Source organism: Streptomyces sp. NBC_01012 (assembly GCF_045162755.1).
GTDB lineage: Bacteria > Actinomycetota > Actinomycetes > Streptomycetales > Streptomycetaceae > Streptomyces.
On record NZ_CP108688.1, the window covers coordinates 6,341,255 to 6,396,097 of the forward strand.

Genomic DNA, 54,843 nt, shown 5'->3' on the forward strand with positions numbered 1-54,843 from the left:
AGACCTGGCTGCCCACCGGGCGTTCCGCGGTCCTCGATCTCGGATGCGGCACGGGCAGCCTGGCGCTGCTCGTCGCCGGACAGGGGCACCGCGTCACCGCCGTCGACCGGTCGTCGCGCATGGTGGACCGGGCGCGGGCCAAGCTCGCCGGGACGGGCACCGAGGTGCTCGTCGGGGACGCGGCGCACCCGCCGGTCGGCAGGCAGCGGTTCGACGTGATCCTCGCCCGGCACCTCGTGTGGCTGCTGCCCGATCCTGCGGCCGTCCTGCGGCACTGGTTCTCGTTGTTGCGGCCGGGTGGGCGGCTGGTGCTGATCGAAGGCGTGTGGGACGGCACGGGGATCCCGGCGGCCGACCTCATGGCGCTGCTGGGTGAGCACACGGAGCGTGTCCATCACGAGCCGCTCTCCGGGGACCCCGGCCTCTGGGGCAAGGAGGTCGACGACGAGAGATACGCCCTGGTGGCCCGCGCCGAGCCGGCGCACCGGCACACCGAGGTCGTCGACGTCCACCTCATCCTGCGCAGGGGCTCCGACGTGCTGCTCGCCCGGCGGGCCGGCACCGGGTACGCGGACGGGCTGCTCCACGCCCCGTCGGGACACGCGGAGGACGGTGAGGACGTCAGGGCGGCGATGGTCAGGGAGGCGGCCGAGGAGATCGGCGTCACGCTGGACCCGGACGAGCTCCGGGTGGCCCTGGTCATGCAGCACAGGGGGCCGGGTGGCAGCCCCAGGACGGGCTGGTTCTTCGAGGCGGACCACGACCCCGCGCGCCCGCCCAGCAACGCGGAGCCGGACAAGTGCTCCGAGTTGGACTGGTTCCCGCTGGACGCGCTGCCCGACGACATGGTGGCGTACTGCCGTGCCGGCCTCGACGGATACCGCGCCGAGCAGCGCTTCCTCATCCACTGGCACGAGGACGCCGACACCGTCGCGTACGCGCCCGAGGGCATCCGGCGCGCGGTCCCGCTGCCGGTCGCGGCGGGACCCACCGGACGGATCCACCACATCGAGCTGTGGGTGCCCGACCTGGCCGAGGCCGAAGCGGAGTGGGGCTGGCTGCTGGGCGAGCTGGGCCATGTCCCGTACCAGCGCTGGGAGTACGGCCGGAGCTGGCGGCGCGGCGAGAGCTATGTGGTGGCCGAGCAGTCGCCGGCCCTGGCGGCGCGCACGCACGACCGGCTGCGTCCTGGCCTCAACCACCTGGCGTTCCACGTCGGGGACCGCGCCACGCTCGACGCGCTGGTGGCGCGCGCCCCCGGCCGCGGCTGGCGGCTGCTCTTCGCCGACCGCCATCCGTACGCCGGAGGCAGTGGGCACTACGCGGCGTACCTGGAGAACACCGCCGGGTTCGAGGTGGAGTTGGTGGCCCCCTGACCCGGGGGGACCGCCCGGCTCAGCGGAGCAGCCCCGCCAGCCCCTCCGTGCGGGCCAGGTGCTCCAGTTCGTCCAGGGCCCGGATGGCCTCCCGCGCCGCCGGGGGGTCGCTGCCGGCCAGGCCGCTCTCCTCGAACTCGTCCTCGTCGAGCCGCAGCACGGATGCGCCGTCCGCCGACACCCACAGGTCCAGGTCCAGGTCATCGACGAGGAGTTCGGCGCCCCGCAGCACCGCGGGGCGGGTGATGTCGCAGTACCAGCCCTTCAGCCGTCCGGTGGCGGTGCGGACCTCCTTCACCGCGTACCACCTGTCGCGCCAGTAGTGCTCGGTGAAGACATCGCCGGGCTCGAAGCGTACGAAGCCGAAGTCCCGGACGCCCGGGGCCGCCCACGGGGCACGGACGGTGATGCGAGTGCCGTCGTCGCGGACCGGCTCGGCGGGGTAACAGATTTTTGTGCGGCCCGCCTTGACCAGGGTCACCGTGAGGGTGGGGCCCGGTTCAGCCGATCTCGCGGACATGACGTACCTCCGTGGCGCAGATCTCGTAGCCGAACCAGCGGTTGACCGCCAGCATCGGGCCGTTCCCGGCGTCGTTGCCGGTGTAGGCGTCCGTGTACCCGGCGGCCCGTGCCCGGTGCAGGGAGTTGTTCTTGGCGAGCTTGGCCAGCCCTCGGCCGCGGAACGCGCGCAGTGTGCCGGTCATGGCCGACCAGTAGCGGCTCAGGCCGTCGGTCTGCGCCGCGCTGAACGCCGCGATCCGCCCGTCCACCGTCACGACCGTGGTGAGCGCGCGGTCGAAGCCGGGCCGCCGCCAGGTGGAGGCCAGCCAGTTCTCGTAGTCGGAGAGCTTCACCGGGATGTCGCCCGGCTCGTCCGCGGTCACCTCCGCGTCGGCCTCGAACAGCGGGCGCGGATCGTCCTCGAAGCCGGCGGCCGTGAGCAGCCGGACCCCGGGAGGGGGATCCTGGAGCGGCGGCAAGGTGCCCTCGTCGAGGCCCAGGCGGAGGAAGTGCGCCGGCCTGCGCGCCGCATAGCCGCGCTTCTCGGCGAACGTCCGGTTGTGCGGCTCGTCGAGGACCCAGGTGTGGACGACGGCCGCACCGGCGCCGGCGAGATGCTCCTCACCTGCCCGCACGAGCAGCGACCCCGCGCCGCGTCCCCTCCTGTCCGGATGGACATACGGATTGCAGAACCCCTGGCCCGGCTTCGGGCTCTCGTGCGAGATGCCCACCTGCGCCGTCCCGATGACCTCGCCGTCCTCCTCGGCGACCAGCAACCGGTACCGCCGGTCGGGATGGGCGTCGGCCAGGTCGCCCAGGACCTGCTCAGGCGTCGTCACCATGTACGGCAGCGCGGCACGCCGCACCCGCACCCAGGCCTCGGCGTCGGCCGGCAGGAAGTCACGTACCAGTACCGTCATGGGCCGGACGCTAACGCGGGGCACCGCCGGGCCGCCTCCGAATTTCCGGCGGCGGGCATCGGCGGCGCGGGTCCCGGTGGGAGAGAATCGGTGCGTGACTCTGAAGATCGCCGTTGACCCGGACTCCGCCACCGCCCCGTACGAGCAGTTGCGCGCCCAGCTCTCCGCACAGGCGCGCTCCGGCGCCCTGCCCGTCGGTTACCGTCTCCCGACCGTGCGCGGGCTCGCCGGGGAGCTGGGGCTCGCAGCCAACACCGTGGCCAAGGCCTACCGCGCGCTGGAGACCGACGGGGTGATCGAGACGCGGGGGCGCAACGGGACGTTCGTCGCCGCCGCGGGTGACGCCGCCGCCCGGCACGCGGCGACGGCCGCGCAGGAGTACGCCGAGCAGGCCCAGCGCCTCGGACTGTCCAGGGCCGAGGCGCTGGCCGTGGCCGAGGACGCCGTACGGGCGGCCTACGCGCGATAGCGCACGGCGGCACGGTGGCGTGACGGCACGGTGGCGTGGCGGCGCGGTGGATCAGAGGTACAGACCGGCGTCCGCTCCCGCGTCCTGCTTCGGTACCGACGCGGGGCCGCTGCCCCGGCGCAGGGCGTACAGCTCGGCCAGCGTCGCGCCCTCGCGGCCGAGCCCCTCATCGGTGCCCAGCCAGGACACCGACTCCGCGCGGGTCAGCGAACCCACCTCGATACGGGCCAGACAGCGGCCCGGCCTGACCACCGCGGGGTGCAGCCGCTCCAGGTCCTCGTTGGTCGTCACGCCCACCAGCACATTGCGGCCCTGGCCCAGCAGGCCGTCCGTCAGATTGAGCAGCCGGGACAGCGCCTGGCCCGCCGTGTGCTTGGCCTCGCCACGGATCAGCTCGTCGCAGTCCTCCAGGAGAAGCAGCCGCCACCGCCCCTTCGCCGAGCCGTCGTCCTCACCGATCGCGATGTCCATCAGATAGCCGACGTCGTTGAAGAGCCGCTCCGGGTCGAGGACGCAGTCGACCTGGCACCAGTCCCGCCAGGACCGGGCGAGGGTACGCAGGGCCGAGGTCTTGCCGGTGCCCGGAGGGCCGTGCAGCAGGAGCAGCCGGCCGGAGATGTCGTCGGGGGTGACCTTCATCAGGCGGCCCATCGCATCGGCCACCGGAGCGGTGTAGTTGGACCTCACCTCGTCCCAGGTGCCGGCCGCGATCTGCCGGGTGGTGCGGTGCGGGCCGCGGCGCGGGGAGACGTACCAGAAGCCCATGGTCACGTTGTCGGGCTGCGGCTCCGGCTCGTCCTGGGCGCCGTCGGTCACCTCGGAGAGGATCTTCTCGGCCAGCTCGGCGCTGGTGGCGGTGACCGTGACGTCGGCGCCCCGGCTCCAGCGGGAGACCAGCAGCGTCCAGCCGTCGCCCTCGGCGAGGGTCGCGCTGCGGTCGTCGTCCTTGGCCGACCTCAGCACCTCGGCGGCCGGGGGCAGCAGGGTCGCCCCCGGCTTGACCCGGTCCAGCGACGAACTGTGCGAGTGAGGCTGCTCGCCCGTCGCGAAGCGGCCCAGGAACAGTGCGTCCACGACGTCGGACGGCGAATCGCTGTCGTCGACGTTGAGGCGGATCGGCAGGGCGGACTCGGGGTTGGCAGACATGACGCCCATGATCCGGCACAGCGGCACCCCGCGCACCCAGGTTTCGGCAGCCGGGGTCAGCCGGGGCCACCGAACCGGTGGCGGGCCCGGCGCGCGCCGCGCACGAGCGCGAACCCCTTGGTGAGCACCCGGTCCACGGCGAACGTCCGGCCGACCGACCGGCCCTCGATCAGCCGCGCGAACTCCGCGGCGCCGGTGGAGCGCCTGACCGTCACCCGCTCCAGGGCATAGGGGCCCTGGCGACGGCGTGCCAGGGCGTTGCCCACCGCGAGGGACTGCGCGAAGCCCGCCGCCCGCACCGACTGCCGCACCCGGCGGGTGGAATAGCCGTAGGGGTAGGCGAAGGAGGCCGGGGGAGTGCCCAGTTCGGCGGTGACGATCTCCCGGCAGCGCACGGTCTCGGCCCGCAGCGACGCCCCGTCGAGCTGGTCGAGCTGCGGGTGGGTGTGGCTGTGGCCGCCTATCTCCACGCCCGTCGCCGCGAGTTCGCGCACCTGGCCCCAGTCGAGCATGGTGTCCGGGGCACCGCCCTCGTCGTACGCCCCGCGCAGCCAGCCGGTGGTGACGAAGACGGTGGCCACGAAGCCGTGCTCGGCGAGCACCGGCAGGACATGCCGGTGTACCCCTTCGTAGCCGTCGTCGAACGTGATCAGCACCGGCCGGGGCGGCAGGGGCCGCCCCGTGCGCCAGTGCTCGCCCAGCGCGGCCGTGGTGAGCGGGGTGAAGCCGCGCCTGGCCAGGATCTCCATCTGCGTACGGAAGGCGCCGGGCGACACCGAGAGGCCGTACACACCGTCGGCCGGGCGACGGCCGACGGCGTGGTACATCAGGATGGGCACGGCCGAGCTCAACCGACCTCCTCGGGCGCGTCGGCCGGCCGGATCGCCGGCACGGCGAAGGACACACCGTCACGCCGGACCCGTACGCTCCCCACCGCATAGCCGGCGGCGGCCGCCAGGACGCCCGTCACGACGGCGCCGGCCCGGCCCGCCCCGCCGGGGCGGCCGAGCAGGAAGTCGCGTACGCCCCGCCCCACTCCGGCCGGGAGCACCCGGGTGGTGTAGCGGCGCTCGGACTCCAGGCCACGGCCCGCGCCGACGCTCCGGGCGACGAGCGCCTTGGAGAGCCCCTCGGCGTACGTACGGGTGCGGAAGTAGCCGAAGCGTTCGCGCGCCCGGGGGACCTTGTGGTGGATCACGGCGCGGTCGTCGATCAGCAGGACGGCGTGGGGGAGTGCCCGGCTGAGCCGGATGCACAGCTCGGTCTCCTCACCGCCCAGCGGCCGTTTGTCGCCGTCCCGCCCGATGCCGGTGGCGAAGCCGCCCGCCGCGTCGAAGGCGGCCCGCCGGAACGAGGCGTTGCCACCGAGGACGTTACGGACGCGGACCGTGCCGGGCGGCAGCCCCAGGTAGGTGCACCCGACGACCCAGTCGAACTCCTCGGGGAACCACGGCGGCCTGCGGCCCGATGCCCATGAGGGCAGGGTCCGGCCGCCGACGGCCATCACCTCCGGATCGTCGTAGCCCTTGTCGAAATGGCGCAGCCAGTCGGGCTCCGCCACCGCGTCGTCGTCGAGGAAGGCGACGATCGCGCCGCGGGACGCGGTGATGCCCGTGTTCCGGCCTGCCGAAAGACCGCGCGGGCCCGCGTTCGCGAGGACCCGCACCCCCGGGGTGTCCGCGTACTCCCCGGTGAGGCGGCGCAGCAGCGCCGGATTGTGGTCCACCACCAGGAGGATCTCCCGGGCCGGCAGGGACTGCGCGCGGACCGAGGCGACGGCCTGGAGGATGTCCTGCCGGCGCTCCTCGGTGTACGCGCAGATGACGACGGAGAAGTCGCGTGGGCTCACAGGGTCCGTCCCTGGCCGATCACGGCGGGAACCGCCGCCGTCCTGCGCCCGCCGCGGCGCTGCCCCTTCTCCTTGAGGATCACCCGGAGCACCCGGAGGCCGTCCCGTACGGCGCTGAGATTGCTGACGCCGTGGATGCGGTTGTACTCGTGGCTGGGCACCTCCTGGACCCGCAGACCGGCCTTGACCACCCGGATGTTCATCAGGGTCTCGATCTCGAAGCCGGTGCAGTCCAGGGTGATGCGGTCCAGGCAGTGCTTCCAGAAGGCGTTGTAGCCGTAGCAGAGGTCGGTGTAGCGGGCTCCGAACTTGCGGTTGACCACCGTGCACAGCGCCCGGTTGCCGAGCTTGCGGACGGGCGTCATGTCGTCCGTGCCGCCGCCGTTGGCGAAGCGGGAGCCCTTGGCGAAGTCGGCGCCGCCGACCAGGGCGGAGACATAGCTGACGATCTCCTCGCCGTCCGCCGAGCCGTCCGCGTCGACCATCACGATGATGTCGCCCGTGCAGGCGGCGAAGCCACTGATCAAGGCATCGCCCTTGCCCTTGCCGACCTGCTTGACGACCACGACGTCCGGCCGGAGTTCCCTGGCCACCCGCACGGTGTCGTCGGTCGAATTCCCGTCGACGAGCACGACTTCATGAATCCAGTCGGGCAGCGTCCTGAAGACATGAGGAAGATTCTCCGCCTCATTCATGGCGGGGATCACGACACTTACCGGTGGCGCTATCGCGAGGTGCGAAGAGATCGGCCGGTATGCGCTCCCCATGCGAACGGCTTCGGTCTCTTCGACGGCAGGTCTGATCGAGGAAGGCAGAACTGAACTCATGAGTCTTTTCCCTCTCGTCCGGTGGACGGCCCACCCCCGGGCTGTCCGGATAAAGGTCCGGTTCGAAAGGGGGGTTCTCACCCCGGCCATGACGGTATGGCGCTCCGAGCTGGCTGGATGTGGCAAAACTGGCCGCACGGCGCCCGACTCGAACGAGTGCGGACGCTGAGCACGGCACCCCCCTACCGTGCCCCGCTCGGGTATCCATCGCGGCTGCCTGAGCCCTCCCCTGGAGCCGCCTGCGTGATGGGCCTTTGCGGGTTGATCTACGACGGTATTGACGATTGGAACTGTATGGCATGACATCCGTGGATGTCCCGCACTTTCAAGACTTCGGCGGAACTGTCACAGTCAGCTGCGGAATTGACGCTTCCCATTACGGATGGTGTATCTGCCCTGACTGTTACCGTCTCATGGCTGATGATCCGCATGGTCGACTTCGCCCCCCAGCGCGCCGGATGCCGGATTTCAATGTGACGTACCGCCAGGGGGCCGTCAAGAAGGCGTTGTCGAAGCTTCTTGGCATGGACACTTCCGAAAATGCGGCCGGTGCTGCTTACTACGGAGTAGGCGGAGATCCCGCCCAAGGAGGTTCCATGAAAATGTCCAGACTCGTGGCGTTCTCGTCCTCTCTTCTGCTCGGCACCCTTCTCGCTCTGACCGGTGCCGGAGTCGCCCAGGCCCAGGAATCAGCGGCCGTCGACTACGTCGCCCTCGGCGACTCGTACGCGTCAGGCGTCGGCGCCGGCAGTTACGACAGCGGAAGCGGCGACTGCAAGCGCAGCACCCGCGCGTACCCCGCCCTCTGGGAGGCGGCCAACAGCCCCGCGTCGTTCGCCTTCACCGCCTGCTCGGGCGCCAGGACGGGCGATGTCACGGCCGGTCAGCTCGGCCCCCTGAACTCAGGGACCGACCTCGTATCGATCTCCATCGGCGGCAACGACGCGGGCTTCGCCGATGTCATGACCACCTGTGTCCTGCAGTCCGAGGCCACCTGTCTGAACCGGATCGCCACCGCCCGCGCCTACGTCGACTCGACCCTCCCGGGACAGCTCGACTCCGTGTACGCGGCGATCAGTGCCAAGGCGCCGTCGGCCCATGTCGTCGTGCTCGGCTACCCCCGCTTCTACCAGCTCGGCGGCAGCTGCCTCGTCGGCCTGAGCGAGGCGAAGCGGTCCGCCATCAACGGCGCCGCCGACTACCTCAACGCCGCGACCGCCAAGCGTGCGGCGGACCACGGCTTCACCTTCGGCGACGTCACCTCGACCTTCACCGGGCACGAGATCTGCTCCGGCGACGCCTGGCTGCACAGCCTGGACCTGCTCAACATCGGTCAGTCCTACCACCCCACCGCCGCCGGGCAGTCGGGCGGCTACCTGCCCGTTCTCAGCGCGAACGCCTGACCGCTCCGGGGTCACGCGCCGAGGAGGGGGCCCGGTCCGTGAATTCGGGGCCCCTCCTCGTGCACCACGACGGCCACGGGCGATGCCCGGCCGCCGCTCCTGTCGTCCGTGTCCTCGCCGCCGGTGCCGCCCGTCAGGGCCCAGGCGAGGCCTCCCGCGATGAGCAGCACGGCCAGCGCGACCAGGGCGCCCACGGCCAGCAGGATGCCCGTACGCCTCGTGAGGCCGGCGCGGCCGACGGGATCCTGAGCGCCTGATGAGGCGCCCGGCGAGGCGTCCGGGGATGTGCCGGGCGATGTGCCCGGTGGAACGCCCTCGGGATTCCCGGCCGTTGCCGTGACGGCCTCCTCCTTCGGAGGGGACGGCGGCCGGGCTGCCGCACCGCCGCCGGGCGATCCGTTGCCGCCCACGGCCAGGATCCGCAGCCGGCGCTCCGCGTCCGCGGCCGTGAGCCGCTCGGCCGGGTCCTTGCGCAGCAGCCCCTCGATGACGGGAGCGAGCGCGCCCGCCCGCAGGAGGGCGGGCGGTTCCTCGTCGGTCACCGCGCGCAGGGTGTCGCGCGGCGAATTCCGGCCGAACGGGGACCGTCCCTCCGTGGCGGCGTACAGAAGCACTCCGAGCGACCAGAGGTCGGATTCGGGCCCCGGCGTGCGCCCCAGCGCACGCTCGGGCGCGAGGTATTCGGGCGAGCCGATCGGTTCGCCTGTCGGGGTGAGACCCGCGCCGTCGGCCGGGGTGATGCCGAAGTCCTTCACCATCACCCGCCCGTCGTTGGCCAGCATGACGTTGCGCGGCTTCACATCGCGGTGCAGCATCCCGGCCTCATGGGCGCCCCGCAGCGCCGCGAGCACCTCGGCACCGATCCGGGCCGCGCGCCGGGGGGACAGCGGGCCGTCGGCCTCCAGGACATCGGACAGGGCGAGCCCCCGGACCAGCTCCATCACGATCCAGGGGCGGGAGTCCTGGACGACCACGTCATGGACGTCGACGGCGTTGCGGTGCGAGAGACGGGCCGCCGATCTGACCTCATGCTCCATGCGGGAGTGCAGCAGCTCGGTGTCGGCCTCGGACAGTGGCGCCGGCGCCCGCACCTCACGCACGGCCACCTCGCGCCCCAGCACCTCGTCACGGGCGCGCCACACGATGCCCGCCCCGCCCTCGCCCAGCGGGTCGAGAAGGCGGTAACGATCCGCGATCACACGTCCGGTGCCCGGGACTTCGCTCATCGGTGACCCTCCATCAGCAGCGGTGCGCAGTACGGACGAATCCCCTCCAAGCTAACCCAACGCGCCCCGGAACCGACAGGATCCGGTAACGGGCCGTCAACCATCACGTACAGGAGTGCAATCCTCCTGCCGGGATACACGAGTGTCACCGGGGGACGATAGGGTTAACCTGCCCGGGCCGGGTGCCCTCGTACGGGTGGGGAGTGACATGGAACAGATAACGGTGCGCAGCAGGCCGCGTGTGCCTGCCATCACATGTGGGAGCGGTGCGACCAGTTCGCGCCTCGACCGCCATCTCGCGGTGCTGGGCGGACCTGCCGTGCCGCAGCGCGAGTCGGCGGAAGCGACGCTGCTGATGCTCGAACTGACCTCGCGCGACGCCGCGCACACCCGCAGGAGCAGGAGCGCGCGTGTCTCGCTCTTCGCCCCGCTGCGGCGACTGCGGCGCTCGCTCTTCGGCAGCCGCCGCTGACCGACGGCTTCACGACCGGTCCGGCCCCTCCGCTCAGGGCCGAGCCCACGATCACTTCGTCCCGGCGCAGTGCTGCTGTCCGCCCGTCCGTCATCCCCAGGGCCGGCAGTGTTGCGTCGGTGTGCTCCCGCAGCCGCTTTCCCAGCGCCGGTACGGCACCATCGGCGTCGGCTCCTCACCGCTGACTCTCACAGCAGCGCGAACTGCCCTTCGGGCCCCTCCTCCTGGTGGTCGAGCACGGACGCGGGCCGCCGCGCCCACGCCGGTGCGGGAAGCACCCCGGCCGTGTGCAGCGCCTCCCGGGTCAGGAGGTCCGCCTCATCCAGCCGGTCACGCAGGGCCTGTTGCCGGGGCAGCAGCCCGGAGAGCAGGGCCAGAACGGTGATCAGTTCCAGCAGCTCCGAGGTCCGCTCCTGAGGCCAGCCGCGCGGTCCCACCGCCGCCAGCCCCTCCGCCGTCAGTCCCTCCGCTCCCGGCCCGCCCGCCGCAGCCGCGTCCGCCGTGCGGCGCTCGAACCACAGCTCCAGCACCCGTACCCCGCTGACCCGGAAGTCCCAGGCTCCGGCGGGGACCGGCGAGATCCGGCCTTCACCGATGAAGAGCGTCTCCTCGTCGGCCTCGTAGCGCGGACCGGCCGGCCTGGGCGGCAGGGCGGCCCGCACATACGGGCGCCGGCCGCCGGGCAGACGCGGGCGCTCCCCGCCGTGTGCCCCGCGCAGCTGGAGCCGCAGCAGCTCCCGGCCGAGCTCCAGGCCCTCGGCCCACAGCGCGGCGTCGGCGGGCAGCGGCACGAGCGGCCCCGCGGGGGAGGGGCGCGCGGCGGCGAGTGCCCAGGCCAGGACGGACTCGGCGGTGACCGGCGCCCCGTACCTGGCGGTCAGCTCGGCGGCGAGGCCCGGCGTGAGATTGGGATCCCGCGCGCCGGGCCGCCGGTGGAGCGGCCGTATCCGTCCTGGCCGCCCCGCGGGGGAGTACCCGTCCGGCAGCAGCGCGGTCGCGTACAGGGCGGGGCCGCTGTCCCGGGGCACATAGCCGTGCTCGACGGCGAAGATCTGGTGTCCGTCGGCGACCCGCCACAGCTCGGGGCGGGCCGCGTCGAGCAGCCGGTGGTCGGGAATCAGCCACTGTTCGTCGAAGGGCCCGTGCGAGATCCGTACCGGTTCCGGGTACGGGCCAGGGTCCCGGGCGAACGCGCTCGTCCCGGTGGATCTGCCGGGCAGTGCCACGGCCGGGGTCAGCGGCGTACGCGAGCGGCTCGGCCGGAACAGGCGTTCCTGCTCGGCGCCTTCGGCCCCCACCAGCAGGTCCCAGCGGGCCCGGAGCGAGGCGGCGTCGGGGGCGGTCACCCAGGGGCGCCCCGGTCTCAGGGGGCGCACCGACCACGGCATGAGGTCGTCCAGCAGCGGGAGCGCGTCGCCCCCGCCGGCTTCGGCCGCCACCCGCGCTGCCACCGTGCGTCGTCCTCCCCGTCGCCACGTCCGCCGCCGCTGCGGCCCTTCGGCATCGTAACGACCGCAGGGCTGCCGTCACGAGCCGCCGGTCATGTCCGCCGCCGTCGTCGGACGCCGCCGTCGTCGGACGCGGCCGTTCACGTCCCGCCGCTGTCGGACGCGGCCGTTGATGCCCCGCCGTCAGTGCGCGTCGACGGTCACGGAGAAGGAGAAGCGGTCGCCCCGGTAGCGGATGCGCGCCACGTCGACCACCGTGCCGTCCTCGTCGTACGCCACACCCGTGTAGTGCAGGATCGGGCTGAGCAGGGGGATCTGGAGCAGCTCGGCCGTGACCGGGTCGGCGAGGCGCGCCTCGACGGTGTCCGTGATCCGGGAGATCCGTACGCCGACGGCGTTCCGCAGCACCTTGGTCATGGGCCAGCGCTCCAGATCGGCCACGTCGAGCCGGGCCGCGATCTCCGGACGGACCGCGTTCTCCGCCCAGTTGGTGGGCTCGCCGCTCTCCTCGTCGCAGCGGAGTCTGCGGTAGCTGACCACCTCGGGGCAGCCGGGGAAGTACTCGGCGAGATCGCCCGGCACCGGTGTCCGGCCGTGGCCGAGCACGGTCGTCCGCTCCCCCGACTGCTGGGCGACGATCGCGTCGATCGAACCCATCAGCCGGACCGGTGACACCCTCCTGGCGCGTGGCTCGATGAAGGTGCCGCGCCGCCGGTGCCTGCTGATCAGCCCCTCGCTCTCCAGCTCCTTGAGGGCCTGGCGCATGGTGAGGACACTGACGCCGTAGTGCAGGGCGAGCTGCTCCTCGGTGGGCAGCCGGGTGGAGGAGTCCTGGGGGCGGCCCAGTATGGAGGCCCGCAGGGACTGCGAGACCTGGTACCACAGGGGCAGCTTCCGGTTCAGCACCAGGGAGTCGGGTGCGAAGCCGGGCGGGCTCGCCTCGTTCACCTGATTCATCCGGTTCCCCCGATCTCCGCGCGGTGCGGCCGTCGGTGCGTGCTCACGGCCGGAAGTTGCGGGTCAGACCCTGCCACACGTCGTCGTACCGGCGCTGGAGATGGTCCGCGCCCGCGGCCTGGGCGGTCGCCGTGACCGGCCAGCGGGTCTCGAACATGAACGCCAGACCGTCGTCGATCCGCTGCGGCTTCAGCTCCGCCGTGCTCGCCCGGTCGAAGGTCGCGGCGTCAGGTCCGTGCGCCGACATCATGTTGTGCAGCGAGCCGCCGCCGGGCACGAAGCCGTCCGCCTTGGCGTCGTACGCGCCCTCGATCAGGCCCATGTACTCGCTCATCACGTTGCGGTGGAAGTACGGCGGGCGGAAGGTGTCCTCGCCGACCAGCCAGCGCGGGGCGAAGACGACGAAGTCGACGCCCGCGAGCCCCGGGGTGTCGGACGGCGAGGTCAGCACGGTGAAGATCGACGGGTCGGGGTGGTCGTAGCTGATCGTGCCCATCACGTTGAAGCGGCGCAGGTCGTAGACGTACGGGGTGTGGTTGCCGTGCCAGGCGACGACGTCGAGCGGTGAGTGGTCGTACGTCGCCGACCAGAGGTTCCCGCAGAACTTGTTGATCACCTCGACCGGCTCGTCACGGTCCTCGTACGCCGCGACGGGCGCCAGGAAGTCACGCGCGTTCGCCAGGCCGTTGGCGCCGATGGGCCCGAGGTCGGGCAGGACGAAGGGGCGGCCGTAGTTCTCGCAGACGTAGCCGCCGGCGGTGGCGTCGAGCAGCTCGACACGGAAGCGGACGCCGCGCGGGATCAGCGCCACATGGCCCGGCTCGGCCCTCAGCAGGCCCAGCTCGGTCCGCAGCAGCAGGCCGCCGTGGACCGGGACGATCAGGAGCTCCCCGTCGGAGTCGCTGAACACCCGGTCATCCATCGAGGAGTTCGCGCGGTACAGATGCACGGCCATGCCGGTGCGCTGTGTGGCGTCGCCGTTGCCGCCCAGCGTCCACAGGCCGGTCAGGAAGTCCGTGCCGGGCGCGGGCTCGGGGAGCGGGTCCCAGCGGAGCCGGTTGGGATCGGGGACGGTCTCGGTGAAGGGGCCGGTGCGCAGGGTGCCGTTGTCGGTGCGGACGAAGGGGGGATGGGCGGCCGAGGGGCGGATCCGGTAGAGCCAGGACCGGCGGTTGTGGGCGCGGGGTTCGGTGAAGGCCGTGCCGCTGAGCTGTTCCGCGTACAGCCCGAGGGGTGCGCGCTGGGGCGAGTTACGGCCGTGCGGCAGGGCGCCCGGGGCGGCCTCCGAGCTGTGTTCGTTGCCGAAACCCGGGCTGTGGCCGAGATTCGCCGCCGTCTTCCTCGCCTGCTCGATGCCGCTCGTCATGGTGCGCTCCCGGTGGATGAGGAGTCCCGTGGATTCCCTGACGAAGAATCCTATGGATCACCGTAGGAATCGAAACGTGGCCCGTCAACGGCATACGGGCATCATGGAGCCGTGTCCCACGCTCATACGAACCTCCGACGCGTCCCCGTGCAGCAGCGCAGCGCCGACCGTCTCGCCCGAATCCTCGACGCCGGCGCCGAGCTGCTCGACGAGACCGGCTACGAACAGCTCTCCACCCGGGCGGTGGCCGACCGGGCCGGTGTGCCCATCGGTTCCGTCTACCGCTTCTTCCCCAACAAGAGAGCGCTGGTCGACGCCTTGGCCGAGCGCAACCTCGAGGTCTACGCCGGGCGGATCGTCGCCCGCCTCGAGGTGATACCGGAGCGTGAGTGGCGTGAGGCCATCGACGCCGTGCTCGACGAGTACCTGGCGATGAAGCGGTCCGTCGCCGGCTTCTCCCTCGTCGACTTCGGCCCTCCCGTGCCCGCGTCGGGTCCCATCGACGCGGAGGCGAACCAGCGTGTCGCCGAGCGTCTGACCGAGCTGCTCTCCGGGCATCTGGCCCGGGGGAGCGAGGAGGCGGTGTCCGCCGAGCGGCTGCTCCGCACCGTCGTGGTCTGTGTGCAGGCCGCGGACGCGCTGCTCCAACTCGCCTTCCGCGCCGACCCGGTGGGTGACCCGGACCTGATAGCGGAGACCCGGATCCTGCTCCGGGCCTATCTGGCGGGCGTACTCGAATAGCGGGCGCGGCGGCGGGCGGCGTCGCACGCCTCGCCAGCATCCGTACCGGTCGGTATGCTCGGTTCGCCGGAGCCCGCGGCCGCCGAGCGCACCGCGGGGCACCGGTCACGCCCGCGCGCCAACGCCGCCGCCCCGGGGAGGGCCCATGTCCCACGCATCCCGTACCGCCCTGCGCGTCTGCCCGCTCTGCGAAGCCACCTGCGGGCTCACCCTCACGATCGAGGGAACCGCGGTCACCGGTGCCCGCGGTGACCGCGACGACGTCTTCAGCAAGGGCTTCATCTGCCCCAAGGGCGCCTCCTTCGGGGGCCTCGACGCCGACCCGGACCGGCTGCGCACCCCGCTCGTCCGCAGGGACGGCGTCCTGCGCGAAGCGACCTGGGACGAGGCCTTCGACACCATCGCCGAGAAGATCCCGGCCCTCGTACGGGAACACGGCGCGCAGGCCGTCGGGGTCTTCCTCGGCAACCCGAACGTGCACACGATGGCGGGCGGGCTCTATCCGCCGCTGCTGCTGTCCACGCTCGGCACCCGCAATGTCTTCACCGCCAGCACCCTGGACCAGATGCCCAAGCACGTCTCCAGCGGGCTGCTCTTCGGGGACGCCAACGCCATCCCCGTCCCTGACCTGGACCGCACCGCCCATCTGCTGCTGATCGGCGCCAACCCGCTGGAGTCCAACGGCAGTCTGTGCACCGCCCCCGACTTCCCCGGCAGGCTCAAGGCGCTCCGCAGGCGCGGCGGCACCCTCACGGTCATCGACCCGCGCCGTACCCGCACGGCGCGTCTCGCCGACCGGCACGCCGCCATCAGGCCCGGCACCGACGCCCTGCTGCTCGCCGCGCTCGCGCAGGTGCTCGTCGAGGAGAAGCTCGCCGACCCGGGAGCCCTCACCGAACATCTGGACGGCTACGACGAACTGGCGGAAGCCGTCGCGGACTTCACCCCCGAGGCGGTGGCCGGCGCCTGCGACCTGGCCGCAGACACCATCCGGGAGATCGCCCGCGAGCTCGCGGCGGCCCCGAGCGCGGCCGTCTACGGACGCATCGGCAGCTGCACCGTCGAGCACGGCACCCTGGCCAGCTGGCTCGTCGACGTACTCAACATCCTCACCGGCAACCTGGACCGCCCCGGCGGCGCCCTCTTCCCGCTCTCCGCCACCGGCCGCGCCCCCCGCGCCGCGGCCCCGGGGAAGGGCTTCGCCCTGGGCCGCTGGAGCAGCCGGGTCTCCGGACACCCCGAGGCCAAGGGGGAGCTGCCGGTCACCGCGCTGGCCGAGGAGATCGAGACGCCGGGGCAGGACCGGATACGGGCACTGGTCGTCATCGCGGGCAACCCGGTCCTCTCGGCGCCCGACGGGGACCGCCTGGACAGGGCGCTCGCCGACGGCCTCGACTTCATGGTCAGCGTCGATCCGTATCTCAACGAGACCGCGCGCCACGCGGATGTCGTGCTGCCCCCGCCACCACCCTCGCGCAGCGCCCACTTCGACTTCGCGTTCAACTCCCTGGCCGTCCGCAACCAGGTCCGCTACAGCCCTCCCGCGGTCCCGCTGGACGAGGGGGCCATGGACGAGTGCGAGATCCTCGCCCGACTCGTCCTCGCGGTGGGCGGCAGGCACGGCGCGCCGCCCGAGGCCGTCGACGACCTGGTCATCGCCACGACACTCGCCAAGGCGGGGCTCCCCGCTTCGCTCGCCGGGGAACTGACCGGCACCACCGGGGCCGAACGGCGGCTGGACCTGATGCTGCGGCTCGGCCCGTACGACCTCACGCTGGATGACCTCGTCGCCCGGCCGCACGGGATCGACCTCGGCCCGCTGGAGCCGCGCGTTCCCCAGGTGCTCAGGACCCGCAGCGGCCGCATCGAGCTGTTCCCCGCGCCGATCGCCGCCGATCTTCCCCGGCTCCGCGCCTCGCTCGACACCAGGCCCGCGGGTCTTGTCCTGGTCGGGCGGCGGCATCTGCGGTCCAACAACAGCTGGATGCACAACGTCGCCTCGCTGCGCGGCGGCTCCAACGTCTGCACCTTGCAGATCCACCCCGAGGACGCGGCCAGGATCGGAATCGCGGCGGGCGACACCGCCCGGATCACCGCGGCGGGCGGCGAGGTCGAGGCTCCGGCCGAGATCACCGACGCGGTACGGGCCGGGGTCGTCAGCCTCCCGCACGGCTGGGGCCACAGCCGGCCCGGCACCCGGATGTCGGTTGCGGGGGCGGATCCGGGCGTCAACGTGAACCAGCTCCTGGACGGCACCCTCCTGGACCCGCTGTCGGGCACGGCGGTGCTGAACGCGGTCCCGGTCTCCGTGACCTGTGTCTCCGGTGGTTCCCTGGCGTCAAAAAACTAACAGCGCTAATTTAGGTCGGACCGACTTTGGGCCGGGACCGACGGCATTCGTCCGTACGGCGACGCGCGGTTTCGGTTTCGGCGGCAGACGCAGCGAGCACGCGGCAGGACGGCGAGCGCGCGGCGCGGCTGGTACGGCGAGCGCGCGGCGCGGCAGGCACAGCGAGCACGGGAGGAACAGCGATGAAGGCGCACGACGGGATGTACATCGGCGGGGAGTGGCGGCCCGCATCAGGACAGGACATGATCGCGGTCGTCAACCCGGCCGACGAGCAGGTCATCGGCCATGTCCCGGCGGGCACCGCCGACGACGTGGACGCCGCGGTACGTGCCGCGCGCGCCGCGTTCCCCGGCTGGGCCGCCACCCCGCCCGCCGAGCGCGCCGCGAGGATCACCGCGCTGCGCGACGCGCTCGCCTCTCGTACCGACGAGATCGCCGAGACCGTCACCGCCGAGCTCGGCTCGCCGCTGCCGCTGTCGCAGACGGTGCACGCGGGCCTCCCGGTGCTGGTCGCCGGCTCGTACGCCGAGCTGGCTGCCTCGTACGCCTTCGAGGAGAAGCTCGGCAACTCCACGGTCCTGCTGGAGCCCGTCGGTGTCGTCGGCGCCATCACACCCTGGAACTACCCGCTCCACCAGATCGTCGCCAAGGTGGCGCCCGCGCTGGCAGCGGGCTGCACCGTCGTCCTGAAGCCGGCCGAGGACACCCCGCTCACCGCGCAGCTCTTCGCCGAGCTGACCCAGGAGGCGGGCCTGCCGGCAGGCGTCTTCAACCTGGTCACCGGCATCGGGGCGGTCGCGGGACAGGCGCTCGCCGGACACGAGGACGTCGACCTGGTCTCCTTCACCGGGTCCACGGCCGTCGGCAGGCAGATCGGGGCGACCGCCGGAGCGGCGGTCAAGCGCGTCGCGCTGGAGCTCGGCGGCAAGTCCGCCAATGTGATCCTGCCCGGCGCCGACCTCGCCAAGGCGGTCAACGTCGGCGTGGCCAACGTGATGTCCAACTCCGGCCAGACGTGCAGTGCGTGGACCCGGATGCTGGTCGACGCCGAGCGGTACGAGGAGGCCGTGAGCCTCGCCGCCACGGCCGTGGCCAAGTACGTACCGGGCGAGCGGGTCGGCCCCCTCGTCAACGCCAAGCAGCAGGCCCGGGTGCGGGGTTACATCGAGAAGGGCATCGAGGAGGGCGCCCGCCTCGTCGTCGGCGGCCCCGGCGCCCCCAAGGACCTGGGCTACTACGTCAGCCCCACGGTGTTCGCCGACGTCACACCCGGCATGACCATCGCGCAGGAGGAGATCTTCGGCCCGGTGCTCTCGATCCTGCGGTACGAGGACGTGGACGACGCCCTGCGGATCGCCAACGACACCGTGTACGGGCTGGCCGGCGCGGTCTGGGGCGCGGACGACGAGGAGGCCGTGGCCTTCGCCCGCCGCATGGACACCGGGCAGGTCGACATCAACGGCGGACGCTTCAACCCGCTGGCGCCGTTCGGCGGTCACAAGCAGTCGGGGGTGGGCCGCGAGCTCGGCCCGCACGGCCTCTCCGAGTACCTCCAGACCAAGTCCCTCCAGTTCTGATCCGCACGCCGATCCATCGAGGAGTCTGTTCGTGGTCCGCGCCGCCGTACTGCCCGCCGTCGGAGCTCCGCTGGAGATCACCGACATCGAACTCCCGGAACCCGGCCCCGGCCAGGTGAGCATCAGTCTCGCCGCCGCCGGTGTCTGCCACTCCGACCTGTCCCTGTCCGACGGCACCATGCGGGTGCCCGTCCCCGCCGTCCTCGGCCACGAGGGCGCCGGCACGGTGCTCACCGTCGGCGAGGGCGTCAGCCATGTCGCCGCGGGCGACGGGGTCGTCCTCAACTGGGCGCCGTCCTGCGGAGCCTGTTTCCACTGCGGGATCGGCGAGGTCTGGCTCTGCGCCGACGCGCTCAAGGGCGCGGCGAACATCCACGCCCGTACGGCCGACGGCACCGAGCTCCACCCCGGGCTGAACGTCGCGGCCTTCGCCCAGGAGACCGTCGTCGCCGCGAACTGCGTGCTGCCCGCCCCGGCGGGCATCCCGCTCGACGACGCCGCGCTGCTCGGCTGCGCGGTCCTGACCGGCTACGGGGCGGTCCACCACTCCGCCCGGGTGCGCGAGGGGGAGAGCGTCGTCGTCCTCGGAATCGGCGGCGTCGGCCTCGCCGTCCTCCAGGCGGCCCGCATCGCCGGAGCGTCGAAGATCATCGCCGTGGACGTGTCACCGGAGAAGGAGGAGCTCGCCCGCCGGGCCGGCGCCACCGACTACGTCGTCGCGTCCGACACCACGCCGCGCGCCGTCCGCAAGCTCACCGGCGGACAGGGCGCGGACGTCGCGGTGGAGTGCGTGGGCAGGCCCGCCACGATCCGCGGCGCCTGGGAGTCGACGCGCCGCGGCGGCCGCACCACGGTCGTCGGCATCGGCGGCAAGGACCAGCAGGTGACCTTCAACGCCCTGGAGATCTTCCACTGGGGCCGCTCCCTCACCGGCTGCGTCTACGGCAACAGCGACCCGGCCCGCGATCTCCCGGTGCTCGCCGAACACATCCGCGCGGGGCGGTTCGACCTGTCCGCGCTGGTGACGGAACGCATCTCCCTGGACGGCATCCCGGCGGCCTTCGACGCCATGCTCGCGGGCAAAGGCGGACGCGCGTTGGTGGTGTTCTAAGCCGCCGGCCCCCGGCCCAGCTCCCACCCCGGCCCAGCTCCCACCCCGGCCCCGCGCCCGCCCCCGACCCGCGCCCGCCCCGGCTCCCGCTCCCGGCCGCGCCGGTCAGCTCTCCGCCGGACGGCGGGAGCGGGTTCGGGTTCGGGTTCGGGACACCGCGACCCCGGTCAGGCAGAGCAGTCCGCCCAAGACGGTGAGCAGCGCGGGTACCTCGTCCAGGAGCAGCCAGGACATCAGCACCACCAGGGCCGGCACCGCGTACGTCGTCGCGCCCATCCGGCCCGCGGTCGTACGGGCCAGGGCGTAGGCCCAGGTGGTGAAGGCCAGCGCTGTCGGGAACACCCCGAGATAGATCATGTTCAGGGTGGCGGAGACCGGGGCGTCGGCCGCCTCGGACACCAGGATCCCGGCGAACGGCAGGCAGGCGGCCGTACCGACCAGGCAGCCGAACGTGGTGATCTGCAGCGGCGATCCGTGCCGCAGCGCGGGTTTCTGGATGACCACCCCGGCGGCGTACGACAGGGCGGCCAGCAGGCACAGGAGTACGCCGAGCACCGAGGAGCTCTCGTGGCCCGACATGGAGAGCCCCACGACGACGGCGCCGGCGAAGGAGACCGACATGCCCGTCAGGAGGCGGCGCGGCAGCCCCTCGCCGAGCAGCCGGGCGCCCAGCAGCGCCATCAGGATCGGGCCGACGTTCACGACCATCGCCGCCGTGCCCGCGTCGACCTGCTGCTCACCCCAGTTGAGTACGACCATGTACAGCCCGAACCACAGCAGTCCCGATCCGATGATGCCTGGCCACGCGGCCCGGGACGGCAGTCCCTCGCGGCGTACCAGCAGGATCGCCCCGAGCGTCAGCGAGCCCGCGAGCAGCCGGCCGAGCGCCAGCGCGCCCGGTGAGTACGCCTCGCCCGCGCTGCGGATGGAGACGAACGCGGAGGCCCACAGGATGACCGTGGTGCACGCGGCGGCCGGAGCGCGCCAGTCGCGTCCGGGGGCGGCGGGCGCGTCAGGGCGCGCTGTCGGTGTGGTCGTCATGCCACGACGGTAGGCCGGGAACTCTTCGGGTCCCACCGAACTGTCAGGGCACGTCCAGGGCCGCCGGTTCGATGCCCAGATGTTCCGTCAGGGCGCGCATTCCCGCAGGGGTCGCGCGGACCGCCCTTCCCGTCCCGACCCTTTCGCACCACCCGGTGTCCAGCAGGTGACGGCACAGGGCCGCGCCCGAGACGCCCGCCAGGTGCGGCCGTCGCTCGGTCCAGTCCAGGCAGCCGCGCGCCAGGGGCCTGCGGGACCCGGAGGCGAGGGGGATGCCGAGTGCGGCGAACCACTCCAGGCCGTCCCCGGTCAGCGCGAAGCCGGTGTCCTGCCGCAGGAGCCCGCGCGCGGTCATCGCGTCGGTGATGCGGATGCCGAGGAGCCCGGCGAGATGGTCGTAACACGTACGCCCCCTGGCAAGCGCGTGCCGGCGGCTCGCCTCGCGCAGCGTGCGCGGGGGAGTGTGCGGGCCGGGCCGGGCGTGCGCCGCCAGCTCCTCGATCAGCTGCGCGATCCGTGCGTCGGCGAGCCGCAGATAGCGGTGCCGGCCCTGACGCTCCTCGGCCAGCAGACCGCCGGCGACCAGCTTGCCCAGATGCTCGCTGGCCGTGGAGGGCGCGACCCCGGCGCTCCGGGCCAGCTCACCCGCGGTCCAGGCCCGGCCGTCGAGCAGGGCCAGGCAGAAGGAGGCGCGAGTTTCGTCGGCGAGCAGGGCCGCCAGCGCGGCGAGCCGTGGTGCGGCCGGGTCGTGCGGTGTCGTACGGGCCATACGTCCAGGATGCGTCAGGCACCGTTCGGCGCGGGCCGAACCGTCCTGGCCGCGGCCGTCCGCTCGTACTGGAGCGTGAGGCCCTCCAGCAGGGCCCGCAGCCCGGTCTCGAAGGCGCCCTCGTCGACCTGCTGGCGGTGTTCGGCCAGCCGATGGGCCTGGCCGAGGTGGGGGTAGTCGGCGGGGTCGTACGCCGTCTCGTCGTCGACGAATCCGCGGGCGAAGGAGCCGAGCGCCGACCCGGTGATGAAGTAGCGCATCAGCGCGCCGATGTAGGTGGCCTGGGTGGGCGGCCAGCCCGCCCTGACCATGGCGCCGAAGACCGCGTCGGCGACCCGCAGACCCGCCGGACGGCGGCCGGGGCCCTGGGCGAGCACCGGGACGATGTGCGGGTGCGCGGCGAGCGCAGCCCGGTAGGAGACGGCCCAGTCGTGCAGCGCGGCGGTCCAGTCGCGGGCGTCGGACTCCTCGAACATCGACAGATCGACCTGTGCGGACACGGCGTCGGCGACCGCGTCGAGGATCTCGTCCTTGTTCCGGAAGTGGTTGTAGAGCGAGGGCCCGCTCACACCCAGCTCGGCGGCGAGCCGGCGGGTCGAGACGGCGTCCAGCCCTTCGGCGTCCACGAGCGCGCTCGCCGCCTCGACGATGCGGTCTCTGCTGAGGAGGGGCTTGCGCGGTCGGGCCATGCGGCACATAGTAGGCCTGCGGGATTAAACTAGCAGCGCTAATTTAAAGTGGGTGTCACAGGATGAACCTGGAGCTGAGCGAGGAGCAGAGTGCCGCACGGCAGCTCGCCGAGGACTTCGTCGCACGGGAGATCACCCCGTATGTCGTCGAGTGGGACCGCGTCGAGAGTGTCGACAAGTCGATCGTCAAGAAGCTGGGCGCACTCGGCTTCCTCGGGCTGACGATCCCGGAGGAGTACGGCGGCTCCGGCGGCGACCACCTCGCGTACTGCCTGGTGACCGAGGAGCTCGGCCGCGGCGACTCCTCGGTGCGCGGCATCGTGTCCGTCTCGCTCGGCCTGGTCGCCAAGACGATCGCGGCCCACGGCAGCGAGGAGCAGAAGCGGCAGTGGCTGCCGAGGCTCACCGCGGGCGAGGCGATCGGCTGCTTCGGCCTCACGGAGCCGGGCACCGGCTCCGACGCCGGGAACCTGACGACCAGGGCCGTGCGGGAGGGCGCCGAGTACGTGATCAACGGCTCCAAGATGTTCATCACCAACGGCACCTGGGCCGATGTGGTCCTGCTGTTCGCGCGGACCGACGACACCCCCGGCCACCGGGGCATCTCCGCCTTCCTGGTGCCCACCGACACCCCCGGCCTCACCCGGCGCACCGTGCACGGAAAGCTCGGGCTGCGCGGTCAGGCCACGGCCGAACTGACCCTCGACGACGTACGCGTCCCCGCCTCCGCCCTCCTGGGGCGCGAGGGCAAGGGCTTCTCCGTCGCCATGTCCGCCCTGGCCAAGGGCCGGATGTCGGTCGCGGCCGGCTGCGTCGGCATCGCCCAGGCCGCCCTGGACGCCGCCGTGCGCTACGCGGGCGAGCGTGAGCAGTTCGGCAAGTCCATCGCGAGCTACCAACTGGTCCAGGAGCTGATCAGCGACATCTCCGTGGACGTCGACGCCGCCCGCATGCTGACCTGGCGCGTCGCCGATCTCATCGACCGCGGCCAGGACTTCGCCACCGCGGCGTCCACGGCGAAGCTCTTCGCGTCCGAGGCCGCGGTCCGCGCCGCGAACAACGCCCTCCAGGTGTTCGGCGGTTACGGCTACATCGACGAGTACCCCGTCGGCAAGCTGGTCAGGGACGCCCGTGTGATGACCCTGTACGAGGGCACCAGCCAGATCCAGAAGCTGATCATCGGCCGCGCCCTGACGGGGGTGTCCGCCTTCTGACTCCCCGGCGGCCCCACCGGCCGGGGGAACCGACACCGGCCGAGTCACCCTCTGATAACGTCCGCGATTCGGACCGGCGGGGGGAAGGCACAGGGTATGCGCGGCATACGGAGGCGTACATGGCTGCTCTCCGCGGTGACGGCGGGAGCGGTCCTGGCGCTGGTCGTCGGCGGCCTGTTCCGGGGGCTCGGCCCCTGGGCCGATGACGACTCCGGTGAGACACTCGCCGACACCTGCCGGGGAGCCCTGGCGGCCGACGAGGCCGGGAAGTTCTTCGGCGGAGCCGAGCTGGAGTTCAGCGGTCACACCGCGGAGTGGGTCGGTGAGGACACCGAGCACTGCGCGGCGTCGGCCCGTGACGCCGGGCCCAACGGGGCTGACGGGTCCGCCGGGGTGCGGCTCGAACTGAACATCCGTCCGTCGGCGGCGTATCGCGCCAGTGGCGCGGCGGAGAGCACGTCGGCGACACCGATCGGCTTCGGCTGGAACGGCTCCGTCGTCGTCTCGGACCAGGTCCAGGCCGGCGTACTCGTCGACTGCGCACCGCTGCACGGTGACGGCCTCCTCGTCCTGGCGGAGACGCGCCAGGACGCCAGGGAGCTGAGCGACGCCCAGGTGCTCCAGGTGGCCCGGTTCGCCACGGAGTCGGCCCGCCGCGCGGCGAAGCGCTTCACCTGCGAGGGGGCTCTGGGGCAGCGCCCTTCGGCCGTGGACCGTACGCCCGTGCAGACCCGTCCCGTCGCCCGGGCGAAGGGGACCTGCCGCGACGTCGTCGGCACGCGCGACGCGGCCCGGCTCGGCCTCACGAGGGTGTCCGAGAGGCCGGCCGGACGGGCGCTCACCGAGATGTGCTCGGCGGATCTCCCGGCCGATGGCCACCACTTCTGGCTGACCGCCTACTACGGGCCGTCCGCGCAGCAGGAGATGTATCTGGACCAGCGGTATCCCGGCAGCGTGCCGGGTGCCGTGATGCGGTCACACCTCTGCGACGGCGCCCTGTGGACCGCGTACTTCAAGTTCGAGGAGTTCCCGAGGCCTGACAGTGCGAAGGGGGTGCGGAGCACGGTCGCCGACAAGGACGCGGAGCGGTTGCTGGCCGCCTTCGCCACCGCTTCCGGGGCCCGGCACGGATGCCCCGTGCACTGATGTCGGAGCCCTGGCCGGTGGCGTGGGTACCTGAACCGCGGGCCCGTCGGCCCGGGGCGCCTACCTGGATCGGAAGCGGGAATCCGTTTCGATGACGGTATGTCCCTTGATCAGCTGACGTATCGCGCCAAGCGGCGGCTCCTCGGCAGGCCGCTCACCAGCGAGAGCGTCGGTGAGGAGAAGCTGGGCAACCGGACGGCGCTCGGCGTGCTCGCGTCCGACTGCATCAGCTCGTCGGCCTATGGATCCGAGCAGATGCTGCGGGCCCTCGTACCCGTCGTCGGAACAGCGGCCTTCACGATGATCATGCCGGTGACCGGTGCGATCCTTCTGGTGCTGCTGCTCCTGACGCTCTGTTACAGCGACGTGGTCACCCTCTACACCCGGGCCGGCGGCTCCTATGTGGTGGCCCGGGAGAACTTCGGGCCGAACGTCGCACAGGTCGCCGCCGTGGCCTTGCTGGTCGACTACGTGGTCACCGTCGCCGTCCAGGTATCGGCCGGAACGAACGCGCTCATCTCACTCGCCCACCTGGCAGGTGGTGGCTGGACAGGGCTGGATCATCTCCAACTGCCGTTCTCCGTAGTGGCGATCGTGCTGCTCGCGTACGGAAATCTGCGAGGTGTCCGTGAGGCCGGCCGGATGTTCGCACTCCCTGCCTATCTCTTCATCGCCGCGATGGGCCTGGTCTTTATTGTCGCAGCGGTGCGCGCACTGGCGGGCGGGCTGCCCCGTGCCGACCTCACCGCTCCCGGAGTCGTACCTCTGGGCACCCCTGGGAGCGGCTGGCTCTACGGAGCGTCCCTCTTCATCGTGCTGCGCTCCTTCGCCAACGGCGGCTCCTCCCTCACCGGGCTCGAAGCGATCTCGAACGGCATCTCCGCCTTTCGTGAGCCGCAGGGCCGCAACGCCCGGCACACGCTCATCGCCATGAGCTGCGTTCTCGCCGTCCTGGTCCTGGGCGTCTCCACTCTCGCGCATGTCACCCATGCCGTGCCGTACACCGACGGGACCCCGACCGTCATCGCGCAGGAGGCGAGACTCGTCTTCGGGAGCGGACCGGTGGGGACGATCGGGCTGGTCTTCGTCCAGCTGGCCACCGCACTGATCCTGTTCACCGGTGCCAACACTCCCTTCACCGGGTTCCCCTTCCTGGCCAGCTTCGTCGCACAGGACCGGTTCCTGCCTCGGATGCTCACCCGGCGCGGGCACCGGCTGGCCTTCTCCAACGGCATCGTCACGCTCGCCGCCCTCGCCCTGGCCCTGCTGCTCGTCACGGGCGCAACGGTGGAGAGACTGGTCGCCCTGTACGCGATCGGTGTGTTCACCGCCTTCACCATGGCCGGAGCCGGCCTCACCGCCTACCACCTGCGCAGACGCGAGCCGCTGCGCAGGCTGAAGATCACGGCCAATGCCCTCGCGGCGATCGTCTCGGCCGCCGTAGTGCTGATCTTCGCCGTCACGAAATTCTCCGAAGGCGCATGGCTGGTCGTCGTGGTCTTCCCGCTCGGAGTCTGGGTTCTGATCCGGATCAACCGCCAGTACCGTCATGAGGCAGCCGCCCTGGAACGGCTCCCCAGGGGTGCGGACCGTCCGCGTACGCGCCGCCACCAGGTCCTCGTCCTGGTCGAAACACTGGACCTGGCCACGCTGAAAGCCCTGCGGTACGCCCACGAACTGAGGCCTGACAGTGTCCGGGCCGTGCACTTCGACGTCGACGAGACGCGCGCACGCCGACTGTCCGGCCTCTGGGCGTCGACCTCCGCGACCTCGATCGAGCTGGAACTGGTGGCGTGCCCCGACCGCCGGCTGCGTCAGGCGATGCGGACCCTGGCCGAGCGGACCACACAGGACGGGGACACGTCCTTGACGGTGCTCGTGACCCGGCGGCTGTACGCCAACGCCCTCGGCAAGCTCCTCCACCGTGGCACGGGCGAGAAGATGGCAAGGACGCTGGAACACCTGCCCCATGTCGCGGTCACGATTCTGCCGTTCGACGCATCGCACGCCATCAAGGCGCTGAGATCGGGCCACCTGCCCGACATCGACTGAAGGAGGGCCTGCGGCCGGATGAGTACCTGCTGAGTACGCCGACGGATGCCGCCGCGCGTCACCGCGCCGGATGCTGTGTGCCATGAGTGAGACAACTTCGGTCAAGCAGCAGAGCACCGCCGCCTTCTACGGACAGGCCGTCGTCTCCTTCGGGGTGGCGGCCGGTGCGGTGGCCCTCGGTATCTTCTTTCTCGATGCCGACGCTTGGGTGCGGGCCTTCCTCGCGATCGGCGTCCTGTATCTCGTCACCTCCTGCTTCACCCTCGCCAAGGTCATCCGGGACCGGCAGGAGGCGGGGCAGATCGTCAGCCGGGTCGACCAGGCCAGACTGGAGAAGATCCTCGCCGAGCACGATCCGTTCCAGAAGGTCTGACCGTCTCATCCCCTAAGCGCTTGCTCAGGTTCGCGGTATGGTGTTCGTCCTGCCAGCGGAAAGGGATACGTGGCGATGAGCACGGCGGAGGAGACCGGCGGCGACGACACGCCGTGGAGCGAGGTCACGCCCGAGGCGGCGCGGCGGTTGCTCCTCGCGGCCGTGGAGGCCTTCGCGGAGCGTGGCTACCACGCGACCACCACCCGTGACATCGCGGGCCGCGCCGGGATGAGCCCGGCCGCGCTCTACATCCACTACAAGACCAAGGAAGAGCTGCTCCACCGGATCAGCCGGGTCGGCCACGACCGGGCGCTGCTCCTCCTGGAGACGGCGGCCGGCAGGGACGGTACGGCGGCCGAGCGGCTCGCCGAGGCCGTGCGTTCCTTCGTCCGCTGGCACGCCGAGCGGCACACCACGGCCCGCGTCGTGCAGTACGAGCTGGAGGCGCTCGGCGACGAGCACCGGGCCGAGATCATCGCCCTGCGCAGGCGCAGTGACGCCGTGGTGCGCCGGATCATCGGCGAGGGCGTCCAGGCCGGTGAGTTCGACGTCCCGGACGTGCCGGGCACCACCCTCGCCGTACTGTCCCTCTGCATCGACGTCGCGCGCTGGTTCAACGCCCAGGGCAGCCGGACGCCCGAAGAGGTCGGCACCCTCTACGCGGACCTCGTCCTGAGGATGGTCGGCGCCCAGAAGTGACGCCGGGCGCGCCGGCCCGTCGTCACTTCTGGGCGTGCGGGTCGCGGCCGGGGCGCTCAGAAGTAGTAGCGCGACACCGACTCCGCGACGCAGGCCGGCTTGTCGCCGCCCTCGCGCTCGATGGTGACCTGGACGGTCACCTGCACACCGCCGCCCGCCTCCTCGACGTCCTTGAGCACGGCCGTGGCGCGCAGTCGTGAGCCCACCGGGACGGTCGAGGGGAAGCGGACCTTGTTGGTCCCGTAGTTGATGCCCATCTTCACGCCCTCGACCCGCAGGATCTGCGGGACCAGCGCAGGCAGCAGCGACAGCGTCAGATAGCCGTGCGCGATCGTCGTGCCGAAGGGGCCGGCCGCCGCACGCTCGGGGTCCACATGGATCCACTGGTGGTCGCCCGTGGCCTCGGCGAACCGGTCGATCCGATCCTGCTCGATCTCCAGCCAGTCGCTGTGACCGAGCTCCTGGCCCACCCCGTCCCGCAGCTCCTGTGGGGACGTGAAGATCTTCGGCTCTGCCATGTTCCTGAACCCTGCCTTCCGGCTGTCGCTCGCCCTCCAGGGCGGTGTCTAAGCGCTTGCTCAGATTGCTCAGCATGGTTGTGCCACGCGTCCCTGTCAACGACGGAGCGGGTTCTCGAAGTGGGCGGCTCCCGGCGGGGGGCGGCCATTAGGGTTGGAGGAGTGCCCCAGATTCCGCAGTCATACCAAGAGCTCACCGTCGGTCAGCTGTCGGCCCGTAGCGGCGCCGCGGTGTCCGCCCTGCACTTCTACGAGACCAAGGGCCTGATCAGCAGCAGTCGCACCGGCGGCAACCAGCGCCGCTACACCAGGGACGCCCTGCGCCGGGTGGCGTTCGTACGAGCCGCGCAGCGGGTGGGTATCCCGCTCGCCACCATCAGGGACGCGCTGGCCGAGCTGCCGGAGGAGCGCACCCCGAACCGCGACGACTGGGCCAGGCTCTCCCGGGCGTGGCGCTCGGAGCTGGACGAGCGCATCAAGCAGCTGGGGCGGCTGCGCGACCACCTCACGGACTGCATCGGCTGCGGCTGTCTGTCGCTGGAGACCTGTGTGCTGTCCAACCCGGACGACGCCGTCGGTGAGCAGATCGCCGGCTCACGTCTGATGCCCGAGCGGCGCGCGGCGGACCGCTCCTGAGCGCGCCCGGGGCCTGTGCTGTTGAGGGGCGCGCCCGGGTTCTGTGTCGTTCAGGCGGCCGACGCGAGGGCCCTCGTCCCCGCGCGTTTCGCCTCGGTCAGTGCCTTCGTCGTGAGGACGGGCCGCGGGACCACGATGCCGCAGCCCGTGCAGACCGGGCCCGCCCAGGGCTCGCGCTCCAGGTCCTGCCGCCAGAGGATGGCGGCTCCCGTGCAGACCGGGCACGTGGTGCCGGGCTTCGTGCTGAGGGCCGCGATCAGCCGCCCCAGGACCTCGGCCAGCGGTGCGCCCGGGTGGACGGTCGGGTCCTCGCAGTGCGCGATGCCGTTGCCGCCCCAGGTCCGGCGGTGCCAGTCGTCGAATGTGCCGGGCCTCCGCAGCCCGTCGTGCTTCTCCCGGCGCCGCCGCTCGGCGAAGCCCGCCTCGTACGCGAGCCAGACCGCTCGCGCCTCCTCCAGTTCCTCCAGTGCGCGGATCAGGCGCACCGGGTCGGGGGCCCGGTCCTCGGGCTCGATCCCGTGCCGGGCGCACAGATGATCCCAGGTCGCCCGGTGACCGTACGGGGCGAATCTCTCCAGGCATTTGCGCAGCGAGTACCGCCGCAAAGCCAGATCGCCCCGTGGATCGCGGACCTGTCTCGCAAGACTCCGGAAACCGGCCATGGCACTGCCACCTCCGTCGCTCGTACTTCGGCGTCATGGGATGGACGTACGACTGCCCGATTCGGCTCCATCCAAGGGTGAAATGCGTCCACGGACTGAGACCGTGCCTGTGGAACCATGTGCCGGCGTGTGGCGATTCGGAAAAAGTGACTGATGTTCATCTTACCGACGGGGTGTACCGCCAGTAACCTCCGGCGCATCGGCCACCCGGAGGAGCACGCATGCCCCCACGCACCCGCATCCGTACCCGCACGATCAGAGCCGCCACAGTCGCGGCCGTTCTCGCCCTCGGTACCTCCCTGCTCGCATCGGCGCCCAGCGCCGGCGCGGCGGAGCCCGAACCCGTCGCCGTCACCGATCACTGCGGTGACCAGTGCGCCGACATCCTGCCGCCCGGTGAGAACGGCAACGCCACGCTCGTCGAGATCCTCGGCAACAAGGCGTTCGGTACGCACCCCGTGCACAGCGACGACCAGCTCGACCGGTACGACGGCCTGGTCGCGGGGCACACGGGCCTCACCGACCGGAAGCTGACCGACTTCTTCAACGACGCCTCCTTCGGGGTCGCCGCCGACCAGGTCGAGTCCGTGACGAAGCCCCGCGAGGACGTCACGATCACCCGGGACAAGCAGAGCGGCGTGCCGCATATCGAGGGCACCACCCGCTACGGAACCGAGTTCGGCGCCGGGTTCGCCGCCGGACAGGACCGGCTGTGGCTGATGGACCTCTTCCGCCACATCGGGCGCGGCGAGCTGACCTCCTTCGCCGGAGGGGCGCTGGCCAATCAGGGGCTTGAGCAGCAGTTCTGGCCCCAGGCCCCGTACACCGAGGAGGACCTTCAGGCCCAGGTCGAACGGATCAGGACCACCGAGGGCGCACGCGGTGAGCAGGCGATGGCCGACGCGCAGGCCTATGTCGACGGGATCAACGACTACCGCGAGAAGTCCAAGAAGGGCCGGTACTTCCCGGGCGAGTACGTCCTCACCGGAAAGATCGACTCCATCACCAACATAGGTGAGATCCAGCCGTTCGGGCTGACCGACCTGATCTCCATCGCCTCCGTCGTCGGCGGACAGTTCGGCGGGGGAGGCGGCGGTGAGGTCCAGGCCGCGATCTCGCTGCTCGCCGCCCAGGAGAAGTACGGCGTCGAGGAGGGCACCCGCGTCTGGGAGTCCTTCCGCCAGCGCAACGACCCGGAAGCGGTCCTCACCGTCCATGACGGGACGTCGTTCCCGTACGCCGGCAAGCCCGACAAGGCCCGGGGCGCGGCCCTTCCCGACGCGGGCTCCGTCACCCCGGAACCGCTGGTGTACGACCGCACGGGCTCGGCGGGCACGGACAAGAAGGACCCGGTCGACGCGCCTGCCGCGCTCGAACCGGCCCAGGGCATGTACGACGACGGCGTCATCCCGGAGGGCTCGCTGCCCGGATCCGGTGACGGCGCCCAGAAGCGGGGCATGTCCAACGCCCTCCTGGTGTCAGGCAAAGCCACCGCGAGCGGCAACCCGATCGCCGTCATGGGCCCCCAGACCGGCTACTTCGCGCCACAGCTGATGATGCTTCAGGAGCTCCAGGGTCCCGGAATCAGCGCCCGGGGCGTCTCCTTCGCCGGCGTCGGCATGTACATCCAGATGGGCAGGGGCCAGGACTACGCGTGGAGCGCCACATCGGCGGCCCAGGACATCACCGACACGTACGCGATCGAGCTCTGCGAACCCGACGGCTCCGCGCCCACCAAGGAGTCCGCGCACTACCGCGACAGCGACGGCGCCTGCACGGCCATGGAGAAGCTGGAGCGCACCAACTCCTGGAAGCCCACCGTCGCCGACTCCACCGCCAAGGGCTCCTACCGGATGCAGGTGTGGCGCACCGACTACGGTCTCGTCACCGACCGCGCGACGGTGGACGGCAAGCCGGTCGCCTACACCTCGCTGCGCACCACCTACCGTCACGAGGCCGACTCGATCATCGGCTTCCAGCTGCTCAACGACCCGGAGTACGTGACGGACGCGGACTCCTTCCAGCAGGCGGCGAGCCATATCGACTACGCCTTCAACTGGTTCTACGCGGACTCGCGCACCACGGCCTTCTACAACAGCGGCATGAACCCCGTGCGCGCGGCCGGCGTCGACGCCGCGCTGCCGGTCAGGGCCGAGAAGGCCTACGAGTGGCAGGGCTACGACCCGGCGGCCAACACCACCGACTACACCCCGTTCGCCGAGCACCCGCACTCCAGCGGCCAGGACTACTACATCTCCTGGAACAACCGGCAGGCCGAGGACTACTCCACCGCCGCGTTCGGCTTCGGCTCCGTGCACCGGGCCGACCTGCTCGACGAGCGGGTGTCCGCGCTGGTCGACGAGGGCGGGGTGACCCGTGCCTCCCTCACCCGTGCCATGGAGGAGGCGGCGCTGACCGACCTGCGCGGTGAGCAGCTGCTGCCCGAGCTCCTGAAGGTACTGCGCTCCGAGCCGGTCACCGACCCCGAACTGAACGCGGTGATCCAGCAGCTGGACTCCTGGCGGGCGGCGGGCTCGCAGCGCAAGGAGACCAGCTCCGGGTCGCACACGTACACCCACGCGGACGCGGTACGGATCATGGACGCGTGGTGGCCGAAACTGATCGAGGCGGAATTCCGCCCCGGCCTCGGTGACGACCTCTACTCGGCCTTCACCGCGAGCCTCGCCACCGACGAGTCCCCGGCCGCCAGCCACGGGCCGAGCGGCGCGCACAGCGGCTCCGCCTTCCAGTTCGGCTGGTGGGGCTTCGCCGACAAGGACCTGCGCCAGGTGCTGGGGCAGGACGTCAAGGGGCCGCTGGCGAAGACGTACTGCGGCGGAGGCGACCTCGGCGCCTGCCGCACCGCGCTGCTCAGCACCCTGAAGGAGGCCGCGGCCGTGCCCGCCGCCGAGGTCTACCCGGGCGACGACAGCTGCAAGGCCGGCGAGCAGTGGTGCACCGACGCGATCATCCACCGCCCGCTGGGCGGCATCTCGCAGAAGTCCATCCACTGGCAGAACAGGCCGACCTACCAGCAGGTCGTGGAGTTCCCCACCCACCGCTGAGGCCGCCGGAGGTGTCGGGCCCCCGCCCCGCGGGACGGGGGCCCGACACTCACCGGTACAGCAGGTACTCCCGCCGCACCTTCCGGAAGGCGGTGAGCTCCTTCGACCAGGCGTCCACCACCTCGTCCGTGTCCGCGCCCGCGTCGATCATCGTGCGGACCCGGGTGTTGCCCGTGAGCGTGTCGATCCAGTTGTCCTCACGCCAGGCGAACCCGCTCCAGGTCCGCTTCGCCGTGACCAGCAGGGCGATTCCCGTGCGTACGGGGTCGAAGGCCGCCCGGTCCTGGACGTGCACCTGCACCCCGCCCGCCGTCTTCCCCTCGAACTTGGAGAACGTCGGCTCGAAGTACGCCTCACGGAAGGCGACCCCAGGCAGCTCCAGGCCGTTCACGGCAGCCGCCCACCGATGGTCGACGCCCTCCGCGCCGAGCAGTTCGAAGGGCCGTGTCGTCCCCCGGCCCTCGGAGAGGTTCGTCCCCTCGAACAGGCAGGTACCCGAGTAGACCAACGCCGTGTCCGGCGTCGGCATGTTGGGGCTCGGCGGCACCCACGGCAGGCCCGTCGCGTCGAAGAAGTCCTCGCGGTGCCAGCCGGACATCTTCACCACGTCGAGCTGGAGCGGACGCTCCGACAGGAACTCCGCGTCGAAGAGCAGCGCCAGCTCCGCCACCGTCATGCCGTGCGCCTGGGAGATCTCCCGGCGCCCCACGAAGGACGCGAACGCCGGGTCGAGCACGGGCCCCAGCGCGGCCCTGCCGGTGACCGGATTGGGCCGGTCCAGGACGACGAACCGCTTGCCCGCGAGCGCGGCCGCCTCCATGCAGTCGTAGAGGGTCCAGATGTAGGTGTAGAAGCGCGCTCCCGCGTCCTGGATGTCGAAGACCACCGTGTCGACACCGGACGCGGTGAAGACGTCGGCCAGCGGCTGCCCGCTCTTCAGATACGTGTCGTAGACCGGCAGTCCGGTCGCCGGGTCGTCGTACCGCCCCTCCGATCCGCCCGCCTGCGCCGTGCCCCTGAAGCCGTGCTCGGGGCCGAACACCGCGGTCAGATCCACCTGGTCGTCGGCGTGCATCACATCGACGATGTGCCGCACATCGGCGGTGATCCCGGTCGGGTTGGTGACGACGCCCACCTTCTGCCCGGCCAACAGCCGGTAACCGTCGGCGGCAAGCCGCTCGAAGCCGGTGCGGACCGCCGGGCGCCCGGGCCCGTGCCCCCGCCCGGCCGCGACGGCGCTCCCGGGTGCGGCGGCGGTCGTCGCGAGGGCTCCCATCGCGCCGCCGGCGGCCAGCAAACCACGTCTGGACAGGGGCATCGCGGAACCTCCATGATCGCGTGGACCGTCGTGGTCACGCACGTTAGCGCGGGTGCGGGCCGCACGGAACGGCCACGGCCGGGCGGATTCGCCGTCCTGCGCCGCCCCCCTTCCCCGATCACATACCGACTGGTTAGTCTGCCGGGAGGACGGCAGAGAGAGGCGGAACCGATGAGCACGGTGCAGGGCGCTGGCGTAGTGGTGACGGGAGCCGGAGGCGGCATCGGGGCCGCACTGGCCCGCAGATTCGCCGCCGAGGGCGCGCGGGTCGTCGTCAACGACCTCGACGCGGGCCGGGTCGAGACACTCGCCGACGAGATCGGCGGCACGGTCGTGGCCGGTGACGCCTCCGGCATCGTGGACGCCGCGCGCGGCGCGCTCGGCGGCACGGTGGACGTCTACTGCGCCAACGCCGGTCTCGCCTCGGGCGGTGACGCCTTCGCCGACGAGGACGTCTGGGCCTCGGCCTGGGACGTCAACGTGATGGCGCACGTGCGCGCCGCCAGGGCGCTGCTGCCCGAGTGGCTGGAGCGCGGCAGCGGCCGCTTCGTGTCCACCGCGTCGGCGGCCGGGCTGCTGACGATGATCGGCGCCGCCCCCTACAGCGTCACCAAGCACGGCGCCGTCGCCTTCGCCGAGTGGCTCTCGCTGACCTACCGGCACCGCGGGATCAAGGTCCACACGATCTGCCCCCAGGGCGTGCGTACGGACATGCTCACGGCGGCCGGCTCGGCGGGGGACCTGGTGCTCGCGCCCACCGCGATCGAGCCGGAGGCCGTCGCGGACGCCCTGTTCGACGCCATGGACCAGGACCGCTTCCTGGTCCTGCCGCACGCGGAGGTGGCGGGCTACTACCGCGCCCGCGCCAAGGACCCCGACCAGTGGATCGGCAGCATGAACCACCTCCAACAGAAGTGGGAGGAGGCCGGCGCATGAGCGAGTCGATCTACGCGGCGAAGCCCTGGACCGCCCTGCTCAGCGCGGCCCAGCTCGCCCCCCTCCACCCCGCCGAGACCCTGGTGCACGCCTTCCGGGCGGCCGTCGGACGGGCCCCGGAGCACACCGCGCTCGCCTACTTCGACGGGCGCCTCACCTACCGCGACGTGGACACGCTGTCCGACTCCGTCGCGGGGCACCTCGCCGCCGAGGGGCTCGAACGCGGTGACCGGGTCGCGATCATGCTCCAGAACACCCCGCACTTCGTGCTCGCGCTCCTCGGGGCGTGGAAGGCCGGCGCGACCGTCGTCCCGCTCAACCCGATGTACAAGTCCGGCGAGGTCGGCCACGTACTGAAGGACGCGGGAGTGAGCGCGCTGATCTGCTCCGACCGTGCCTGGGCGTCCTATCTGCGGGCCACCGCGGAGGCCGCGCCCGGCGTGCGGATCGCCGTCACCGCCTGCGAGCTCGACCTCCAGTCGGCCGACGACCCGCGCGTGCTCGGCTTCGAGCGGCTCCCCGCGCCCGGCGCGGGGGAGTGGGCCTCCGATCTGGTGGAGGTGGCCCGCCGTGGTCTGCCCGCTCCCCAGGGCCGGGAACTCACCGCTTCGGACACCGCCCTGATCAGCTACACCTCCGGGACGAGCGGCACCCCCAAGGGGGCCATGAACTCCCACGGCAACATCATGGTCAACGCCGAACGGCAGCGGGCCGGCCACCCCATCGCCGAGGGCTCGGCGTACTTCGCGCTCGCCCCGCTCTTCCACATCACCGGCATGGTGTGCCAGCTCGCCGCCTGTATCGCCAACGCGGGCACCCTGGTCCTCGCCCACCGCTTCGAGCCGGGCCTCGTCCTGGAGGCCTTCGCCGAGCACCGCCCCGCCTACACCGTGGGCCCGTCGACCGCCTTCATGGCGCTGGCCGCGCACCCGAGTGCGACGCGGGAGCACTTCGCCTCCTTCGAGGTGATCTCGTCGGGCGGTGCGCCGCTGCCTCCCGCGTTGGTCGAGAAGTTCCGCGAGGGCTTCGGCCCGTACATACGCAACGGCTACGGACTCACCGAGTGCACCGCGCCCTGCGCCTCCGTGCCGCCGGAGCACGAGGCGCCCGTCGACCCCGTCTCGGGGACCCTGTCCGTCGGTGTCCCCGGACCCGACACCGTCGTCCGGATCATCGACGAGAACGGCGACGACGTCCCCTTCGGCGAACAGGGCGAGATAGCCGTACGCGGACCGCAGGTCGTCTCCGGCTACTGGAATCTGCCCGAGGCCACCGAGGCGGCCTTCCCGGACGGGGAGCTGCGCACCGGGGACATCGGCTTCATGGACGGCGCGGGCTGGCTGTACGTCGTGGACCGCAAGAAGGACATGATCAACGCCTCCGGCTTCAAGGTCTGGCCCCGGGAGGTCGAGGACGTCCTCTACACCCATCCGGCGGTCCGTGAGGCGGCCGTCGTGGGCGTTCCCGACGCCTACCGGGGGGAGACGGTCCGGGCCTACGTCAGCCTGCGGCCAGGCGCCGCCACGGAACCCGGAGAGCTCGGCGCGTACTGCAAGGAACGGCTGGCCGCCTACAAGTACCCGCGCGAAGTGGAGATCCTGGCAGAACTCCCGAAGACGGCGAGTGGGAAGATCCTCAGGCGGGAACTGCGTTCCCCCCGTTAGAACAGTTCATCGCACGGTACGAGAGGGCAGGTGGCGGCAATGGCCAAGGCGACGGACGGGAACGGTACGCCCGTCCCCCAGAGGCTGCTGGCCGCCGCCACCCGCCTCTTCGCGGAACAGGGCTACGACCGCACATCCGTCCAGGAGATCGTGGAGGCGGCGGGCGTCACCAAAGGGGCCCTCTACCACTACTTCGGCTCCAAGGAGGATCTCCTCCAGGAGGTCTACGCCCGGGTGCTGCGGCTCCAGCAGGAGCGGCTCGACGCCTTCGCGAACGCCGAGGAGCCGATCGACCGGCGCCTGCGTGACGCGGCGGCGGACGTCGTGGTCACCACCATCGACAACCTCGACGACGCCTCGATCTTCTTCCGCTCGATGCACCATCTGAGCCCGGAGAAGAACAAGCAGGTCCGGATGGAGCGCCGCCGCTACCACGAACGCTTCCGCGCCCTGATCGAGGAGGGCCAGAAGGCCGGGGTCTTCTCCAGCGCGACCCCGGCCGACCTGGTCGTCGACTACCACTTCGGCTCGGTCCACCACCTGTCCACCTGGTACAGCCCGGACGGCCCGCTCAGCCAGCAGGAGGTGGCGGACCACCTGGCCGACCTGCTGCTGAGGGCGCTGCGGCCCTGACCGCTCCCGGCCCCCGGGTCACAGGTACTTCTTGATCTCGCGCCGTGCCAGCGACCGCTGGTGCACCTCGTCCGGGCCGTCCGCCAGCCGCAGTGTCCTGGCCGACGACCAGAGTTCGGCCAGCGGGAAGTCCTGGCCGACCCCGCCGGCGCCGTACAGCTGCACCGCACGGTCGAGGATGTCGCAGACCGCGCGCGGGGTGGCGATCTTGATCGACTGGATCTCCGTGTGCGCGCCCCGGTTGCCCACGGTGTCCATCAGCCAGGCGGTCTTCAGCACCAGCAGCCGCAGCTGCTCCACCGTCACGCGGGCGTCCGCGATCCAGTTCTGGACGACGCCCTGCTGGGCCAGCGGCTTGCCGAAGGCCGTACGCGCCACGGCCCGCTCGCACATCAGCTCGATGGCGCGCTCCGCCATCCCGATCAGCCGCATGCAGTGGTGGATCCGGCCGGGGCCGAGGCGGGCCTGGGCGATGGCGAAGCCGCCGCCCTCCTCGCCGATCAGATGGGACGCGGGCACGCGTACGTCGGTGAAGGTGACCTCGGCGTGGCCGCCGTGCGAGTGGTCCTCGTAGCCGTACACCTGCATCGCGCGGCGCACCTCGAGACCCGGGGTGTCACGCGGGACGAGGATCATGGACTGCTGACGGCGGATGTCCGCGCCGTCCGGGTCCGTCTTGCCCATCACGATGAAGACCGCGCAGTCCGGGTTCATCGCCCCGGAGATGTACCACTTGCGCCCGTTGATGACGTAGTCACCCCCTTCGCGGACGATCCGGGTCTCGATGTTCGTCGCGTCGGACGAGGCGACATCGGGTTCCGTCATCGCGAACGCCGAGCGGATCTCGCCGGCCAGCAGCGGCTCGAGCCACTGCTTCTTCTGCTCGTCGGAGCCGAACTGGAAGAGCACCTCCATGTTCCCGGTGTCCGGGGCCGCGCAGTTCAGCGCGGTCGGTGCCAGGTGCGGGCTGCGGCCGGTGATCTCGGCCAGCGGTGCGTACTGGAGGTTCGTCAGCCCCGCGCCGTACTCCGCGTCGGGGAGGAAGAGGTTCCACAGGCCCTGCCTGCGTGCCTCCGCCTTCAGCTCCTCCACGACCGAAGGGGTGTCCCAGGGGGATGCCAGCCGGGCGCGCTGTTCTTCGGCGACCTTCTCGGCGGGACGGATGTGCTCGTCCATGAACGTGAGCAGCCTGGTGCGCAGCTCTTCGGTACGGGCGTCGAATGCGAAGTCCACGGGGTGATCAGCCTTCCTGGAGGGTGGTGAGGCCGTGCGCGATGAAGACCGGGACGAGTTCGCCGATGCGGTCGAAGCCGGCGCCGACGGTCCTGCCCAGGGTGTAGCGGTAGTGGATGCCCTCCAGGATCACGGCGAGCTTGAACCACGCGAAGGCCGTGTACCAGGAGATGGCGGAGGTGTCGCGGCCGGAGCGTGCGGCGTAGCGCTCGATCAGCTCCGCCGGGCCCGGGTGGCCGGCGGCGCCGCTGGTGGTGGAGACGGGCGACTCGGGCAGTCCCAGGTCCGAGCTGTACATCACGAGCAGGCCGAGGTCCGTGAGCGGGTCGCCCAGGGTGGACATCTCCCAGTCGAGTACGGCCTTGATCCGGTCGTCCTCACCGACCAGCACGTTGTCCAGGCGGTAGTCGCCGTGCACGACGGTGGGCGCGGGGGAGGTGGGCAGGGCGCGGCCGAGCGAGGCGTGCAGCTCGTCGATACCGGCCAGTTCACGGTTGCGGGAGGCGTCGAGCTGCTTGCCCCAGCGCCGCAGCTGCCGGTCGAGGAAGCCCTCCGGATGCCCGAAGTCGCCCAGCCCGACGGCCACCGGATCCACGGCGTGCAGATCGACCAGGGTGTCCACGAGCTCCAGGACGACGGCCCTGGTGCGCTCGGCGCCCAGCGGGGTGAGCTGCTCGGCGGTGCGGTACGGGGTCCCTTCGACGTACTCCATGACGTAGAAGGGGGAGCCGATGACCGTGTCGTCCTCGCAGAGCAGGAGCGTCTCCGGCACCGGGACCGCGGTGGGGTGCAGGGCGCTGATCACCCGGTGCTCACGCTTCATGTCGTGCGCGGTGGCGAGCACATGGCCCAGCGGCGGTCTGCGCACGACCCACTGCCCGGAGCCGTCGGTGACGACGTAGGTGAGGTTCGAGCGCCCACCCTCGATCACCCGGGCCTCCAGCGGTCCGTTCACCAGACCCGGCCGCTCACGGTCGAGATGGCCGCGCAGCAGGTCGAGATCGAGACCTGGCGGGTGGACTGGGCTCATGGTGCGTACCTCCGGGGCGGTTGATCGGTCGTGACCATGATGCCGACCAGTCGGTATGTCGTCCAGTGTCCGCCCGGAATCCACGGCGTGATCTCCGGCTCCTCACCCGGCCGTGCTCAGTCGTCCCAGCCCTGCGCCGCCACGAAGTCGTCCCCGTACGTGGCGGACCAGCGGCCCAGCGCCTCGATCGGCTCCAGCAGGGTCCGGCCGAGCGCGGTCAGGGAGTACTCCACGCGCGGCGGCGCCTCGGCGTACGCCCGGCGCTCCACCAGCGCGTACTCCTCCAGCCTGCGCAGCGTCTCGGTGAGCACCTTGGCACTGATCCCGCCGATCTCCGCACGGAGGTCACCCGGCCGGCGCGGACCCGCCCCGAGCGCGTACAGGACCACCGGATTCCAGGTGTTCCCCAGCAGATCGAAGCCGAGCCGAGCCCGGCAGTCGGCGAGCAGCCGGTCCATGGGTTCCCCTTCCCCGCCCGTCGGGCACCGAACGGTGCGCAACGGGTCCCCTAACGTCCCCTTCGGCACGACGCTACGTGACGGACCGACAGGGGAGAGACATGCGCATCGGCATCATCGGCACCGGCAACATGGCGGACGCACTGGGCGGCCGATGGGCGGCGGCAGGCCACCGCGTGCTCTTCGGGGGCCGCTCCCCGGAACGGGCCCGGACACTCGCGGACCGCACCGGCCAGAGCACCGGCACCCTCCAGGAGGCGGCGGACTTCGGCGAGGCGACCCTGCTCGCCGTGCCGTACGACGCCGTGGCCGGTGTCCTGGCGGGGCTCGGCGCCGCGGAAGGGGCGCTGCGCGGCCGGCTCCTCGTCGACTGCACCAACGCCGTCGGTCCGGGCTTCCGGCTCACCACGGGTACGGGTCCCGGCGCCGCCCGTACGATCGCGGACGCCACCGGAGCACGCGTCGTCAAGGCCTTCAACCACCTGCCCGATTCCGTGTGGCGCCCGCCCACGCCCGCCTTCGCCGACGGCCCCCTGGCCGTCCCGCTGTGCGGGGACGACGAGGCGGCCCTGGCGACGGTCGCGACCCTGGTCAGGGATCTCGGCTGCGTCCCGATGACCGTGGGCGGCCTCGACCGGGCCGCGTATCTGGAGGCGACCACGGCGTTCCTCATCGGGCTCTGGCACTCCGGGCACGACCCGCGGACACTGCTGCCGCCCTTCGATGTGGCCACGGCCTGAGTTGCGGGCGACGGGGCACGCCCCGATCGTCGGAGGATGAAGGCGATCAGCTACAGCGGATACGGCCCGGCCGACGTCCTGGAGTACGGCGAGCGGCCCGACCCGAAGGTCGGTCCCGACTCGGTCCTGGTCAAGGTGCGGGCCGCGGCCGTGAACCCCGTCGACTGGAAGGCCCGCGAGGGCTACCTCCAGGCCGGTCTCGAGGCCGTGTTCCCCGTCATCCCCGGCTGGGACGTCTCCGGGGTGGTGGTCCAGCCCGGCGCCGCCGTGGACGAGTTCGCGGTGGGCGACGAGGTCATCGGCTACGTGCGCGAGGACTTCCTCTCGCGCGGCACCTTCGCCGAGTACGTCGCCGCACCCGTGCGCACCCTCGCGCGCAAGCCGCTGAGCCTGAGCTTCGAGGAGGCGGCGGGCCTTCCGCTGTGCGGTCTCACCGCGTACCAGGTGCTGCACCACACCCTCAAGGTCCAGGAGGGCGAGAGCGTCCTCGTCCACGCGGCGGCCGGCGGCGTCGGCTCGCTCGCCGTGCAGCTCGCCCGGCACGCGGGCTGCCGGGTCGTCGGCACGGCGGGCCCCCACAACCACGACTACGTACGCAGGCTGGGCGGCGAACCCGTGGAGTACGGCGAAGGGCTGGCCGCCCGGCTGCGGGAGCTGGTCCCCGAGGGCTTCGACGCGGCCTTCGACACCGTCGGCGGCGAGGCGCTCCGGGTCTCCGCCCGGACCCTCGCGCCGGACGGGCGGCTCGCCTCCATCGCCGACGCCGAGGTCTTCTCCTACGGTGGGCGCTACGCCTTCGTACGGCCCGACGCCACGGACCTCGCCGATCTCGCCGGGCTCGCCGAGCAGGGCATCGTCTCCGTCCACGTGGACCGGGTCTTCCCTCTGGAGCAGGCCGCCGATGCCTACCGTCTCAACGAGGAGGGCCGCACCCGGGGCAAGATCGTCGTCGCCGTGCCCTGGGACGACTGAGAGCGCGGCCCCCACCGCCGTGGGGGCCAGGTCAGAACAGCGTCACACCGGCGAACACCGCGAGCGCGACCGTGCACGCGGCCGCCGTCAGCGCATGGCGCGGCGCCAGCGGGGCGGGCGGGCCCGCTGGCCCCAGGCCCGTCACCCGGCGGTGCGCCACCGCGAGGAAGCCCAGCCAGGCCAGCAGACTCAGGGCCACCGCACACACCCCGGCCGCCGTCGCCCCCGCGTGCAGCGCCTGCCGCAACGCGAGCAGGGTCACCACCGTGCACGTCAGCGTGGTGCGGCGCCAGGCCAGCCGGGTCCGCTCGGGCTGCAGGCCGGGATCGCGCCCGGTGGTCATCCGCCCTCCCAGCCGAACAGGACCACCACCACCATCGCGACCGCCACCACGGCGACCACCAGGCTGAGCAGCGCCGGGAAGCGCGAGGCCGGCAGATCCTCCCCGCGCCGCATCGCACGCTCGCACCGCACCCAGTGGTTGACGGCCCGCAGCGCGCAGAGCACCCCGGCGGCCAGCAGCCCGAGAGCCAGTCCCGCGCGGATGCCCCAGGACAGCTCGGGGAGGAACTGGTCGACGGCGAAACCGCCGCCGATGAGCGCGAGAGCCGTCCGGATCCAGGCGAGGAAGGTGCGCTCGTTGGCGAGGGAGAAGCGGTAGTCGGGAGTGGCCCCCTCCTCGCGGATCCGCTCCGGCGCGAACCACAGCCGCAGTCCCCGCACGAAACCGCTCACGTGGTGGACCCCGCTCCGCCGCCTGCCCGGTGGGCCCGCAGCCGGTGGTACGTCTCCAGGCCGTCCGGCACCCAGGTCCAGTCGCCGAGCCGCTCCTCCAGCGCCGCGTCGGTCAGGAAGGTGTGCCAGGCCACCTCCTCCGTCTGCGGCCGGACGGGCAGATCGCAGCGGACCTCGTACACCGCCGACCACCAGGTGTGCCGGGGGCTCTCGTAGAGGTAGGTGAACAGCGGTGTGGGGCGGGGGAGACCCGAGACCCCCAGCTCCTCCTCGGCCTCACGGAGCGCCGCCTCGTCGTACGACTCACCCGCGCCCACGACCCCGCCGACGAACATGTCGTAGTGCGAGGGGAAGACCAGCTTCGTGGCCGTCCTGCGGTGCACGAACAGCCGGCCGGCCGCGTCCCTGGCCTCGATGAAGACGCAGCGATGGCGCAGGCCGCGCGCGGTGGCCTCGCCGCGTGGCGCCTGCCCGACGACCACGTCGTTCTCGTCGACGATGTCCAGGATCTCGTCAGCCGGATTCATGTGGTCCATCCAACATCAATCGGTCGGCGGCCGTGGACCCGCGCCGGTCCTTGCCCTCCGGCATCGCCGGGTGCAGCCCCAGCAGCACGATCCCGGCCACGATCGCCGCCAGTCCCACGGCCTGCCAGGCCAGGGCCCCCGCGTCGGTGTGCACCCGGTCGCCGAGGAACCCGATCCCGCACGCGATGCCCGCCAGCGGCTGCGCGGCGGTCAGCGCCGGCAGGGACATCCTCAGCGGCCCCGCCTCGAACGCGCTCTGGACCAGGACCAGCCCGGTCACCCCGAGGACGAGCACGGCGTACGGCTGCCAGCTCGTCAGCAGCGCCGTCCAGCCGTCCTCGGTCAGCCGCTTCCCGCTGAGCCTGGTCAAGGCGTCCTGAAGTCCGTAGAGCAGCCCCGCCGCCAGGCCGAGCAGCACCGGGGTCCCCGGGGTACGCGGATGCCTGGCGCAGGCGGTCAGGAACAGGGCGAGGCCCGCCACCACGCCGATCACCAGCCAGTGCCGCAGGGGTGAGGTCACCGCCTCACCGCCCCGGGGCTCGCCGGCCAGCAGGAAGGCGGTGACACCACCCGCCAGCAGACAGAGGCCGCCCCAGCCCTGCCTGCCCAGGGCCTGGCCCGTGCGGTGGCGCGACAGGGCCATCGCGAAGAGCAGATTGGTCGCCAGGAGCGGCTCGACGAGCGAGACCTCGCCGTGCCCGAGCGCCAGGGCTCCCAGGACCATCCCGCAGACCATCAGGCCGATCCCGGCCAGCCAGCTCGGTACCCGCATCAGGTCGAGCAGCAGCCGGAAGGAGAGGAAATCGCTCAGGGGCGCGCGGCGGGCCGCGTCCTGCTGGAGGACGAATCCGAAGCCCAGGCAGCAGGCGGCGCCCACGGACAGCAGGAGAACCAGCACCGACACGCTCCGACGATAGCCCGGCGGACGTACGGGACAGGTGAGGGCGCCACGGACCGGACGGTTGACGTGAGGGCCGCCGGTACCGAAGATCTGACCCACAAGTAACTTTCCCGGCGGATGGAACCCATGGCGTACGACGCTGATGTGATCGTGATCGGGGCAGGGCTCGCGGGCCTGGCGGCCACCGCCGAGCTCGTGGACGCGGGCCGCACGGTGATCCTGCTCGACCAGGAGCCCGAGCAGTCCATCGGCGGCCAGGCGCACTGGTCCTTCGGCGGGCTCTTCCTCGTCGACTCGCCCGAGCAGCGCCGGATGCGGGTCAAGGACAGTCATGAGCTGGCGCTCCAGGACTGGTACGGCACCGCGGGCTTCGACCGCGACGAGGACCACTGGCCACGGAAGTGGGCGGAGGCGTACGTCGACTTCGCGGCCGGCGAGAAGCGGTCCTGGCTGCACGCCCAGGGGCTGCGGCTCTTCCCCGTCGTCGGCTGGGCGGAACGCGGCGGTTACGACGCGAACGGTCACGGCAACTCCGTCCCCCGCTTCCACATCACCTGGGGCACCGGTCCCGGCGTCGTCGCGCCCTTCGAGCGGCGGGTCCGCGAAGGCATGGCGAAGGGTCTCGTCCAGGCGCGCTTCCGCCACCGGGTGACGGGCCTCGGACGCTCGGCCGGAGCGGTCGACACCGTCACGGGTGAGGTGCTCCGGGAGAGCGGCGCCGCACGCGGAACCGCGAGCAGCCGTGAGGTCAAGGGCGCCTTCGAGCTCAGGGCGCAGGCCGTGATCGTCACCTCCGGCGGCATCGGAGGCAACCACGACCTGGTGCGCGAGCAATGGCCCGAGCGGCTGGGGACACCGCCCGAGAAGCTGCTCTCCGGCGTTCCCGCGCACGTCGACGGACTGATGCTGGGCATCGCCGAGAAGGCGGGCGCCCACCACATCAACCGCGACCGTATGTGGCACTACACCGAGGGCATCGAGAACTGGAGCCCGATCTGGGACAAGCACGGCATCCGGATCCTGCCCGGCCCGTCCTCCCTCTGGCTGGACGCCCGCGGCAAGCGGCTGCCCGTCCCGCTCTTCCCCGGCTTCGACACGCTGGGCACCCTCGAACACATCATGCGGTCGGGGCACGGCTACACCTGGTTCGTCCTCGACCGGAAGATCATCGGCAAGGAGTTCGCGCTTTCCGGTTCCGAACAGAACCCCGATCTGACCGGGAAGTCGGTGCGCGGGGTGATCGGCAGGGCGCGCGCAGACGTCCCCGGGCCCGTACAGGCCTTCATGGACAAGGGCGTGGACTTCGTCGTCGAGAAGGACCTCGGCGCGCTCGTACGGGGCATGAACGCGCTCACCGGCGAATCCCTCATCGACGAGGACGAGCTGCGCCGCGAGATCACCGCACGGGACCGTGAGATCGCCAACCCCTTCACCAAGGACCTCCAGGTCACGGCGATCAACGGCGCCCGGTCCTATCTGGGGGACAAGCTGATCCGCACCGCGAAGCCGCACCGGATCCTCGATCCGGCCGCGGGGCCGCTCATCGCCGTACGACTGAACATCCTGACCCGCAAGTCACTCGGCGGGCTGGAGACGGACCTGTCCTCCCGCGTCCTGACCGAGGACGGCTCCCCGCTGCCCGGGGTGTACGCGGCGGGGGAGGCGGCGGGGTTCGGCGGTGGCGGGGTCCACGGCTACCGCTCCCTGGAGGGCACGTTCCTCGGCGGCTGCATCTTCTCCGGCCGGACGGCGGGCCGGGCGGCGGCGGAGGCGACCGGCTCATGATGCGCGCCTGGGCGCTGCCCGCGCTGATGGTGGCCTGCGGGGTGCCCGTCGCGGCCACGCAGGCCGCCTGGGGATCCGGATGGACCGCGGCCGTGTCGCTGGTGCTGTTCGTCCTGCTCGGTGGCCTGCACTCGCCGCTGATGTTCCCGCGGCCCGTCGGTGCGGCCGAGGCACTGCGCCGCAGCGCCGTCGACGGCAGACCGGTCGTCTACTGGCGGGCGGGCTGCAAGTACTGTCTGCGGCTGCGGTTCCGTCTCGGCCGCGGTGCGCGGCAGGTGCACTGGGTCGACATCTGGCGCGACCCGGACGGGGCGGCCGCGGTGCGGGAGGCCAACGGCGGCGACGAGACCGTCCCGACCGTCGTGGTGGCGGGCCGGCCGTACACCAACCCCGATCCCGGCTGGGTGCGCGGGCAGCTTCCGCCGGCCGTCTGACGGCCGGGCCGGTCGACAGCCGGTCACTGCGGCCGGTCGAGCAGCTCCGCCACCCGGAAGCGCTCCACCACGATCATGGTGCCGTCGTCCACGGTGAACGCGGGGTCGCCGAGCGCCTCCCGCATCTCCTCGCTGTGCCAGAACGCCTCGTGCGCCGCCCGCCACCCGGCCACCGATGTGTACCCCTCGCCCTCGTCCAGGGCGTGCCGCAGCCCGATCGAGCCCAGTGGCAGCACCCGTACGTCCGTCAGCTCGACCACGGCCACCTCCCGGCCGTCGGAATCGATGAGCGCGGACCGCTCGCCCACGGGCGGGAGTTCCTCCCGCTCCGCCTCGTACTCCGCGAGCAGCCCGGAGGTGGAGACCTTCTCGCCCGAGAGCACGGCGGCCACCAGCCGGTCGCGCAGGGACCCGGGGAAGGCGAGGAGCAAGGGCTTGAGCGGTTCGCGGTTCTCCATGGCGGCAGTGTGGCACGCGTCACCCCTGCCCCACCCGTCACGCACGTACGCGGCTCGCGAACTGCGGGAACAGCTCCGCCCATGATCCGGACGAGGTCAACTGTGTGTTGAAGAAATGTAGTTGCGGTACGGTCCGCCTTGACTCGGAGCATTGCCTACCGCTTTGCTGTGCGCGGTCGTTTGCTCGCACACAGCATCGAAAGGTGCTCGTGTCATGTCGAAGTGGAAAAGGAAGCCTGCGGATGTCTCCGCCTCCGCCGCCCCTGGGTCGTTCCCGCCGTAAGGGCGGACGCGCTGACCACGTCTTCGACCTGGCGCTCGACGACAGCGAACTCAGCGAGGTGAGAGGCCAGTTCGCCCAGGGCCGCTGGACCAGGGCCCGCTCACTGCTCGTCACGACAGGCACCGACTGGGACCTGCGCGGCCATCGCGTCATGGCCCTCGCCGCGGTCCCGTCCGCCGTCGGCTGGGCGAGCGACTGGCTGCTCGCCGAACCCGAGAGCCGCGACGCCGCGACGCTGCTGGCCTGCGCCACCGTCGCCAAGGCCCAGCGCCCCAAGGCCGGCACGGGTGAACGCGCCCGCGCCCGCAAGGCCTGCCTGACCGCCGCCGCGCTCGACCGCGCCGACCCCACGCCCTGGCTCGCCCTGATGACGCTCGAGCGTACGCACGGCAGCCACGAGGACACCGCCAGGCACTTCGAGGAGATCCGCGCCCGCCACCCCGAACACCACCACGCCCACCACCTCATGACGGCCCAGCTCGCCGAGGCGCGCCCGGAGAACGACCCGCTCCACGAGGTGTACGACTTCGCCGCCTGGGCCGCCGAACAGGCCCCGGCCGACTCGCCCCTCGCCGTGCTCCCCGTCATCGCCCACGCCGAGCGCTTCCGCGTCCTGGTCGGGGCCGGCGCACTGGCCGGCGATCCGGCGGCCTCGGGCCACTGGGCAGGGCGCCGGGCCAGACAGGTGATGAAGGCCGCCTTCGACTGGTGGCTCGAATGGGAGCGCGAGGACCACCCACGGCACAGCGTCGACCTCAACTTCCTCGCCCACGCGAAGATCTCCGAGGGCCGCCCGGCCGAGGCGGCCGCGATCTTCCACCGCATCGGCACCCATGCGACCGCGGTCCCCTGGTCGTACGCCGGCCGTGACCCGTACCCCGAATTCCTCGCCGCGCGCACTCTCGCGCTCGGTGCCCCCTGACGCACGTTGTTATCGACGAAGGGACCACCCCCGCCATGTCGACGGGCAGAATTGATACGAGCGAGAGCGGCACCACCGGGATGTCCGACACCGGCGGGATCAACACCTACAAGGGCGAGGAACGCGCACTGCGTGCCAACCGGCTCGGCACCCCCGGACTGCTCCTGTCCGTGCTCGCGGCCAGCGCCCCCCTGATGGTCGTCGCGGGCGTGATGCCCACGGTCTTCGGCGTGATGGGTGTGGTCGGCCAGCCCCTGCTCTACGTGATCCTCGGCATCGTCCTGATGCTGTTCAGCGTCGGCTACGCGGAGATGAGCCGGCACGTGCACAACGCCGGCGCCTTCTACGCCTACATCGCCCGGGGCCTCGGTCCCACGGCCGGCGCGGGCGCCTCGCTCGTCGCGCTGGTCGCCTACAGCGCCATGCAGGTCGGCATCTACGGCATCCTCGGCTTCGAGGTCTCGGGCCTCTTCACCACCTACCTCGACATCGAACTCCAGTGGTGGATCCCGGCGCTGGCCGCCGTGGTCGTCGTCGGCGTACTCGGCTGGCTGAAGATCGACCTCAACGCCAAGGTGCTCGGGGTACTGCTCGTCATCGAGTGCGGCCTCGTCGTGATCTTCGACATCGCCGCCGTCGGCAAGCCCGGACCCGAGGGCCTGTCCCTGCACGCGTTCAACCCCGAAACGCTCACCGGTGCGGGCCTCGGCACCGCGCTCTGCTTCTGCATCGCCGCGTTCGTCGGCTTCGAGCAGGCCCCGGTGTACGCCGAGGAGACCAGCCGCCCGCAGATCGTCGTGTCCCGCGTGATGTTCCTGGCCGTCGGCTACGCCGCGTTGTTCCTCGCCGTCAGCTCCTGGGCCCTGACCGTCGCGGCCGGTCCCTCCTCCATCGCCGACACCTCCCTCAAGGAGGGCCCCGGGATGCTCTTCGGCCTCACCGAGGAGCGGCTCGGCGCCACGTTCACCGACGTCCTGCACGTCCTGTTCGTCACCGGCATGTTCGCCGCGCTCCTCAGCTTCCACAACGTGGTCGCCCGCTACGCGTTCGCCATGGGCCGTGAAGGACTGCTGCCGGCCGGCTTCGGCCGTACCAACAAGGCGAGCGGGGCGCCCGCCACCGGCTCCATGCTCCAGTCCGCGCTCTCCATCGTGATCGTGCTCGCCTTCGCCTTCACCGACGACAACCCGGTCGGCGACCCCACCGCGCCCGTCCTGCACCTGTTCACCTGGATGGGCAACGTCGGAGCCCTCGGCGTCATCGTGCTGATGGCCTCGGCGTCCTTCGCCGTCATCGCGTTCTTCGTACGCCGCGGAGCCGGCCGGGCCCAGGCCCCACGGCTCGTCGCCTCCGGACTCGCGGGCCTCGCCCTGCTCGCCATCGCCGTGTTCACCGTGCGGGACTTCGACGTCCTGGTCGGATCGGGTCCCGGTTCGGTGCTGAACTGGCTGCTGCCCGGCGTCATCGTCCTGGCCCTCGCCGTGGGCCTGCTCTACGGTGCGGTGCTGCGCCGCACCCGGCCCGAGGTCCACGCCAGGATCGGCCTCGGCAACGAGGCGTTCCAGCTGGAGAAGGCCGCGGAGGGCGCGGAGTCCGTACCGCGCTGACCCGCGATCCGGTTCTTACCGAAGCGTGACGGACACCCGCGGCCCCTGGTGACAGGGGGCAGCGGGTGTTCGAATGGGCGGGTGAACAGCCCTCCTCCCGACACCGGCGGCACACCCGTCGGCCGACGTCTGGTCCTGACCATGCTCGGCCTCGGCGCCGCAGGGGTGGCGGCCGCGCCCCTGCTCCAGCGCACACTGGAGAGCGGCCTCGGCGCCGTCGCCGACAAGGACCCCACCGGAATCACCGGCCTGCTGCCCAACGGCGGCGGCTTCCGCTACTACTCGGTCACCACCTCCGTGCCCGAGAAGACCGCCGCCGACTACCGCCTCACCGTGGACGGCATGGTCGACCGCCCGGCGACGTACACGCTCGACTCCCTGAAGGCGCTGCCGCAGACCCGCATGGTGCGTGACATCCAGTGCGTCACCGGCTGGCGGGTGCCCGAGACCCCGTTCGAGGGGGTCAGGCTCTCGGCGCTGCTGGACGCGGCGGGGGTACGGCCCGGCGCGAAGGCGATCCGCTTCACCTGCTTCGACGGCGCCTACAGCGAGAGCCTCACCCTGGAACAGGCGCGCCGCCCGGACGTCCTGGTCGCCCTGCGCATGCAGGACAAGCCGGTGTCCCACTCCCACGGCGGCCCCGTGCGGCTCTACGTGGCCCCCATGTACTTCTACAAGTCGGCGAAATGGCTCTCCGGGATCACCGTCACCGACTCCGTGCGCCCCGGATACTGGGAGGAGCTCGGATATGACGTCGACGCCTGGGTGGGCCGTTCCAACGGACGGGACGACGCCCCTACTGCCTGAACACGGCCCGAGGGTCCGGCGCTTCACCGCGGCCGAGCGCTGGGTGCACCGCACCACGGCCTGGCTGACCCTGCTCTGCGTCGCCACGGCGGCCTGTCTGTACGTCCCGCAGCTCGCGGAGCTCGTCGGACGCCGGCGCCTCGTGGTCACCGTGCACCAGTGGTCGGGACTGCTCGTGCCCGTACCGCTGCTGGCCGGGCTCGTCTCCAGGGCACTGCGTGCCGATCTGTCGCGGCTCAACCGGTTCGGGCCGCACGACCGGCAGTGGCTGCGCGCCGCGCTGCGCCGCGACCGCGCACCCGGCTCCCGTCCCGCCGGGAAGTTCAACGCGGGCCAGAAGCTCTACGCCGCCTGGATCGCGGGCGGTGTGCTCGTGATGACCGGCACCGGGCTGCTGATGTGGTTCACCGGTCTCGCCCCACTGGTGTGGCGTACCGGCGCCACCTTCGTCCACGACTGGCTGGCACTCGCGATCGGCATCGTCATCGCCGGACACCTGGCGAAGGCGCTCGCCGACCCGGAGGCACGCCGTGGCATGCGCACCGGGTCGGTCGAGCGCCGATGGGCCCGCTCCGAGCATCCGTTGTGGCGGGAGCCGCAGGACTGAGGCGGTCCCGCGACGCCGGCTACAACACCAGCGAGAGCAGCAGGATGAAGGCCAGCGAGACGACCGAGATGATCGTCTCCATCACCGACCAGGTCTTGATCGTCTGCGGCACGTCCATGCCGAAGTACTCCTTCACCAGCCAGAAACCCGCGTCGTTGACGTGGCTGAAGAAGAGCGAACCCGCACCGACCGCGAGGACGAGCAGCGCGACGTGCGACGTCGACAGGTCCGCGGCCAGCGGGGCGACCAGGCCGGCCGCCGAGATGGTGGCCACGGTCGCCGAGCCGGTCGCCAGCCGGATCGCGACGGCGATCAGCCAGCCGAGCAGCAGGGCGGGCACCGACCAGTTCTCGGAGAAGTCCAGGATCATCTCGCCCACACCGGCGTCGATGAGGGTCTGCTTGAACCCGCCGCCCGCGCCCACGATCAGCAGGATGCCCGCGATGGGGGCGAGCGACTTCTCCACCGTGGCGGAGAGCCGGCCCTTGGTGAACCCGGCCGCCCTGCCCAGGGTGAACATGCCGACGATCACGGCGGCCAGCAGCGCGATCAGCGGCGAGCCGATGACGTCGGTGACCCGCTGGACGTTGTTCTCGGGGTTGTCCACCACGATGTCGACGAGCGCCTTGATCAGCATCAGCACGACGGGCAGCAGGATCGTCGCCAAGGTCGCGCCGAAGCCGGGACGGTGCTTCAGGTCCTCCGACGGACGCTGCGGAACCATCTTCTCCGGCGCCTCGATGTCCACCCAGCGGGCGGCGTAGCGGGAGAAGACCGGGCCCGCGATGATCACCGTCGGGACGGCCACCAGCACACCGAGGGCCAGCGTGATCCCCAGGTTGGCGTCCAGCGCGTCGATGGCCACCAGCGGGCCGGGGTGCGGCGGGATCAGTCCGTGCATCACGGAGAGACCGGCGAGCGCGGGGATACCGATCCGCATCAGCGAGTAGTTGCCGCGCTTGGCGACCAGCAGCACCACCGGGATCATCAGCACGATCCCGACCTCGAAGAACAGCGGGAGCCCGATGATGGAGGCGATCAGCACCATCGCCCACGGCATCGCGCGACCGCTCGCCCTCGCGAGGATCGTGTCGACGATCTGGTCGGCGCCGCCCGAGTCGGCGAGCAGCTTGCCCAGGATGGCGCCCAGGGCGATGAGGACACCGACACCCGCGACCGTCGAGCCCAGACCCTCGGTGAAGCTGGTGATCGTCTTCGCCGGGTTGGCCCCCGCGAAGGAACCGAGGGCGAGCGAGCCGATGGTCAACGCGAGGAACGCGTGCATCTTGAACTTGGTGATGAGCAGGACGATGACGGCGATGCCCGCCAGGACGGCGATGCCCAGCTGCGCGTTGCCGGCCGAAGTGATCGGTTCGACGGCGTCCGCTGCCAGCATCTCGACACTGAGACTGGTCACGGTGATGATCCTTAGTCGGTGAGCCGGCGCAGCGCGGCGACGGCCCGGTCGGTGATTTCCTCGGGAGTGCCGGACACGTCGACCGAGACACCGGCCTCGTCGTCCCGCAGCGGCTCCAGGGTCGCGAACTGGGAGTCGAGCAGCGCCGTCGGCATGAAGTGGCCCTTGCGGTCCGCCATGCGGTGTTCGATGAGCGCCCGGTCCCCGGTCAGATGCAGGAAGACGGCGCCGGGGGCCTCGGCCCGCAGCCGGTCACGGTAGGCGCGCTTGAGCGCCGAGCTGCTGACGACGCCGCCGAGCCCCGCCCTGCCGTGTGCCCACTGCCCGATGGCGTCCAGCCACGGCCAGCGGTCCTCGTCGTCCAGCGGTGTGCCGGCGGACATCTTGGCGATGTTGGCCGGCGGGTGGAAGTCGTCGCCCTCGGCATAGGGGACGCCGAGTGCGTCGGCGAGCAGGGGGCCGATCGTGGTCTTGCCGGTTCCTGCTACGCCCATCACCACGACGACGTGGGGGGTGTTCATGGGTGCCTCGCTGTCTTCTTCGACATCGGTCCGCGACGGGGCCGTCGCGCTACTGAAACCCATTACATACGACTTATTCAAGTGGCTGTGACATAAACGTCGTACTTAATGTTCCCGTGGGCGGCCCCGTAGGCTTGTGCGCATGACCACACCTGCCCAGGGGCTCCATACGCATGTGCTGGACACCCTGGGCCTGGAGATCGCCGCGGGGGACTGCCCGCCCGGTGTGGTCCTGCGCACCGACGAGCTCTCCCGGCGCTTCGACGTGTCCCGCACCGTCGTACGCGAAGTGGTCCGCGTCCTGGAATCCATGCACCTGGTCGAGTCCCGGCGCCGGGTCGGGGTGACCGTGCGGCCCACCGAGGAGTGGAACGTCTACGACCCCCAGGTCATCCGCTGGCGGCTGGCCGGTTCCGACCGGCCCAGGCAGCTGCGCTCCCTCACCGTGCTCCGGTCCGCCGTCGAACCCGTCGCCGCCGGCCTCGCGGCCCGTAACGCCACCGCCGAGCAGTGCGCCGCTCTCACCGAATGCGCCCTCGGCATGGTCGCGACCTCACGCGGCCAGCAGCTGGAGGGCTACCTCCGGCACGACACCGCCTTCCACCGGATCGTGCTCAACGCCTCGGGCAACGAGATGTTCGCGCGGCTCGGCGACGTCGTGGCCGAGGTGCTCGCCGGCCGCACCCACCACCAGGTGATGTTCGAGGACCCGGACCCGGCCGCCGTCACGCTCCATGTCAGGCTCGCCGAGGCCGTGCGCGAGGGGGACGCCGGGGCGGCCGAGCGGCTGACCAAGGAGATCGCGGTCGGCGCGCTGCACGAACTGGACGTACTCGCTCCATGAGAGGCCGTCCTCCCGGGTACGGTGGGCCCGTTCGATCTTCGTAAGTGACGGAACACGTCGGGATGGGAGACCACGGCATGGCGCAGCAGGTACAAGGGGTCATCGCACCGGGGAAGAACGAACCCGTTCGCGTCGAGACGATCCTGGTGCCGGACCCCGGCCCCGGCGAGGCCGTGGTCAAGATCCAGGCGTGCGGCGTCTGCCACACCGACCTGCACTACAAGCAAGGCGGCATCAACGACGACTTCCCGTTCCTGCTCGGCCACGAGGCCGCGGGCGTCGTGGAGTCCGTCGGCGACGGCGTCACCGACGTCGCGCCGGGCGACTTCGTCGTCCTCAACTGGCGTGCGGTGTGCGGCCAGTGCCGTGCCTGTCTGCGCGGCCGCCCCTGGTACTGCTTCGACACCCACAACGCGAAGCAGAAGATGACCCTGCTGGACGGCACGGAGCTCTCCCCGGCGCTCGGCATCGGCGCGTTCGCGGAGAAGACCCTCGTCGCGGCGGGTCAGTGCACCAAGGTCGACCCCGAGGTCTCCCCGGCCGTCGCCGGACTGCTCGGCTGCGGCGTCATGGCGGGCATCGGCGCCGCCATCAACACCGGCCAGGTCGGCCGCGGCGACTCCGTCGCCGTCATCGGCTGCGGCGGCGTCGGCGACGCGGCGATCGCCGGTGCCCGGCTCGCCGGAGCGGCGAAGATCATCGCGGTCGACATCGACGACCGCAAGCTGGAGACGGCGAAGAAGATGGGCGCCACCCACACCGTCAACTCCCGTTCCGGCGACCCGGTCGAGGCCATCCGCGCGCTGACCGGCGGCAACGGCGCCGACGTCGTGATCGAGGCCGTCGGCCGCCCGGAGACGTACAAGCAGGCCTTCTACGCCCGCGACCTGGCCGGCACCGTCGTCCTCGTCGGTGTGCCCACCCCCGAGATGCAGCTCGAACTCCCGCTCCTTGACGTCTTCGGACGCGGCGGCTCGCTCAAGTCCTCCTGGTACGGCGACTGTCTGCCCTCGCGCGACTTCCCGATGCTCATCGACCTGCACCAGCAGGGCCGTCTCGACCTGGGTGCCTTCGTCACCGAGACCATCGGGCTCGACGAGATCGAGCAGGCCTTCGCCCGGATGCACGAGGGTGACGTCCTGCGCTCGGTGGTGGTCCTCTGATGGCCGCCCGCATCGACCACCTCGTCACCTCCGGCACCTTCGCCCTCGACGGCGGCGAGTGGGACGTCGACAACAACGTCTGGATCGTCGGCGACGACAGCGAAGCCGTCGTCATCGACGCCGCCCATGACGCGGCCGCGATCGAGGCCGCGCTCGGCGGCCGTACGCTGCGCGCGATCATCTGCACCCACGCGCACAACGACCACATCGACGCGGCCCCGGCCCTCGCCGACGCCACCGGCGCG

General features: G+C 71.7%; 55 protein-coding genes (2 of these 55 only partly in view). 29 read left to right on the top strand and 26 right to left on the bottom strand.

Annotation, left to right across the window (positions count from 1 at the left end):
• Positions 1-1,376, top strand: the 3' portion of a protein-coding gene (locus tag OG623_RS28515) for a trifunctional class I SAM-dependent methyltransferase/NUDIX hydrolase/VOC family protein (RefSeq protein WP_406150363.1). Its footprint begins 103 nt before the window's first position; only the last 1,376 of its 1,479 coding nucleotides appear in the window; its start codon lies off the left edge, out of view; it ends in the stop codon at positions 1,374-1,376.
• A gap of 19 nt (positions 1,377-1,395) precedes the next feature.
• Here the strand turns inward: OG623_RS28515 and OG623_RS28520 are convergent, their stop codons facing one another.
• On the bottom strand, positions 1,396-1,896 hold the full coding sequence (locus tag OG623_RS28520) for a DUF402 domain-containing protein (protein ID WP_406150364.1): 501 nt from the start codon (positions 1,894-1,896) through the stop codon (positions 1,396-1,398).
• Positions 1,877-2,797, bottom strand: a complete 921-nt coding sequence (locus OG623_RS28525) for a GNAT family N-acetyltransferase (protein WP_406150366.1) — start codon at positions 2,795-2,797, stop codon at positions 1,877-1,879. Before OG623_RS28525 ends, OG623_RS28520 begins: the two co-directional genes overlap by 20 nt.
• Before the next feature lie 94 nt (positions 2,798-2,891).
• Here OG623_RS28525 and OG623_RS28530 point away from each other — a divergent pair, with 94 nt between their 5' ends.
• Complete coding sequence (locus tag OG623_RS28530) at positions 2,892-3,266, top strand: GntR family transcriptional regulator (protein WP_406150368.1); 375 nt, start codon at positions 2,892-2,894, stop codon at positions 3,264-3,266.
• Between the two features lie 51 nt (positions 3,267-3,317).
• On the opposite strand, the gene OG623_RS28535 is transcribed toward OG623_RS28530, so the two are convergent.
• From OG623_RS28535 to OG623_RS28550, 4 genes are read right to left on the bottom strand one after another with little or no spacing between them, the layout of a single operon-like run.
• Positions 3,318-4,412 (bottom strand): DUF5925 domain-containing protein, encoded by a 1,095-nt coding sequence (locus OG623_RS28535; RefSeq protein WP_406150369.1) that lies wholly within the window; start codon positions 4,410-4,412, stop codon positions 3,318-3,320.
• A 56-nt stretch (positions 4,413-4,468) separates the two neighbouring features.
• Entirely contained in the window at positions 4,469-5,239 is a 771-nt protein-coding gene (locus OG623_RS28540) for a polysaccharide deacetylase family protein (RefSeq protein ID WP_406152035.1), read from the bottom strand.
• A 20-nt stretch (positions 5,240-5,259) separates the two neighbouring features.
• Positions 5,260-6,261, bottom strand: a complete 1,002-nt coding sequence (locus OG623_RS28545) for a glycosyltransferase family 2 protein (protein ID WP_406150370.1) — start codon at positions 6,259-6,261, stop codon at positions 5,260-5,262.
• Positions 6,258-7,028 (bottom strand): glycosyltransferase family 2 protein, encoded by a 771-nt coding sequence (locus tag OG623_RS28550; protein ID WP_406152037.1) that lies wholly within the window; start codon positions 7,026-7,028, stop codon positions 6,258-6,260. Before OG623_RS28550 ends, OG623_RS28545 begins: the two co-directional genes overlap by 4 nt.
• A 656-nt stretch (positions 7,029-7,684) precedes the next feature.
• Here OG623_RS28550 and OG623_RS28555 point away from each other — a divergent pair.
• Positions 7,685-8,491, top strand: coding sequence for an SGNH/GDSL hydrolase family protein (locus tag OG623_RS28555; protein ID WP_406150371.1), 807 nt, complete (start codon positions 7,685-7,687; stop codon positions 8,489-8,491).
• Positions 8,492-8,502: 11 nt separating this feature from the next.
• Here the strand turns inward: OG623_RS28555 and OG623_RS28560 are convergent, their stop codons facing one another.
• A complete protein-coding gene (locus OG623_RS28560) occupies positions 8,503-9,717 on the bottom strand; it encodes a serine/threonine-protein kinase (RefSeq protein WP_406150372.1) in 1,215 nt (404 codons plus the stop codon).
• Between the two features lie 208 nt (positions 9,718-9,925).
• Here OG623_RS28560 and OG623_RS28565 point away from each other — a divergent pair, with 208 nt between their 5' ends.
• Positions 9,926-10,189, top strand: coding sequence for a hypothetical protein (locus tag OG623_RS28565; RefSeq protein ID WP_104790182.1), 264 nt, complete (start codon positions 9,926-9,928; stop codon positions 10,187-10,189).
• Between the two features lie 188 nt (positions 10,190-10,377).
• Here OG623_RS28565 and OG623_RS28570 read toward each other — a convergent pair whose 3' ends face one another.
• The 3 genes from OG623_RS28570 to hmgA all read right to left on the bottom strand — a co-directional run bounded on the left by OG623_RS28570 (position 10,378) and on the right by hmgA (position 13,960).
• The gene (locus OG623_RS28570) at positions 10,378-11,640 is read right to left on the bottom strand and encodes a type ISP restriction/modification enzyme (protein WP_406150373.1); all 1,263 of its coding nucleotides are present in this window, start codon (positions 11,638-11,640) and stop codon (positions 10,378-10,380) included.
• A gap of 180 nt (positions 11,641-11,820) precedes the next feature.
• Positions 11,821-12,594: a GntR family transcriptional regulator gene (locus OG623_RS28575; RefSeq protein ID WP_406150374.1), complete on the bottom strand. Its 774-nt coding sequence runs from the start codon at positions 12,592-12,594 to the stop codon at positions 11,821-11,823.
• 43 nt (positions 12,595-12,637) lie between these two features.
• Positions 12,638-13,960 carry a homogentisate 1,2-dioxygenase gene (gene hmgA, locus OG623_RS28580; RefSeq protein ID WP_406150375.1) on the bottom strand — a complete coding sequence of 441 codons (1,323 nt, stop codon included), beginning with the start codon at positions 13,958-13,960 and terminating at the stop codon, positions 12,638-12,640.
• 111 nt (positions 13,961-14,071) lie between these two features.
• On the opposite strand from hmgA, the gene OG623_RS28585 reads away from it, so the two are divergent.
• The 4 genes from OG623_RS28585 to OG623_RS28600 all read left to right on the top strand — a co-directional run bounded on the left by OG623_RS28585 (position 14,072) and on the right by OG623_RS28600 (position 19,739).
• Positions 14,072-14,701 carry a TetR/AcrR family transcriptional regulator gene (locus OG623_RS28585; RefSeq protein WP_406150376.1) on the top strand — a complete coding sequence of 210 codons (630 nt, stop codon included), beginning with the start codon at positions 14,072-14,074 and terminating at the stop codon, positions 14,699-14,701.
• Positions 14,702-14,846: 145 nt separating this feature from the next.
• The gene (locus OG623_RS28590; RefSeq protein WP_406150378.1) at positions 14,847-17,051 is read left to right on the top strand and encodes a molybdopterin-dependent oxidoreductase; all 2,205 of its coding nucleotides are present in this window, start codon (positions 14,847-14,849) and stop codon (positions 17,049-17,051) included.
• Between the two features lie 182 nt (positions 17,052-17,233).
• Positions 17,234-18,628, top strand: a complete 1,395-nt coding sequence (locus tag OG623_RS28595; protein WP_406150380.1) for an aldehyde dehydrogenase family protein — start codon at positions 17,234-17,236, stop codon at positions 18,626-18,628.
• A gap of 31 nt (positions 18,629-18,659) precedes the next feature.
• Positions 18,660-19,739 (top strand): Zn-dependent alcohol dehydrogenase, encoded by a 1,080-nt coding sequence (locus OG623_RS28600; RefSeq protein ID WP_406150382.1) that lies wholly within the window; start codon positions 18,660-18,662, stop codon positions 19,737-19,739.
• Positions 19,740-19,844: 105 nt separating this feature from the next.
• Here OG623_RS28600 and OG623_RS28605 read toward each other — a convergent pair whose 3' ends face one another.
• The 3 genes from OG623_RS28605 to OG623_RS28615 are packed head-to-tail and all read right to left on the bottom strand — an operon-like array spanning position 19,845 to position 22,238.
• On the bottom strand, positions 19,845-20,780 hold the full coding sequence (locus tag OG623_RS28605; protein WP_406150384.1) for a DMT family transporter: 936 nt from the start codon (positions 20,778-20,780) through the stop codon (positions 19,845-19,847).
• Positions 20,781-20,823: 43 nt separating this feature from the next.
• Positions 20,824-21,549, bottom strand: a complete 726-nt coding sequence (locus OG623_RS28610; RefSeq protein WP_406150386.1) for an ArsR/SmtB family transcription factor — start codon at positions 21,547-21,549, stop codon at positions 20,824-20,826.
• 14 nt (positions 21,550-21,563) lie between these two features.
• Positions 21,564-22,238: a TetR/AcrR family transcriptional regulator gene (locus tag OG623_RS28615; protein WP_406150387.1), complete on the bottom strand. Its 675-nt coding sequence runs from the start codon at positions 22,236-22,238 to the stop codon at positions 21,564-21,566.
• 62 nt (positions 22,239-22,300) lie between these two features.
• On the opposite strand from OG623_RS28615, the gene OG623_RS28620 reads away from it, so the two are divergent.
• From OG623_RS28620 to OG623_RS28640, 5 genes are all read left to right on the top strand, one after another.
• Positions 22,301-23,452 (top strand): acyl-CoA dehydrogenase family protein, encoded by a 1,152-nt coding sequence (locus OG623_RS28620; protein ID WP_406150389.1) that lies wholly within the window; start codon positions 22,301-22,303, stop codon positions 23,450-23,452.
• Positions 23,453-23,548: 96 nt separating this feature from the next.
• Positions 23,549-24,598, top strand: a complete 1,050-nt coding sequence (locus tag OG623_RS28625) for a hypothetical protein (RefSeq protein WP_406150391.1) — start codon at positions 23,549-23,551, stop codon at positions 24,596-24,598.
• 99 nt (positions 24,599-24,697) lie between these two features.
• Positions 24,698-26,650, top strand: coding sequence for an APC family permease (locus OG623_RS28630; protein WP_406150392.1), 1,953 nt, complete (start codon positions 24,698-24,700; stop codon positions 26,648-26,650).
• 82 nt (positions 26,651-26,732) lie between these two features.
• Positions 26,733-27,023: a YiaA/YiaB family inner membrane protein gene (locus OG623_RS28635; protein ID WP_406150394.1), complete on the top strand. Its 291-nt coding sequence runs from the start codon at positions 26,733-26,735 to the stop codon at positions 27,021-27,023.
• Positions 27,024-27,098: 75 nt separating this feature from the next.
• Positions 27,099-27,722 (top strand): TetR/AcrR family transcriptional regulator, encoded by a 624-nt coding sequence (locus OG623_RS28640; RefSeq protein WP_406150395.1) that lies wholly within the window; start codon positions 27,099-27,101, stop codon positions 27,720-27,722.
• A 56-nt stretch (positions 27,723-27,778) separates the two neighbouring features.
• On the opposite strand, the gene OG623_RS28645 is transcribed toward OG623_RS28640, so the two are convergent.
• A complete protein-coding gene (locus OG623_RS28645) occupies positions 27,779-28,240 on the bottom strand; it encodes a MaoC family dehydratase (RefSeq protein WP_362889427.1) in 462 nt (153 codons plus the stop codon).
• Positions 28,241-28,402: 162 nt separating this feature from the next.
• Here OG623_RS28645 and soxR point away from each other — a divergent pair, with 162 nt between their 5' ends.
• On the top strand, positions 28,403-28,876 hold the full coding sequence (gene soxR, locus OG623_RS28650; protein WP_406150397.1) for a redox-sensitive transcriptional activator SoxR: 474 nt from the start codon (positions 28,403-28,405) through the stop codon (positions 28,874-28,876).
• Positions 28,877-28,926: 50 nt separating this feature from the next.
• Here the strand turns inward: soxR and OG623_RS28655 are convergent, their stop codons facing one another.
• Positions 28,927-29,538: a hypothetical protein gene (locus OG623_RS28655; RefSeq protein ID WP_406150399.1), complete on the bottom strand. Its 612-nt coding sequence runs from the start codon at positions 29,536-29,538 to the stop codon at positions 28,927-28,929.
• A 221-nt stretch (positions 29,539-29,759) separates the two neighbouring features.
• On the opposite strand from OG623_RS28655, the gene OG623_RS28660 reads away from it, so the two are divergent.
• A complete protein-coding gene (locus tag OG623_RS28660; RefSeq protein WP_406150400.1) occupies positions 29,760-32,603 on the top strand; it encodes a penicillin acylase family protein in 2,844 nt (947 codons plus the stop codon).
• A gap of 49 nt (positions 32,604-32,652) precedes the next feature.
• Here OG623_RS28660 and OG623_RS28665 read toward each other — a convergent pair whose 3' ends face one another.
• Positions 32,653-33,921, bottom strand: coding sequence for an exo-beta-N-acetylmuramidase NamZ domain-containing protein (locus tag OG623_RS28665; protein WP_406150402.1), 1,269 nt, complete (start codon positions 33,919-33,921; stop codon positions 32,653-32,655).
• Positions 33,922-34,092: 171 nt separating this feature from the next.
• Between OG623_RS28665 and OG623_RS28670 the strand changes: the two genes are divergently transcribed.
• Genes OG623_RS28670 through OG623_RS28680 form a run of 3 tightly spaced genes read left to right on the top strand, consistent with a single transcriptional unit; the run spans position 34,093 to position 37,154 of the window.
• On the top strand, positions 34,093-34,857 hold the full coding sequence (locus OG623_RS28670; RefSeq protein WP_406150404.1) for an SDR family oxidoreductase: 765 nt from the start codon (positions 34,093-34,095) through the stop codon (positions 34,855-34,857).
• On the top strand, positions 34,854-36,521 hold the full coding sequence (locus OG623_RS28675) for an AMP-binding protein (RefSeq protein ID WP_406150406.1): 1,668 nt from the start codon (positions 34,854-34,856) through the stop codon (positions 36,519-36,521). The genes OG623_RS28670 and OG623_RS28675 overlap by 4 nt, the downstream gene beginning before the upstream one ends.
• 39 nt (positions 36,522-36,560) lie before the next feature.
• Positions 36,561-37,154 (top strand): TetR/AcrR family transcriptional regulator, encoded by a 594-nt coding sequence (locus OG623_RS28680; RefSeq protein WP_406150407.1) that lies wholly within the window; start codon positions 36,561-36,563, stop codon positions 37,152-37,154.
• A gap of 18 nt (positions 37,155-37,172) precedes the next feature.
• On the opposite strand, the gene OG623_RS28685 is transcribed toward OG623_RS28680, so the two are convergent.
• The 3 genes from OG623_RS28685 to OG623_RS28695 form a co-directional block, all read right to left on the bottom strand.
• Entirely contained in the window at positions 37,173-38,387 is a 1,215-nt protein-coding gene (locus OG623_RS28685) for an acyl-CoA dehydrogenase family protein (protein ID WP_406150408.1), read from the bottom strand.
• A gap of 7 nt (positions 38,388-38,394) precedes the next feature.
• Positions 38,395-39,417, bottom strand: a complete 1,023-nt coding sequence (locus OG623_RS28690) for a phosphotransferase family protein (protein WP_406150410.1) — start codon at positions 39,415-39,417, stop codon at positions 38,395-38,397.
• 116 nt (positions 39,418-39,533) lie between these two features.
• Positions 39,534-39,875: a winged helix-turn-helix transcriptional regulator gene (locus OG623_RS28695; RefSeq protein WP_406150411.1), complete on the bottom strand. Its 342-nt coding sequence runs from the start codon at positions 39,873-39,875 to the stop codon at positions 39,534-39,536.
• A 101-nt stretch (positions 39,876-39,976) separates the two neighbouring features.
• On the opposite strand from OG623_RS28695, the gene OG623_RS28700 reads away from it, so the two are divergent.
• Both OG623_RS28700 and OG623_RS28705 read left to right on the top strand, forming a co-directional pair.
• Positions 39,977-40,615 carry an NADPH-dependent F420 reductase gene (locus OG623_RS28700; protein WP_406150412.1) on the top strand — a complete coding sequence of 213 codons (639 nt, stop codon included), beginning with the start codon at positions 39,977-39,979 and terminating at the stop codon, positions 40,613-40,615.
• 36 nt (positions 40,616-40,651) lie between these two features.
• Positions 40,652-41,587 (top strand): NADP-dependent oxidoreductase, encoded by a 936-nt coding sequence (locus OG623_RS28705; RefSeq protein ID WP_406150413.1) that lies wholly within the window; start codon positions 40,652-40,654, stop codon positions 41,585-41,587.
• 31 nt (positions 41,588-41,618) lie between these two features.
• Here OG623_RS28705 and OG623_RS28710 read toward each other — a convergent pair whose 3' ends face one another.
• From OG623_RS28710 to OG623_RS28725, 4 genes are read right to left on the bottom strand one after another with little or no spacing between them, the layout of a single operon-like run.
• A complete protein-coding gene (locus OG623_RS28710; protein WP_406150414.1) occupies positions 41,619-41,930 on the bottom strand; it encodes a DUF202 domain-containing protein in 312 nt (103 codons plus the stop codon).
• On the bottom strand, positions 41,927-42,322 hold the full coding sequence (locus OG623_RS28715; protein WP_406150415.1) for a YidH family protein: 396 nt from the start codon (positions 42,320-42,322) through the stop codon (positions 41,927-41,929). Before OG623_RS28715 ends, OG623_RS28710 begins: the two co-directional genes overlap by 4 nt.
• Complete coding sequence (locus OG623_RS28720) at positions 42,319-42,849, bottom strand: NUDIX hydrolase (RefSeq protein ID WP_406150416.1); 531 nt, start codon at positions 42,847-42,849, stop codon at positions 42,319-42,321. The genes OG623_RS28715 and OG623_RS28720 overlap by 4 nt, the downstream gene beginning before the upstream one ends.
• On the bottom strand, positions 42,836-43,753 hold the full coding sequence (locus OG623_RS28725; RefSeq protein ID WP_406150417.1) for a DMT family transporter: 918 nt from the start codon (positions 43,751-43,753) through the stop codon (positions 42,836-42,838). Before OG623_RS28725 ends, OG623_RS28720 begins: the two co-directional genes overlap by 14 nt.
• Before the next feature lie 123 nt (positions 43,754-43,876).
• On the opposite strand from OG623_RS28725, the gene OG623_RS28730 reads away from it, so the two are divergent.
• Together OG623_RS28730 and OG623_RS28735 are read left to right on the top strand one after the other, a co-directional pair.
• Positions 43,877-45,535, top strand: coding sequence for an FAD-binding dehydrogenase (locus OG623_RS28730; protein ID WP_406150418.1), 1,659 nt, complete (start codon positions 43,877-43,879; stop codon positions 45,533-45,535).
• A complete protein-coding gene (locus OG623_RS28735; protein WP_406150419.1) occupies positions 45,532-45,969 on the top strand; it encodes a glutaredoxin domain-containing protein in 438 nt (145 codons plus the stop codon). The genes OG623_RS28730 and OG623_RS28735 overlap by 4 nt, the downstream gene beginning before the upstream one ends.
• Positions 45,970-45,992: 23 nt before the next feature.
• Here OG623_RS28735 and OG623_RS28740 read toward each other — a convergent pair whose 3' ends face one another.
• Positions 45,993-46,427 carry an ASCH domain-containing protein gene (locus OG623_RS28740; RefSeq protein WP_406150420.1) on the bottom strand — a complete coding sequence of 145 codons (435 nt, stop codon included), beginning with the start codon at positions 46,425-46,427 and terminating at the stop codon, positions 45,993-45,995.
• A 242-nt stretch (positions 46,428-46,669) separates the two neighbouring features.
• On the opposite strand from OG623_RS28740, the gene OG623_RS28745 reads away from it, so the two are divergent.
• The 4 genes from OG623_RS28745 (at position 46,670) to OG623_RS28760 (ending at position 50,653) form a co-directional block, all read left to right on the top strand.
• Positions 46,670-47,632, top strand: a complete 963-nt coding sequence (locus OG623_RS28745; RefSeq protein WP_406150422.1) for a hypothetical protein — start codon at positions 46,670-46,672, stop codon at positions 47,630-47,632.
• A 35-nt stretch (positions 47,633-47,667) separates the two neighbouring features.
• Positions 47,668-49,239, top strand: coding sequence for an APC family permease (locus OG623_RS28750; RefSeq protein ID WP_406150424.1), 1,572 nt, complete (start codon positions 47,668-47,670; stop codon positions 49,237-49,239).
• A gap of 141 nt (positions 49,240-49,380) precedes the next feature.
• Complete coding sequence (locus tag OG623_RS28755; protein ID WP_406152039.1) at positions 49,381-50,046, top strand: molybdopterin-dependent oxidoreductase; 666 nt, start codon at positions 49,381-49,383, stop codon at positions 50,044-50,046.
• Entirely contained in the window at positions 49,988-50,653 is a 666-nt protein-coding gene (locus OG623_RS28760; RefSeq protein ID WP_406150425.1) for a cytochrome b/b6 domain-containing protein, read from the top strand. The genes OG623_RS28755 and OG623_RS28760 overlap by 59 nt, the downstream gene beginning before the upstream one ends.
• Before the next feature lie 19 nt (positions 50,654-50,672).
• On the opposite strand, the gene OG623_RS28765 is transcribed toward OG623_RS28760, so the two are convergent.
• Positions 50,673-52,070 (bottom strand): GntP family permease, encoded by a 1,398-nt coding sequence (locus tag OG623_RS28765; RefSeq protein WP_406150426.1) that lies wholly within the window; start codon positions 52,068-52,070, stop codon positions 50,673-50,675.
• Positions 52,071-52,081: 11 nt separating this feature from the next.
• Positions 52,082-52,591 (bottom strand): gluconokinase, encoded by a 510-nt coding sequence (locus OG623_RS28770; protein WP_406150428.1) that lies wholly within the window; start codon positions 52,589-52,591, stop codon positions 52,082-52,084.
• A 142-nt stretch (positions 52,592-52,733) separates the two neighbouring features.
• Between OG623_RS28770 and OG623_RS28775 the strand changes: the two genes are divergently transcribed.
• The 3 genes from OG623_RS28775 to OG623_RS28785 all read left to right on the top strand — a co-directional run.
• Positions 52,734-53,435, top strand: coding sequence for an FCD domain-containing protein (locus OG623_RS28775; protein ID WP_362889380.1), 702 nt, complete (start codon positions 52,734-52,736; stop codon positions 53,433-53,435).
• 77 nt (positions 53,436-53,512) lie between these two features.
• Positions 53,513-54,598: an S-(hydroxymethyl)mycothiol dehydrogenase gene (locus tag OG623_RS28780; protein ID WP_406150429.1), complete on the top strand. Its 1,086-nt coding sequence runs from the start codon at positions 53,513-53,515 to the stop codon at positions 54,596-54,598.
• On the top strand, positions 54,598-54,843 hold the 5' end (the start) of the coding sequence (locus OG623_RS28785) for an MBL fold metallo-hydrolase (RefSeq protein ID WP_406150431.1). 384 nt of this gene lie beyond the right edge of the window; only the first 246 of its 630 coding nucleotides appear in the window; it begins with the start codon at positions 54,598-54,600; the stop codon falls past the right edge of the window. The genes OG623_RS28780 and OG623_RS28785 overlap by 1 nt, the downstream gene beginning before the upstream one ends.

Excerpts from the sequence above, each read along its gene's own strand:
- OG623_RS28695 (WP_406150411.1), bottom strand. The coding sequence starts at position 39,875 with ATGGACCGGCTGCTCGCCGACTGCCGGGCTCGGCTCGGCTTCGATCTG.
- OG623_RS28625 (WP_406150391.1), top strand. The coding sequence starts at position 23,549 with ATGCGCGGCATACGGAGGCGTACATGGCTGCTCTCCGCGGTGACGGCG.
- OG623_RS28745 (WP_406150422.1), top strand. The coding sequence starts at position 46,670 with ATGTCTCCGCCTCCGCCGCCCCTGGGTCGTTCCCGCCGTAAGGGCGGA.
- OG623_RS28645 (WP_362889427.1), bottom strand. The coding sequence starts at position 28,240 with ATGGCAGAGCCGAAGATCTTCACGTCCCCACAGGAGCTGCGGGACGGG.
- OG623_RS28550 (WP_406152037.1), bottom strand. The coding sequence starts at position 7,028 with ATGGGGAGCGCATACCGGCCGATCTCTTCGCACCTCGCGATAGCGCCA.
- OG623_RS28670 (WP_406150404.1), top strand. The coding sequence starts at position 34,093 with ATGAGCACGGTGCAGGGCGCTGGCGTAGTGGTGACGGGAGCCGGAGGC.
- OG623_RS28730 (WP_406150418.1), top strand. The coding sequence starts at position 43,877 with ATGGCGTACGACGCTGATGTGATCGTGATCGGGGCAGGGCTCGCGGGC.
- OG623_RS28755 (WP_406152039.1), top strand. The coding sequence starts at position 49,381 with ATGCTCGGCCTCGGCGCCGCAGGGGTGGCGGCCGCGCCCCTGCTCCAG.
- OG623_RS28595 (WP_406150380.1), top strand. The coding sequence starts at position 17,234 with ATGAAGGCGCACGACGGGATGTACATCGGCGGGGAGTGGCGGCCCGCA.
- OG623_RS28780 (WP_406150429.1), top strand. The coding sequence starts at position 53,513 with ATGGCGCAGCAGGTACAAGGGGTCATCGCACCGGGGAAGAACGAACCC.
- OG623_RS28700 (WP_406150412.1), top strand. The coding sequence starts at position 39,977 with ATGCGCATCGGCATCATCGGCACCGGCAACATGGCGGACGCACTGGGC.
- OG623_RS28615 (WP_406150387.1), bottom strand. The coding sequence starts at position 22,238 with ATGGCCCGACCGCGCAAGCCCCTCCTCAGCAGAGACCGCATCGTCGAG.
- OG623_RS28525 (WP_406150366.1), bottom strand. The coding sequence starts at position 2,797 with ATGACGGTACTGGTACGTGACTTCCTGCCGGCCGACGCCGAGGCCTGG.
- OG623_RS28705 (WP_406150413.1), top strand. The coding sequence starts at position 40,652 with ATGAAGGCGATCAGCTACAGCGGATACGGCCCGGCCGACGTCCTGGAG.
- hmgA (WP_406150375.1), bottom strand. The coding sequence starts at position 13,960 with ATGACGAGCGGCATCGAGCAGGCGAGGAAGACGGCGGCGAATCTCGGC.
- OG623_RS28535 (WP_406150369.1), bottom strand. The coding sequence starts at position 4,412 with ATGTCTGCCAACCCCGAGTCCGCCCTGCCGATCCGCCTCAACGTCGAC.
- OG623_RS28735 (WP_406150419.1), top strand. The coding sequence starts at position 45,532 with ATGATGCGCGCCTGGGCGCTGCCCGCGCTGATGGTGGCCTGCGGGGTG.
- OG623_RS28750 (WP_406150424.1), top strand. The coding sequence starts at position 47,668 with ATGTCGACGGGCAGAATTGATACGAGCGAGAGCGGCACCACCGGGATG.
- OG623_RS28555 (WP_406150371.1), top strand. The coding sequence starts at position 7,685 with ATGAAAATGTCCAGACTCGTGGCGTTCTCGTCCTCTCTTCTGCTCGGC.
- OG623_RS28610 (WP_406150386.1), bottom strand. The coding sequence starts at position 21,549 with ATGGCCCGTACGACACCGCACGACCCGGCCGCACCACGGCTCGCCGCG.
- OG623_RS28655 (WP_406150399.1), bottom strand. The coding sequence starts at position 29,538 with ATGGCCGGTTTCCGGAGTCTTGCGAGACAGGTCCGCGATCCACGGGGC.
- OG623_RS28675 (WP_406150406.1), top strand. The coding sequence starts at position 34,854 with ATGAGCGAGTCGATCTACGCGGCGAAGCCCTGGACCGCCCTGCTCAGC.
- OG623_RS28760 (WP_406150425.1), top strand. The coding sequence starts at position 49,988 with ATGACGTCGACGCCTGGGTGGGCCGTTCCAACGGACGGGACGACGCCC.
- OG623_RS28770 (WP_406150428.1), bottom strand. The coding sequence starts at position 52,591 with ATGAACACCCCCCACGTCGTCGTGGTGATGGGCGTAGCAGGAACCGGC.
- OG623_RS28740 (WP_406150420.1), bottom strand. The coding sequence starts at position 46,427 with ATGGAGAACCGCGAACCGCTCAAGCCCTTGCTCCTCGCCTTCCCCGGG.
- OG623_RS28560 (WP_406150372.1), bottom strand. The coding sequence starts at position 9,717 with ATGAGCGAAGTCCCGGGCACCGGACGTGTGATCGCGGATCGTTACCGC.
- OG623_RS28520 (WP_406150364.1), bottom strand. The coding sequence starts at position 1,896 with ATGTCCGCGAGATCGGCTGAACCGGGCCCCACCCTCACGGTGACCCTG.
- OG623_RS28565 (WP_104790182.1), top strand. The coding sequence starts at position 9,926 with ATGGAACAGATAACGGTGCGCAGCAGGCCGCGTGTGCCTGCCATCACA.
- OG623_RS28635 (WP_406150394.1), top strand. The coding sequence starts at position 26,733 with ATGAGTGAGACAACTTCGGTCAAGCAGCAGAGCACCGCCGCCTTCTAC.
- OG623_RS28660 (WP_406150400.1), top strand. The coding sequence starts at position 29,760 with ATGCCCCCACGCACCCGCATCCGTACCCGCACGATCAGAGCCGCCACA.
- OG623_RS28630 (WP_406150392.1), top strand. The coding sequence starts at position 24,698 with ATGTCCCTTGATCAGCTGACGTATCGCGCCAAGCGGCGGCTCCTCGGC.
- OG623_RS28665 (WP_406150402.1), bottom strand. The coding sequence starts at position 33,921 with ATGCCCCTGTCCAGACGTGGTTTGCTGGCCGCCGGCGGCGCGATGGGA.
- OG623_RS28590 (WP_406150378.1), top strand. The coding sequence starts at position 14,847 with ATGTCCCACGCATCCCGTACCGCCCTGCGCGTCTGCCCGCTCTGCGAA.
- OG623_RS28605 (WP_406150384.1), bottom strand. The coding sequence starts at position 20,780 with ATGACGACCACACCGACAGCGCGCCCTGACGCGCCCGCCGCCCCCGGA.
- OG623_RS28690 (WP_406150410.1), bottom strand. The coding sequence starts at position 39,417 with ATGAGCCCAGTCCACCCGCCAGGTCTCGATCTCGACCTGCTGCGCGGC.
- OG623_RS28720 (WP_406150416.1), bottom strand. The coding sequence starts at position 42,849 with ATGAATCCGGCTGACGAGATCCTGGACATCGTCGACGAGAACGACGTG.
- OG623_RS28640 (WP_406150395.1), top strand. The coding sequence starts at position 27,099 with ATGAGCACGGCGGAGGAGACCGGCGGCGACGACACGCCGTGGAGCGAG.
- OG623_RS28575 (WP_406150374.1), bottom strand. The coding sequence starts at position 12,594 with ATGAATCAGGTGAACGAGGCGAGCCCGCCCGGCTTCGCACCCGACTCC.
- OG623_RS28710 (WP_406150414.1), bottom strand. The coding sequence starts at position 41,930 with ATGACCACCGGGCGCGATCCCGGCCTGCAGCCCGAGCGGACCCGGCTG.
- OG623_RS28540 (WP_406152035.1), bottom strand. The coding sequence starts at position 5,239 with ATGTACCACGCCGTCGGCCGTCGCCCGGCCGACGGTGTGTACGGCCTC.
- OG623_RS28680 (WP_406150407.1), top strand. The coding sequence starts at position 36,561 with ATGGCCAAGGCGACGGACGGGAACGGTACGCCCGTCCCCCAGAGGCTG.
- OG623_RS28775 (WP_362889380.1), top strand. The coding sequence starts at position 52,734 with ATGACCACACCTGCCCAGGGGCTCCATACGCATGTGCTGGACACCCTG.
- OG623_RS28620 (WP_406150389.1), top strand. The coding sequence starts at position 22,301 with ATGAACCTGGAGCTGAGCGAGGAGCAGAGTGCCGCACGGCAGCTCGCC.